Origin of the sequence: Nostoc sp. DedSLP03, assembly GCF_034530815.1 — a bacterium.
In the GTDB taxonomy this organism is placed as follows: Bacteria; Cyanobacteriota; Cyanobacteriia; order Cyanobacteriales; family Nostocaceae; genus Nostoc.
In genome coordinates this window covers 57672-101644 of the sequence record NZ_JAVRCK010000021.1, presented here as the reverse complement: position 1 = coordinate 101644, position 43973 = coordinate 57672, and the positions used below count along the sequence as shown (strand labels likewise).

Genomic DNA, 43973 nt, shown 5'->3' with positions numbered 1-43973 from the left:
CTGCTGATTTTATCACCCAGTCAGTTTAAAAGATGTTGGTAATGACAAGCCTTTTAAGAGTGGGTTCCTTCTGCCTTCTGCCTCCTGCCCTCTGCCTTCTGAAAGTCGGGGATTCAGATCCGCAACTTTCTTGTTGACCAGTTAACTCAGAAAAATTATGCAAAAAATTCATATTTATGCACAGCAGGGAGATATTGCAGGAGTCGCACGTAAAATAGCCAATGGGGTTGATATTGAGCGCCTAGACGAGTATTCCCAGCAAACACCATTAATGTGTGCGGTTAGCAGCGCCAATGCAGGTATTGATATGATTCGCTTCCTCTTGGAACATGGCGCGAATGTGAATGCTGTTCAACAAGAATCTCAAAATACCGTACTTGGGTTGGCTGTGCAGTCAGGAAATCTAGATAAAATCCAATTGATTCTGGATGCTGGAGCAGATATTAACTATCAAAGCCCAAATGGATATGATGTCTTAATCAATGCTATGTATGGTCGAGATATCTTGCAAGATCAAAACTTAATATCAACTTTGAATTTACTCATTTCTAGAGGTGCTGCTGTCAATGGCATCAGTAGCTATGGTGAGTCTGCAATCAAAGTAGCTGCTCATCTTGGGAGATTTGATGCTGTCAAATTATTATTGAACGCGGGTGCTAACCCAGAGCAACTGGGATGGACTCAATTAATGCACGCTATAGTTTTTGGGAGCTTAGAGCAAGTATTGTTATTGCTAGAGCAAGGAGCAGATCAAGATGTGCGTGATTGTTGGCATAGAACCCCTTGGTTATTGAGTATTCAGGTGGGTGAACTACCTAAAGCCAAATTACTCCTAGCTGCAAGAGCAAATCACAACGATGTGGGAAACTGCGGAAAAACACCGTTAATGTATGCAATAGAAAATAATAGGCTCGAAGTCCTACAGTGGCTAATTGCAGAGGGATTTGATATTGAAGCCACTGATGACTTTAGTAACACTGCGTTAATAATCGCAGCAGAGCATGGTGCTACTGATTGCGTCAAAATTTTACTAGAAGCTGGCGCAAACCCTAGCAGAATCAATAATTGCGATGAAAAAGCCATCAAGATAGCTACAAACAAGGAAATTGTTAGAATGTTAATTGCAGTTGGCGAAGATGTGAGCGATATTAACGATGATATGCGGCGATCGCTGACCGGCATTGCTAACAGTAAATTCTCATTATCACAACTATCGCCAAAACAATATTTTGCTGGCAAACATCCGCGCTTTGGTAAAGCTAATCCAGAATTGATGAAAATCCCCTTTTGGCAGGCGATGGTTTGTGAGGGTTGTTCTGCTTATACAGCCAAAAATATTTTTAACGATAGAGAGAATTGGCAAGATAAAGCATGGTGCTATGAGCGATTTGGCAGAACCATTACACAATTACCAGATGGCAGAATTGTCGAAATTGCTGGTGAGCATGAAGACTACTACGATCCTGATTTTTGTATATATAACGATGTTGTAGTTTATCAAGGTGATGGTAATTTTCAGATTTTCGGTTATCCCAAAGATATTTTTCCGCCAACTGATTTTCATTCGGCTACATTAGTTGGAAAATACATATATATTATTGGTAATTTAGGATATGCCGATGCAAGAATTTATAATGAAATTCCAGTTTATAGATTAGATTGGCATACATTTAAAATAGAAAAATTATCAACAACTGGTAATAAACCAGGATGGATTAGTCATCACAAAGCTTACTACAAAGAACAAGATAAAATTTATATTACTGGTGGTAAATTATGTGTAGGGGGTAATGAAAAATCAGAAGATTATATAGATAATTCGGTTGATTACGTCTTAGATTTAATCAACTTAACTTGGAGTCGCGCTACTGTTTAAATATAAATCTATCTCTGACTACTGGAGTTCATTTAATTTGGTGATATAAAGATTTTCAGAAAAGGAATTATCATTGCCTCAAACCTTCCAGATGTTGGGTAGGTGTTTGCTATCATCTAAGGCTTTCACCCTTTCCTACATCCTCGATGCTTTCTTTTAAAGTCCCTATTGATTAGCTCTTTGTTCACTAGCTCGATCAACTCGCTGCCACAGTTCACGGTCTTCTCGATAAATAGCTAACGCTGCAATCGCATCTTTTGCATCAATGTCTTTTCCTTGAGCCACTAGTGAAATCAGGAAATCTATTGCTTTATCTTGTCGCAGCATCCCAATTGCTAGTAACAATGTGCGGCGAAGTTCCACGTTCCTTGTTTGCCCCCAGCAATTTTTGAGAAGATCGAATGCTTTCTCTAATCGTGATTCACCCAACGTCAATGCTGCTAACTCACAAATTTGCTCCTTTGGGTCAAAAAGAAAACCAGCAACTATTGCAAATGAATCAGCCGGAGCTAGTTGTAACAAAGCACTGAAGCACTCCGAAATCACCTCTGGTGCTCGATCGCCGATGCGGGTTTTTAAACGAAGTAAAGGTACACCTTGGGGATTTCCTGTGTAGGCGATCGCTTTTGCAGCAGCAACTCTTGCTTCTGGTTTGGGATCAGCTAGTAAATCGGCTAATTCATTCATTACATCTGAGTAGTTCATTCTCACCAGACCTAAAGCACATATACCCCGAAGATGGGCAGCAGTATCTTCAACTCCTCCCCATACTGGCTCCATCTGAATATGTCGAATCCCTTGCAAAAAAAGGTTTTCATCGCTGTATTCTAAGTGATACAGTGTTTGTGCTATCTCTTTCTTGACAAGACAATTTTGGTCTACTTGTGCGGGTTTGACCATCATTCGAGCAAAAGCTTCTACAAGATCGCCAACCAACTCAGTAATAGTGGATTCGCCGACTATCTTGGCTGCTTGGGCAACAGCCATAGAATATTTACTCTTAAGAACTTGGCGTAAAATTACGATCCCTTCTTCACTTGTGGGATGCCGTCGAATTCGGGCAAGAATAGATAAAGTTTCTTCTAGTTTTTGTGATTTCGGCATACGCCATCCTACAACTAGGCGCTCTGTTTTGGACTTCAAGCATTTACTATAAAAGTAGGGAATTATAATTTGCCAAAGCGCATTCCTCACTTTTTAACTACGAATTATTAATAAATATTACTGTCCCAAATAACGCCAAAGCTTTTGATAGTCCACTTGTACTATAATACCATTAAGTATTTTATTTTTAGTAAAGTTTGGGGGTTTAACTTCCCTGCTTCTATCAAGCAACTCGTTTTGATACCTAAACTAAATCCCCGTTACTTTCAACATAATTGCAAATTGTTTTAATGTCCTTGGGAATGGATGATTCAATGAGAGGGCAAACGCTTAGGTTTTAGCTGATAAACTAATGGATTATTCAATTGCGATTACAACTCTCAAACATTCAGATCCTATCTTGGCAAGGCTAATAGAAATTATTGGAGATTGCAAACTCTATCAAGTACAACAAACTGGAGACTTGCTCTTTTCTCTATCTCGGTCAATTCTTTACCAGCAAATTTCCGGCAAGGCTGCTGGGAGCATTCATAGCAAATTTTTGCAACTTTATCCTCATAGCCCTTTCCCTACCGCTTTAGATATTCTCAACACCCCAGATGACGTTTTGCGAGGAGCAGGTATTTCACGCCCCAAAGTTTTGTATTTGAAAGACCTTGCCCAAAAAGTTCTAGATGGATTGCCTACGCTAGATCAATTGCAGGCAATGGAAGATGAATCAATTATCGAAGCTTTAACACCAATAAAAGGCGTTGGGCGTTGGACGGTGCAGATGCTGCTTATGTTTCGTTTACATCGGCTTGATGTTCTACCTGTTGATGACTTAGGTATTCGTGCAGGGATTCGCAGAGTTTATAGTTTAGCAGAACTTCCTAATAAAAAGACTGTAGAAGATTTAGGACAAATGTGGAAACCCTATCGTTCTATTGCCTGTTGGTATCTGTGGCAAAGTTTAGAGATAAAAGATAACTAAACAATAGCAACAATAATCCGCTGTTCCACAGATTTCCTCGCTCAACGTCTCTACTAAACATAAAATTAAATTGTCAAGGGCTAAGAATTATGGGATTGTATTCGCGAGTTATCTTTCCACGTCTTCTCGACTGGAGTTTGTCAGTTCCAAACTTAGCTAAATATCGTCAGAAATTGTTAGCTGATGTAACAGGAGAAGTTCTAGAAATTGGTTTTGGAACTGGATTAAATTTGGCTTACTATCCTTGTAGTATTCATAAAATCACTACAGTTGACGTGAATCCTGGAATGAATGCTTTGGCAAACAAGCGGATTAGTGATTCTGGTATCATAGTTGAACGACTCCTGCTATCAAGTGAAAATCTCCCGATGCTTACGGCAGCAAGCTACGCATCGCTCTAAGCTTAGGAAAAACCAATATTGAACTTTGTTTACATAACTTGAAAAAACAATCACTAATAAATGTTCAGTGCGGTTAAAATGGTAATTTCTTATACTGCAACAATAGATGTAGCAACATGAAGCCATTGTGGAGAACTACCATAATCTTAACTGCGTAGTTTACCGCCGCAGGCATCGCCGGAGCTACCATCATCGTTATCTCGATTTTTCAAAGAACTAACCAGCCATCCATTGCCCTTACCGAACAATGGATAGCTACACAAGTGGCAGATGGGGACAGCATTACAGTCCGCCAAACCGATGGCAGCCAAATGTCAGTTGAACTTTGTGGAATTGATGCCCCGGAAGTGAAACAAGGTGAAGTGCCAGCACAAGCATTGAGCAATGAAGCAAAACAGAAACTAACTCTTGCTAATCGCGACTGCCCATAACCAACTGATGATCGTTCCAGTAGCAATTTTCAAAAATATACAAGACGAAGAGACGTTTGTAATTCATATTAGGCATTATTTATTAATGAAGAGAGGCGTTACGCTTGATGTAAGGAAATAAACTTAGTTAAGATCCCGAAATGTCCTCACCACAAATCCAATCTTACGGTTGTAACAACTCTCAAGACCAGCCTTTATCCACTCTGCCGTCGTGGAAAATCAAACTGCTGTATGACGGTCAATGTCCCTTGTGTCTGCGTGAGGTTAACTTTTTGAAGAAGCGGGATGCGGGTCGAGGGCTGGTGGCGTTTGTAGATATTGCAGCTGATGACTACAACCCCCAAGCACATGGCGGTGTTAACTATGAAACTGCAATGGGGCGTATTCATGCTGTGTTGCCAGATGGAACACTAGTTAAAGATGTTGAGGTTTTCCGTCGCATTTACGAAATTCTAGGGATGGGTTGGGTCTATGCTGCAACTTCCTTACCAGTTATCGGTACTATTGCCAACTTCCTATATGGGATTTGGGCTGATTGGCGACTTTTCTTAACAGGACGACCAGATTTAGCGACTATTGTACGAGAGCGTTCTTCTCAACTTGCTTGCAAGACCCAAAGCCGTTGTCGCTTAATAGATGGAAATGACTAAGCCCAGTTTCACAAAAAACGATGTCTTACTAAAGCTGAAGTCACAGGTGAAGAGGTATAGCGCATCATTGAGGCGCTGCTGGAAAAATTGGTAGTGATGGTGCAGGAGTAGGGGAATGTTGGGGCGATCGCTCTACTCCTACAGGAGCATTAGCTACAAGCATAAGCTTACATTTCCAAAAATCCATTTTACCTTAAATTATTTGTTTGTGTTAGTCATTCACACAACTTGAGTACTAGAAAAAAATCATCCTCTTTAGTCAGCCAAATTATCATTTGGACATCTCACTTTCATGATGCCAATCTGTTCGGCTCAAGCGATAAACAAAGCACTCATCGTCACCGAATCGTCGATATTGAATAAATTTGAAGCCAAGACGTTCATAGAAGCGGTGAGCGCGAGTATTACTAGTAGTCTGCCAACCCAAAATTGCTATGTTTGGACTGGGAAAAGGGAAAAGGGAAAAGGGGAAAAAATTAAAACCTTTTCCCTTTTCCCCTTACCCTTTACCCCGCCAAGTTTCCTTGGCGAACTACTAGCTAGTGGATCGATGATTACAGCCTGTAAGACTACAACATAGCCAGAAAAAATTAATTTATAATGATTGCTTGCTATAAAAATGTTTTCCTCAGTTACCTGTAAGATTGAAAGTTAATCTCGTCAGTTATGCTTTTTAGCCGATGAAGATACCCAATAAATGTGACAAAGTGGTAGAGATTCGAGCCGAAATAGCCAGGCCAAATCGTCAATTTATTGCATTAATTGGTCAGCGTTTATGAGTAACCCTATTTCACATGAAGAAGAGCCAGACTTTGATTTGTCTATTCAAGAGAACCTAAAACAGCTTTCCGCTCAATTGGGATCTCCTTTAGATGATACATCAGTCATGCAAATATACCAGAATGCATCCGATCTACTTAACCACCTTTCCCCATCACCCCTTACTTTTGCCCGTGTTGCAGGAACATTACTGGTTTACCAAGTCCAAAACACAGAATCCGAAGAGATAAAGTGGTTCAATTCTCAAATCAAACAATGCTTAAATGAAGAAGAAGTTGAGGAGTTGATTGAATCCATATATCGCACTGATGCTTTGTGATTACTCCCCGTCATTGCAGAGGTTAAAATACAGACAAACCTGAAAATAGTTCTGTTATCTTTGCTTTGGGTGTAACTTTTTTTGTGCAAGGTAAAGACTATAACCCGCCTCGGCGTGAGCGTGTTCTTCAATGCCAGTCTCAGTAAGAATTTCCTATATGCCCAAATCCTGATAATCCAGATGCTTGTAACGTTTACAAGGACTTACAGTTTCCAGAGGAGGTATACGAGCATATGGACGAATATCATGGACAAAAGGCAGAAAAACAATATATCCATTAGCTTTGTACCTCCTAATGAAATTTTATAGATTTAGATTCGGTAAGCTTCTGCATACTCGGATTTGAGGAATAACAACAAACCAATCCTCTAAAACTTCTGCTGTTATCTTATCTTTTTTTATGTGATGGTAGATATATTTAACTGTCACTTCATGGCTCTGGAATTCAAAATGACCAGCTTGAATTCCTTTGTTTCTTAAAAATTCTGTTGCGTTGTGAGATAAACAAACGATTTTTTGATTGTGGTGTGTAAAAATGCTCCAACCATTTCCAGAAGAGTTAGCTTTTAGCTCAATTGGACTACCCTCAATTAAGTTTTTAATTCTTTTCTGTTGATTTTGAGTAATTTGAGATCCTAAGTGAACATCACCTGGAGTGAAATCAAAGTAATAAAGTAATTGAGGAAGTTGAATCTCAGGATAAATAGTTTCTTGAGGAGTTAAACTAGCATCTTGTACAAAATTGTTCTTTTGAGTATAACAAACAATTAATTCTTCTTTTGCACGAGTCATAGCGACATAAAATAGCCGACGTTCTGATTTGATTATGCCAGTGTTAGCTTGAAACCCATTACCTAATAGTATGACTTTACGGAACTCTAAACCTTTTGAGCCATGACAACTAGTAACTAGAACTGACTTGTTTTCTATAAAATATTCACCATTTTCATTAAACTCAAAGATAGCAGTTAATATTTCATCAACACTAATGGGCAGCGCCAGATTTTCAGACCCATAGCCTCGCTCCTGATCTAAATCTATAGCGATATTGATTAAGGTTTTAACGGTAGTTTCTGTTAAGCTACGACCAGTACGTTCAAAAAAGTCCTCAAATCTTTGCTGAACTGATTCTTCAGGATTTAAAACTAGGCTATAGTCTTTCTTTAAAGCATTAATTAGTAGATGAGTAGAACGATTCTTGACTAGAGGTATAGTATTAGTCTTCAAGGCATAAGTAGAAATATTTTCTTTTTCTAATAGCAATCTTATAGGATTAAGTTCATCCCAGTTACGTGCTAAAATAGCAATCTCATTTGGGGAAATACCTGAATCAAGCCATGTTTGGATTTTATCTTTAATCCACCCTGCCTGCTGGAATGTGTTATTGAATTGCAAAGCTACAACAGGCTGTCCCTTAGTTCCCTGCCTCTCATGGTTGATATGAATTTGTTCTTCTGGAGCCTGTTTACATCGTTCTGGATTTTTTTGAATTAACTTATTAGCAACTTCAATAATATTTTCTGTAGAACGGTAATTTGCAGTCAGCAATAATCTTCTTGCCTTGTATTCTTCTTTAAATTGAAGAATATATTTCGGATTAGCACCATTAAATTCAAAAATATTTTGGTCGTCATCTCCAATTACACAAAGATTAATTTGTACCGACTTAGTTTCATCTTCTGAGTCATTTAATCCTGTAATTGACTTGATTAAGCGATACTCTTTTTCACTAACATCTTGATACTCATCAACAAAAATGTATTCTAATTTTCCTAATAATTGAATTCGTCGCGCTTGAGTATCTTCATCTGCATCTTCAAGTTCTTCGCCTTTCTCTATTAGTTCATAAGCTTCTACCAAAAGCTGATCAAAATTTATGGCTTGAGCTTTTGTCTGTTCGCCTATTGTGCGTCCTAAAAGTGCTAGTGCTAAACCGTGGAATGTAAAAACTTGAATTTGAGATGCTTGTTCCTCAAGAAGATTCCGCAACCGCAGCCGTAATTCCCTAACTGCATTACGGTTGTAAGCTAAAACTAAAATACGCTTCGGCTCAACTCGCTTAACCTTTACAAGATAAGCAATCCGGTGAACAATAGTTCTTGTTTTACCAGAGCCAGGGCCTGCTATCACTGCTATTGCTGGGTCTGAGGCAAGAACGATTTCTTTTTGAGCAGGGTTAAGCGGTTCTAGAATACGCTTATATTCTTCTGGAAGAATTGGTCTGGTAATCTCTTGTGCCGAAAATTGATACTTTGAAATAAATTCTTCTTGATTTGTGCCAAAGTAATCACTAACGAATTGCTGACGCTGTTCTGCTGACTTAAGTTTTCCATATTGCACCATGTAATGAGTGCGGCGGGTTTGTTTATCATAGTGAGCTTCAACTTCAGGATAATGGCGCGTTACTGTAGAAATCCTTGCATTTTTTATTACACGAATTTTTAGCGACTGTTGAAAGAGATTCAGTCCATCACTTAAACGAATAACTTTTCTTTGATGTAACCATAAAAGAATAAATTCTAATTCTTTGTTATCCCAATCAAGTTGAGTTTTTTCAATAACTCCTTTTGAAAGTCTTCCTAATTCGCACTTGAGAGGTAACCTTGCCCCAGTTTTATCTTCTAAAGCTTGGTATAAAACTTCTAATACACTTGTCGTTAAAATTTTATGCCCAGGTAAGTGTTCTGCAACTTTTATATCTTGTAATCGAACCACGTCACGAGTAATACGCTTTAACTTGACCCATTTTTGAGTAGCCCATCCTTCTAAAATATCTAGAATACTAGATGCTTTAATTTTTTTACTGTTGTCTGGATCAAGCCGTGAAGCAAGCCCACGCAGATTTATCTGTATTTCATTTTCATCACCAAACAACTCACTAAGTCCTTTGAGCAGTTGGTCTTCTAACTGGCGAATACGTTCATGTTTATTGCGGGCATCTCCTTTTACACCTTTAGTAATCACAAGTGTGATTGGTATTTCAAAAGAACATATTTCAGCCCTTTGCAATTCTCGAATTCTAGCAGTCAGGTCATGTAAACTAATGCCAGCTTCATCACTGAGACGATCTAGTGGAAACGGTTCATCATTGTTACTACAATAAGCTTTAGCTACGTGCATTGCCTGAATCAGCCGCTCAAAGTTATCTGCCTCAAATTGGGATAACTTCTTCATCTGCTTGTACTTTTCAAACTGCTCTACAGACTCAGTAAAGGTATCATGGCTTAATTCAAACTGGATAAAGCTTGAAAAATTCTCAGCTCGTTCTAATAAACCGAAGTTTTCTAGGTAATGCAGACCTACTTTAATTTTAGTGTTTTGCTGATCTGAATCTTCCCCAAACTCTTCATCAAAGTCACCCTCTTGAAAGATTTCATTAGTTGTCACCCAAAACCAATCATCCCTAGCACTCCCAAAAGTGCGATCGCGAATATGTCTGGTTGAGATGAAGACATTTTTCAACTCTTGTTCGCTTAGTTGGTTTAAACTTTGCAAGTGAAAAACTGTATCAGCATCTTTTGGGTCAAATAGTAAAGTACAAACTGCTGGCTTTTCATCACGCCCAGCCCGTCCAGCTTCTTGAATATAACCTTCTAAGTTTGCACTCATACTATGATGAATAACTACTCGTACATCCTTGCGATTAATACCCATCCCAAATGCACAAGTTGCAGTGACTACGTTTAATTTACCTGATTTGAATTCTTGCAGAACTTGTTGTTTTTGTTCTTTTCTAAGTTTCCCGTGATAATGTTTAGCTTCAATATGACTTTGTTTAAGAAGTTCTGCTAGTTTTTCGGCATTCTTACGTGTCGTTGTATAAATTAGCGTACTACCACCAAGCTTTAAGGACTCTTTAACTTGTTCCAGTAAGATTTGCTCTTTATTCCCTGCTACTGGAATCACATTAAAAGTTAGATTTTCTCTGGTTGTTGCCCCATTAATTGTACGATTAATATTTAACTGGTATTTGGCAAATAGCTTTTTAATATCTTCAACAACTGCGACTGTTGCTGTTGCAGTCATTAAAGCCATCAAAGGCATTGCAAGCTGCCGCTCTTGATATAATTCTCGAATAAATTTCGGTATGTAACGATAATCTGGTCGAAAATCGTGACCCCATTGGCTAACACAGTGAGCTTCATCAATCACCCAAAGAACCGGAGGACGCTGTTCTAGCAATGCCCGAATACTCATTGACCGCAGTTGCTCAGGACTGATATACAGCAGACCTTTGGAGCCAAAACGCAGTTCTTCAAGTCGTTGGCGGCGTTCTGCTGCTGAGAGATTACCATTAATGAAGGTGGCGAAGAAAAACCCAGCTTGTTCTAAATCTGCTACCTGATCCGCCATTAATGCTTGTAGCGGCGAAATCACGACAGTCAGCGCTTTGTGCCTTTCGTGGAACATGAAAGCTGGCAGTTGATAGCATAAGGACTTGCCACTACCAGTAGGCATCAGAACAAGCGGACGCTCATTATTAATAATTGCTTGAACAGCGTCTTCCTGTAAAGGTCGAAAACTGGGAATTTCAAAATATTCCAAGTAAGAACTGATAGCGAATTCATCTGTACTTAAAGGACGCAAATTCTCAAGTACAGCTTGGAAACCATTTAAATGTCTGAGCCAATCACAAAAAACCTGCTTCGATTCATTGGTATTGCACTCATAGTTCCAAGCCATTAATCCCGCCACGCATAATCTTGTCTCAAAATTATAAGTTTGTGGACTAGACCATATCTGCTGCAAATAGGATTGATTTATTCCTTTTAACATTGTTTCTGGCAGCATTTCTATGGCGGGTTGTTCAATCTTCAAACCAAGGCGATCGCTGAAAAATTGTTGATATGCAAGGTCTGCATCATCGCAACCACAAGTTAGGAGCCAAATATATACCTGTTGTACTTCATCAGGCTTTTTAAATAGTGCTTCTAATTGTTGACCAAGTAATAATCGAGTTGCCTGTGCGTCTTCTAGAGGATTATTACTTGAATATTCACTTTGCTTATAGTCTTTATTTAGCTTATGCGAATGCTGTAGGGGGAAAGCGAGTATTGATAGTTCTAAAGTGTCAATTATATGCCAAGAAGATAATTGAGGTTCTTGCTCAATTAGATAAGGGTAATCAAAGCGGCGTAAGTTATGACCGCATACTGCTAAATTACTATTTTTTAGCTTCCTTATTTCTTCGTAAGCTTGGTTTAAAGATTCTTCCAAAAAATCCTTTGTTAAATTAGGGGATACTAATCCTATACGAAATATCTGATTATCATTGTTAACTTCTAAATCCAAATAAGTATAAAATAATTCAATAATAGATAAGTCTTCCATATAACCCTTAATAGAATTGCGCGACTGCAATTTTATTTATCAATAATTGTTAACTTAACATACCCTGACTTTTCAGAAGATTTTAGCAGTAAGCATTGATTCATCAATAAAATAGTACAAAAATACTATTTAACTAACTCATGAATGCGTTGTCACTCCTGTTACCTAACCGCGCAATTTGTAGCGTTCGGCTGACGAATTAGAGCCAATGTCTTTAACACAACATCTTGGTCTTGCTTTCAGTTTTCCCACAACAGTGGCTTTTCTAACAGCTTGCTGAGATAGCGAATTTTGGTACACGATTTAACATCAACGCGGCTGGTGTCAGCCCAAAGCTAATATCAGAGCAGATGGGTTAATCACAATCAAAAGTAAAATCAAATTGTTGCTGCGATCGCGTCCTTTATCATCCCCAGATTCCCTCTGATCATCAAATTACATCATTAAAGCTTCAGTCCCCTTGCGGGGTAATGGTTCGTGGAAACCAAGAAATTGATTATTTCAACGTACCAGAGTATATTGTTTCAGTCCCCTTTCGGGGTAATGGTTCGTGGAAACAGTTGAACCGCGATCGCCAAGAATGCAATTTTGTGTTTCAGTCCCCTTTCGGGGTAATGGTTCGTGGAAACTCAAAGACCTCAGCTAGTAGTTCAATTTGCTGCGTGTTTCAGTCCCCTTTCGGGGTAATGGTTCGTGGAAACCTGAATGTTAGTGTTGACCCTTGGCTGTAGTTTTTAGTTAGGTTTCAGTCCCCTTTCGGGGTAATGGTTCGTGGAAACGCTTCAACAATTTGGACGGATAATAGTGGAGCATTTGTTTCAGTCCCCTTTCGGGGTAATGGTTCGTGGAAACCTGCAATAATGTTGAACGTCAGTCTCGGCTTCAAATGGCAAAGTTTCAGTCCCCTTTCGGGGTAATGGTTCGTGGAAACGGAATTCCGGCGATCTGTACATTAAATTATTATTGTGTTTCAGTCCCCTTTCGGGGTAATGGTTCGTGGAAACCTTACACTGCACTTTAACTTTTGTGGAGGAGGCAGAAGAATCTGTTTCAGTCCCCTTTCGGGGTAATGGTTCGTGGAAACTGTTTGGTGCTGAAACTTAACGAGAGTCAGCTTTCTGAGGAGCATTTTGGCAGACCTCAAAAACAGGTCGATTTCAGCCGCTATTATTGCGACCAATTCTCAACTTCCCTTAGCACTGAAACTGTGAAACTATTTGATTGTCAAGGTTCTGGCGATTTTGGCAGATCCCTAGGGTTTTTGACCCCGCTTCGACTTGCCAAATCTCAAACTGATTCCATAATCATAAGATGTGTATTTATTATTGTCTATGAGTTTGTGGAGATTGATCTATAAGCCCGTATTCTAGCTCAATCAAACCCAACAGCTTCTCCTCCACCGCAGTCAAATACGGTCGCTTCAGTTCTCCTAGATGCTTCAGCACAGTAAGGGCTGCCTCTTCCAAGTTCTCGTTTTCCCGTAATCTACTGATGCGATCGCAAAGGAGCTGCATCTGCTGACATTCCGACTCCAGGTAATTCAGTGGCTTGAGATGGTCGATTCTCACGGTGTATTCTCCATCCCACATTGTAACTGTACAACTGAATTCACCCACATGGTTGACTATCCCCCAGCATCCCCCTTTTCCTCGTAAATCAGGATTATCCTTGGCAATAATTTGGCAGACTTCCCCAACACGATAAGGATTTGGCGCTTTAGTACGTTCCATGATCCGTTGTACTACATCGCCTACAACTCTAGCAGATGGTACTTTACCTCCGGCTTCTTCCACTGCCGTCTGCCATACTTCCCATTGCTGTTGAGGTTCCAGTTTTGTTATCGGTCTAACCTGGCGTTCACTCGTAGGCAAAATTTGTGTCCCAATGGGACACATTTCCTCATTTTCAGTTTGTGTCCCAATTGGATAATTTTCCGCGTCGCTCGATTCATTTTCAGTTTGTGTCCCATTGGGACACATCTTCATCAAGTTATCAAACACAGCCGAAGCTTCGATTAATCTGTAAGGATGACGACGCTGAAATCCAAACCTGTCTTTGCAATACTCCTCAAAAGTGCTGTGGGTGGAACGGTACAGCCGACGATCACGCAATTCCATCAGCGCTTTGCCAGCTTCAAAAACTGCTCTTTCTACACGGCGCTCTAAGTGCAGGCGATCGCTTTGTTCCTCGTCGGTCAATTCCTCTACTTCAACAGCACTAACCGTAATTGTTGCTGTAGATGGATTTTCCTCAACAGAGATATCTTCATTTGCAGAGTTACTGAGTGATTTTGAATTTATCTCTGCGGCAGAGGTGGCTTTTTTACGCCTAGAAGATGGTTTAGCCATCATTCCACCCCTTTAATTCAATAGTATTTGCTCAAAATCAATGGCAAATAGATTAAGTATGTGGTGAGTTATGGTAATAATGCTCTGGGATTGAACTCGGTGGAGCATTATCATCTTCACGAGTCCTCTTGAATTTTCACAATGTCATTGACAGTTACTAACTCTCCAGACAGCACAGAGCAAATCCTTGCTAGTTTTACCAAATTATCGATATCCGCTTTTTTTAGCCTGCCATCACGGGCGACAGTCAAGGTATGTCTAGTGACTTCATTCGGGCTACCCTCAAACTGCCTATGAACTGCGTAGACAGACAAGAGGCTACCATCTTCTGTTTTGGGCCACCATTGCGAAATATCAATATATGCTTCCATCCAAACTGCTAACACGTTTTTAATGATTAACCTCCATTAACGCTTATCTGATTACAGAATAACAGCCAATCAACATACAGGCTATCAATTAACAGAATAACTGCTAATCAGCATATTGACAATCAGTTAGCAGAATATCATAATATAACTATCACAAAAGGCAACCGCCCTTAGCCTCGGAAACTTTGGAAGCGATCGCCTTTTGAAAAACCCATACATTCGTACAGGAAATACCATCATGACACATACCATTTACAGCCATCAACAGCTGCAACTGAAATCGATTGCGCGACTCAAGCAAATCTACAGCGAAATCGCCTGTACAGTCGAAGTAAGCGACAAACGCTGCAAGGATTCTTGGATTAGTGCGATCGCTAAATACCAGGCAAGCAAGATTCAGAAACTTGCCCCTGCTGCCCCCGACGAACAAGCCCTCGCCCAAGCCGAACTCGACAACTACATCGCTGACCAAGCCCAAGTTGTAGCTCCCGAACCCCTCACAATAGTCGAAATCTCGTTTGACCATCACGAATATTACGCTGGTAATCAGCTCATAGCCAGCATCAGCCATGACGACAACCACTTAACGCAACCCTGGGTAGTCATAGTCAACGACAAAGAAGTATTTCGTGCTAATACTCTAATGCGTTGCGATCGCTTCATCTGCACTCACTACAAAGACGGTTCATTACCAGTGCAGGATAAAGCAGAGGTGCAGGGGAGCAGGGGTGCAGAGGGGAAAAACCTACAACAACTTTCTCCTCTGCCCCTCTGCGCCTCTGCCCCCATGCCTTCCTCTTCTACTGAAAACCGAATCATGGCGCATATCTTCAACGAGTGCCAGAATTATGGGTTTGAAATTCTCGATGATGGCATTTACAACAACAAGGGCGTGAAACTGGGGCAAGTCGGATGCACTGACAGGAACTGGTGGGTGAAGAAGCGTTATTCAACCCAGCAGCAGTATTCTAACTCGGTGTTTGATGCTGTGCGCTCATTGTCGAGGGTGGACGTGTCTACTGATGGCAAATCCATTTTTGATGAATATTTTTTAGACCAACCCTTAGAACAGCTAACTGGCAATAAATTGCAACGACTGCTGGAGAGAACGGAGTTAGTTACAGCGTAATCTTGGGCTTCGCCTGGGAAAAGGTTAAAGGGAAAGGGGAAAAGGTAAATTTCTTCATTCCTTTCCCTCTTACCCCTTTCCCTTTTCCCTAAAACACATTCCCTTCATTCACCTATTCATCTATGCAACCCACAATCTCAATCCCTCAACACTGGGGCTACCCTCGCTTTGGTTTGGAGCAACGCACAGAACAAGGCACGATTCTAGGACTTTACTACTACCCATCTGGTACAGAGTTGGCTGAACAATTTGATCCTGGCTGGCGCTATGTGCTGATGCCTAACAAAAATTCTGATGAAATCTCGTACTTGAAAGAGGATCAAATTCAACCGCTTACACCAGAAGAATTATTCTCAGAAATTACCACAGAGATTGAGTTTTACGAACAACAGATAAATATTCTTAAACAACAGTTAGCCGTATTAACCAGAGGTTTCACAAATGCCTAAGACGGTTGACAACACCTTTGACCGTAGAGCAAATCATTTGCTGCATTCGATTCGACTTTGCGGTGGTTGTGTTCCTTTGCATCGGCTTCAGTTCCAATTCTCCGCCAAGGTTATTCAAACTCTGCTAGATAGAGAACTGGTGCAAATACAGAATACGGGACGCGGTTTTTTGTTGGAGATTGCCGAGGATTTTTAACTCTTAATCGAAGAAGAACCAATTATGAAACTTTACGCTAAGACCATTGCCCAGCCCTTACCCGATTGGGCAACTACTGTTACAAAGTGTGCAGATTTATTCGAGATTGAAATTAACGATGAACACCCAAATTTTCAATCCCTGCTTGAAGAGTTAGAAACCGAGATTGAACCAGGAATCATGGGAGTGAAAGCAGAAGATTTATGTTCACGGCTTGGCATTGAAATGTCTAACCCCAATCTGCACCACTTAGTTGAACAGACCCAAAACCTGATATCTGAAATTGCTACGCACCCAGACTACAGACAACTGCTGGACTTGGGATATCAACCTGATTTAAACGTTGCCGATGCTAGCACTGCGCTCACTTATTTGCAATGGGAGCTAGAGCGTAACCCTGAATCTTCTGTTTAGTAGAAAAGCGATTGCTTGAATATCAGCTTTTCTTCAAGCAATCGTAAAGCGCTGAAAGTTTACGCTACAAACCACTAATTATTGCACAGGTCAACAAAACATGGTTACTGAAATCAAACTAGGTTTATGCAACCCTCCCGAACCCATCTATTTGTATGTCAATCAGGGGGAAGTAGATGGCGAATCTTTCGTTTGGTATAAGTTCAACATCAGCCAAGAGAAGAAAATTCCAGTTCCCCAAAGAGCATTAACTGGGTACTTATCAGAACTCCGATTGACCACTAAAGAATTCAAAGGCAAGGACAATCTGAAGCTCGATATTGTCGTGAGTGCCGATGAACTTTATGTAGTGAGAACTGGCATTGAAACCAATTTCGCCAAAAGCTTCCTTCTCGCTGCATCATTAATTCAAGATTTCTCCAAACCACTGATTATTGTTGCTAATGCTGGCGACGAAAACACAGTTTTCTGTAATCTTTACGATGCTGCAACCAAAACCAAAATTTACAGGGAATGGAGTAGAGATTTGAATTGGGCAACTATCATTCGTGACATCCAATCTTTATTGGGTGCAACTTCAAACTCGATTCCCGAACCCCCACTGACTCCACCAAAACTTAGTGTAGTCCCTCAACCAGTACATCCTCAAGATTTACGAATCAAAAATATTCGCACCTTGCTTGATTATCCACTTGATTTAGTCAAAGAGTGGTTGGAATTTCAGGATGTTGACCGCCCAAGTCTACTTCATATTACCAAGATTAATGAACTGGTAAAAACCATGTGTTTGGCTTGGGCAGCAGATAAGTGTGAATATCCAAATCATGCCGAATCTTCATATCAAAACCAAGTTGTTGATGCTGTTGCTAGTGGTGCTGATGAGTTAACAGCAATCAGTGCATGGATGCAACAGGTGCAAACTGCAAAAGCTGGAGCAGTGTAAATCAGCATACAGGATTCAGAGTAATTTCTGAATCCTCAATTAATCAGATAGGTATTACCCATGAAAGTCATCGTCACAGTAGTCGAAAAAATCATCAGTGAAGCGCACATCAATATTCCTGATGGGCTAAATCAATCTGCAATTAAACAGCACATCGTAGACCGCTATAACACTGGGGCAATGTCCACAGATATGAACATCTTTCAAGTTGACTTTGAATCTATTACGGCTCGGATTGTACAAAGACAAGCAGACGCCAATTCTATCTCTTCAGAGAAGGAGGTAATCAAATGAGTATCAAATGGACTGATGAGGAACTCGCAATTATTGAAGAAAAAGCTGAAGTCTATACAGTCAAACAAATAGCCTCAAGCTTAAAAAGACGAGGATTCTATCGCACACCAGTTGCAATTTATCTGAAGTTAAATAGTTTAGGTTATTCAGCCCGTCCCACACTTGACAATTATAGCTGCAAGGAAATTGCCCAAGTTCTGAAATTGAATTTCTCAACTGTATCTAGATGGGTAGGAAGAGGATGGCTCAAAGCTACTAAGCGTTCTGCCAGACATTATCAAGTCAGAATTTCTCATCTCAAACAGTTTTTTGACAACCCGCCTCAATCAATTAAAAAACGTGTTGCTGCTCTTGATACTGAAGCAATTAATTACTTATTGGGGAGACGTGCATGATTGACCCAATCACTCCCTTTAAAATTCAAAAAGTTCTTGACCTCTGCTCTGGTATTGGCGGCTTCACCCTCGGTCATCTGATTAGCGGCGGTTTTGAAACCGTGGCTTTTTGCGAGATTAACTCTTACTGCCAACAAGTTCTAAATCTACGCTTCCCGCATATTCCAATTATTCCAGACATTCATGACATCACAACTGAGTCTCTTTACGGAGTCGGAGTTACAAAAGTTGACGGCATCATCGCTGGACTCCCCTGCCCTCCATTCAGCCTCGAGGGGAAACGCCTTGCCTCGAAAGATGACCGTAACCTGTTCGGAGAATTCTTTAGAATCATTTGCGAAGTTCGACTGGACTGGGCGATTGTGGAAAACGTTCCCGGACTCATCACTGCTGAATCGGGTCAATTTCTCCGTACCGTACTGTGGCAGTTTGCCCAGATGGGGTTCGATGTCGAATGGGGAATTGTTTCGGCAAGCCAAGTGGGGGCTGTCCACTTGCGAGAACGAGTTTGGATTATTGCCCACTCCCAAAGCTCAAGACGGGGTACATCCTGGAGTCAGTACACACAAGAGCGGACAAACACTGCATCTGTCGGCTGCGGTGATCATTGCAGCTTCCAGAGATCATCACAAAGTGACAACTCAGTTGAATACAAAGCCAGAGCGATCGCTCAACGTACATTTAGTGGAGGCGATGATGGGTTTCCCACAAGGTTGGACAGATGTCTCCTTACCCACGCAGGACTTACAGATTGCCTTACTGCTGCCACAGTCCCCAGCTTCAGTCGGCTCAGTCGTAGAGAAATTGCAGCGCTTACGCTCTATTGCCAACAAGAATATCGCCAACTCTGGGCAGAATACCAAGCCATCAGAAGACAACACAAACAACAGTTGATCGCTTTGGGCAATGCCATTGTCCCCCAATGCGCTGCACTAATTTTTGAACGTCTGAAAAGAGTTTTATTTCAACAAAGAAAAACGTCATGATTGACCACATTAACGCACTTCAAACAAGTTGGTATCTTTCTCCACCTTGGCGTGGAACAATTCCACCCGTTGAGGTCAATTTACTGGAGAGAGTATACCTCAGAACCACAAGAACGTTCGGTTATTGCTGCGGTATGCAATGGAAACACGAATGTTGGATTTACTCAATTGATTGCGGTAAAGAAATACTCCACGCTACACAGAACCAAATCATCGGGACGGGAGAATTAGAAGCCATCAAAGTGCAAAAACCTGCCTTCGTTTTGGGCGAAAGAGTGATCCTCTGTTCTCACGACAAAGGAACAAAACAACGGCTGATTTTGGGGATTGCGCTGGTGCATAATTCTTGGTTTTACCTTGTTGAATTGATGTCACCAACGTTAATTAAGACACCAACTATATCGAATCGTTTCTCACTGGTTGGTGAAAAAAGTTTGGTGCGGGTGAATGCCTGAATCAATTATTTGTTCAATACCCAGGGAATGAATCATGTTGACACATTTTTGGCACGACTCAGAAATTAATCAAATGCCTCAAGATGGGGAAATAGGTAGACATGCTGTACCCAAGGGCTATGTAAATGCAAGTCAGATGTGCAAAGCTAACGGGAAATTCTTAGCTGATTACACGAAGCTCAAGTCTACAAAGCAGTATTTGCAAGCACTTTCTAACGATATGAAGATCCTCATATCGTTATTGGTGATAGATATCCAGGGATACGGAAGTGAACAAAGCACTTGGATTCACCCAGAAATCGCCATTGATTTAGCTCGATGGGTTTCTGTGGAATTCCGCATCTGGGCTAACAGAACCTTAATGAAAGTGATGCTCTTAACCCAAGTAGAGCCAGTACAACAGCAAGAACCACCACATACATTAGCTCCGTCGCACGAAGCCGCACAGTTAGCAATGATGTTGGGGGAATTTGCTGGACTAGACAAATCTCTCACCGCCCAGTTAGCAGTTAATGCTGCCACTAGAGTTAATCCCGCACTTAAGCCAGCAGCAGATGAACTCAAGATTGCGATCGCTCAAACGAATGTTGCAGAGGACGCATTTCTAAACCCAACACAAATCGGTGAGGTAGTGGGAATGTCTGCACGGACTGTTAACCACTGCTTACTAAATTCTGGACTGCAATACAGAACATTGGACAAGAAAATTCCCTATCGTCCTACTGAATCTGGTAAGCAATGGGGTCGCATGGTTCCCGCAGTCGCCAAATCTTCAAACCAAACTGTTTTTCAACTGCGGTGGTTGCCCGAAATAGTAAAAGTCATCTCTCAATAATTCCCTACCTAAATCAACCTTTCATTATGAACAGTCTACGAAAAACCTTGGCAGAAAAATATGGTCTAGTTGCTGATATCATGCACGACGATTATTTTTTTGTTCAGCTACCAGAAAACGAAGATCATTCGCTCAAGTTTTTGGAGAGTAATTTACCAGAATGTATTCGGGTTGAACTTGCAGAATGTTTCGCTGGTAGTGTTATTGCAGCTTAGTGCCGTTATTTTTACTCCCTCAAGTGTTACAGCAAGCCCATGATTTTGTTATTGAGTATTGGGAGCAAGTATCTCAAGAAATATGAAGTCTTCTCCATCAACCAAAACTAACAGCAATTCCTTCATTTACACATTTTTTAGTTTGGTAAAAGTACCATGCAACAACTCAATTTATTTGCTGAATCAGCCTCAGTTTTACCAGTCACTTATTACCCTGGTTTCTTGAGTCTTGAACAAGCAAACGAACTCTACCAACATTGCTTGAAACTGGAGTGGCAGCAAAATCAAATCAGAATCGCAGGTAAAACAATGCCCGTCCCCCGCCTTGAATGCATTTATGGTGATGCCGGATGTGATTACCTTTACTCTAACAGCGTATTTTTGAAACCCCTGACTTGGACAGATGCTTTGGCTAACTTGCGGGACAGAATCACTGCGTTGACTGGTTACAAATTCCGTATTGTCATTGGGAATCAGTACCAATTCAATTCAAAATTCAAAATTCAAAATGCAAAATATAAAATTTACGCATTAAAGAGTTGGCAGTGTCGCCTTAAACCCAGTACTTATTTTGAATTGCGCTCATTTCAAGAGCAGATAAATCTGTACTCCAAATTAATCAATTCAAAAATTTCTTTCTTCTTCATAATTTTGAATTTTGCATTTTGAATTGTTTGGACTTCTGGCTGGAACACGGGAGTCTGCTTGTAATGCACCCTGGCTGTCAGTCCACACATCTGCACCAAGTTCCCAAGACCAACAAAGTTGTTAGCACCCGTATCAATCTCACATTCCGACCACACACAGGAAGCGGGAGATAACGCTGTGGCTGGCTGTTGAGGATTTCATAGCCAGCATAAGCATCGCAAAAAGTTTGAACTGGCGGCACAGACCCAAGTGCCGCTTCATTTCCATACGTCTAAATATCGGGGGAAATATGCGTATAATCGAGTCTGATTATCAAACCAAACACCTGCAAGAATGGCAGGGCAGTGGAGTTGACGAAGAAATTTTTCACTTGAATGTGCGATCGCTCTACGGCACAACACCCTACGAATATCTGCTTTACAGTCCCAAAATCTCCCGTCGCAATGATGGACGATTGCGCGATCGCGATTTGAAGAAATACCAGCATATTGAATTAGGCGGCTGGTGGTGCAATGGCGTTGACCCCCTCAACGATTACAAATTAATGATGTGGGGCTGTTTCAAACCAAACCATCCCCGACGCGACCGCCAGAAGATCCATAAACTCATCAAGTATGAACACCCCTACAGAGAAGAGACACGCGCTTTCTTCCTTCTAGTCCCGAATCGCATTTGGGTAAAAGTCTCAAATCGCTCTGGTATCCCCATCACAGAAGATGATCTAAAACACCCTGGCGGCTTCTGGCATTGGGTTTGGCAACACAACGTACCAGTGACCATCGTGGAAGGTGTCAAGAAAGCGGGGGCATTACTGACTGCTGGTTATGCTGCGATCGCTATCCCCGGTGTTAACGCAGGATACCGCACACCTACTGATGAGTACGGTACAACTAATGGTAAACCATACCTCATCCCAGACTTGAAACATTTCGCAACACAGGGGAGACTTGTCAACATCTGCTTTGACCAGGACAGTAAACCTGAAACAGTCCAGCGAGTCAGAACCGCTATCAGTCGCATGGGACGGCTGCTGGTAAACGAGGGTTGTTCGCTGCGAGTGATTGATTTACCATTCGGGGCAGAGAAAGGGGTTGATGATTTTATTGTCGCCAAAGGGCAGCCGGCATTTGACGCACTTTACAATACGGCTGTTGCACTGGAGTTATGGGAGATTAAGCTGTTTACACTGCTAACTTACCCGCCGTCAATCGCACTCAACCAAAGATTCTTGGGACAGCTGCTTGTTCCAGAAGGCGAAAAACTCATCATTCTCAAAGCTCCCAAAGGAACCGGGAAAACCGAATGGCTGGCAACTGAGGTGGCGAAAGCCCATGACCTTGGGAGACGGGTATTAATCATCACCCACCGAATTCAACTGGGTGAGGCACTGTGTAATCGCTTTGGTGTTAACTATGTTACCGAAGTCCGCACGAATGAAACAGGCACATTGTTGGGATATGGTGTGTGTGTTGATTCGCTGCATCAGGAAAGTCAGGCACGATTCAACCCTAACGACTGGTCAAATGATGTCATTATTATCGACGAGTGCGACCAAATTTTCTGGCATCTTCTCAACTCTGGTACGGAAGTGCAGAAGCGGCGTGTGTCCGTTCTCAAAAACCTCAAACAACTGGTACAGAATGTTTTGGGCAGTAGTCAGGGGAAGATTTATCTCTCAAGCGCTGATGTTTCTGACACAGATGTGAAGTATGTTTTATCACTCGCTGGGGAATATCGTGTCAACCCGTTTGTAATCGTCAACAATTATCGGCACGTAGCTGGCAACTGTTACAACTACTCTGGGAGTAACCCGAAGAATTTGATTGCAGCATTGGACAAAGCCATTGCCAAAGGAGGACATCATCTACTCTGTTGCTCTGCTCAAAAAGCTAAATCTAAATGGGGAACGCAAGCTTTGGAGGAACGTTTTCGCCGGAAATACCCAGAATTGCGAATCCTGAGAATTGACAGCGAATCTGTTGCTGATCCATCTCATGCGGCGTTTGGTTGTATCGCTCACTTGAACGAAATTCTCACCCAGTATGATTTGGTAATCGCTTCTCCAAGTTTAGAAACTGGGGTCAGCATCGACATTCGAGGGCATTTTGATGGTGTTTGGGGTATTTTTCAGGGAGTACAGCCGGTTAACTCCGTGCGTCAGATGTTGGCACGGGTTAGGGAGACTGTTGACCGTCATATCTGGATCAGAGAATGGGGGATGTCAGTTGTGGGCAATGGTTCTACTACCATTGGAGGATTGCTCAGAAGTCAACACGTCGCAACACAAGCTAACATTGCGCTGTTGTCGGCGGCTGATAACGACGATTACAGCTATGTCGATCAGAATTTTCAGCCCGAATCTTTGCAGACTTGGGGGAAACGTGGTTCTGTCATCAACGTAGAAATGCGGCGCTACCGAGAGTCTGTGCTTGCGGGTTTGGTCGAAGATGGCTACACCGTTATTGATGCCGACGATGTTGATGATGATGAGAGTGCGGCTGTAATCGAGTCGGTTAAGGCGGCAAGTCAAGAATTGTATGCTGCGGAGTGTAAAGCGATCGCAGATTCTCCAACCATCTCTGATGCCGAACTCAAGAAGCTCCTTGACACAAGGGCGAAAACCAAAACCGAACGATACCACCAGCGTAAGGCGGAATTGTCCCGTCGCTACGAAATTGACGTAACCCCTGATTTGGTCGAGAAAGATGACGACGGCTGGTATCCTCAACTGAGAATGCACTACTATTTGACGCTGGGGCGGGAATTTCTGACCAACCGTGATGCTAAACGGGCTAAGGCACAAGCCGAAGCTGGGAATAATGCTATCTGGAAGCCGGATTTTAACAAGGGGCAGTTATTACCTGCTGTGTTGTTACTTGAAAATCTGAATCTGTTGCAGTTTCTCACGCCAGACGTTCAGTTGCGTGGCAGCGACGAGAAGATGCTGGAGTTTAAGGCACTGGCTGTAACGCATCGGCACGTTATCAAGAATTACTTGAATGTCAGTATCTCGGAAAAACTTACTTCCATAGCGATCGCACAGAAGTTACTTGCCAAGATTGATTTGAAACTGGATTACGTCGGTCGGTTGGGTAAGCGTGAAAACCGGGAGTGCGTTTACCAGTTTGTTGCACCTGATGATCGGCGTGATTCGATTTTCCGCCAGTGGTTAAATCGGGATGAACTGTTTCTTAGTGAGTCGGTGTCAGTCACGAATAATATAAGGGTTTGGGTTAACTTTGGAGGCGGGTGTAGGTCTGTGGTGTGCGATTGGCTAGTGGCGGTGTAGGTCATGCTGTCCTCAAGCTCACGCCTAATCAATTGCAGATATTGACTTGATAGTTGATGATTCCGGCGATTTTTTCATCAATATCCTTGTGCTACAAGGGTTTCAGAAATACCATACGTTTTCTAGTAATTCCTGCGCTTAGAGCGAATCGGTGTTTCGGTAGTTGGCCATTCTTTTTCTATTGATCCGACAAATCATTCGACATATACTTAACATTTATACTCAGTATCTATGTTATTACACCCTAGATTTCAAACAACTCTTCATCATATTTGCTTATTGAGCTTGAGTTTCACACTCAATAGTTGCTTATCCAACTCACAAAAATCTAGTCAATCAGCTACTAACCCACCGCGAGTGGTTGAAAATACAGCAGCAGTAGTTTCAACTCTGACACCAGACGACAAAGCCATCCCTAAATATGACCATATCTTTGTGATTGTTGAAGAAAATAAATCCTACGACCAAATTATTGGCAATCCCAATGCACCCATCATCAATCAACTGGCAAAAACCTATGGTTTGGCTAGTAACTTCTATGGCGAAGTACATCCCAGTGAAGCTAACTATGTTGCTATTTTAAGCGGTAGTACTTTTGGTATTCATGATGATGATGCTTTCTATTGCTTTGCTAATAGTAATCAGCAATTTTGCCACAACTCTCGTCAAGCTGACTATGCCAACCATACCATTACCTCTTTTAGTTTAATCGACCAATTGTCACAAAAGGGGCTGACTTGGAAAGGGTATTTTGAAGATATTCCTTCTCCAGGCTCTAAGTCCGTTGTCGCTCCCAGTCTCAATCGTGCATTATATGCGGTTAAACATAATGGTTTTATGAACTTCAAAAATGTGCAAGATGACCCGAACTTACCCAGTAAAATAGTCGGGATTGACCAACTTACTGCCGACCTGAAAAGTAATAAAGTTCCCAACTACAACCACATCATCTTCAACCAATGTCATGAAATGCACGGTTTAGCAGAGTGTCCCCAATTGCAAAAATTGATTCAAATCGGTGACACGATGATTGGAAAAGTTGTGAATCAAATTACCACTTCTAAGTTGTGGGCTGAGTCTGGCAATAATGCAATTATTATTACCTGGGATGAAGATAGTAATCCTCATGACAAAGCTCAAATTCAAGGTTGCTGTGGTTTCGACCCTGATAGCAAAGCTAACTTTGGCGGTGGTCACATTGCAACGATTGTGATTACTAATCACGCCTCACGGGGCATTGTAGATAACACACCCTATAATCACTACTCATTGCTACGAACTACTGAAGATGCTTTTGGCATCTATGAATACTTAAACTCTGCTAATGACACGACTAAAGGAGTTAAACCGATGACCAATCTATTAAGGATTTTGCGATCGCCGTAGGCACACCGAAAGTGAGTATGATTTAGTCCGGCGTCAAAAAACCATAATAATGATGGAGAGAGAGAGCGGCAGGATAGACATGGAAATCTCTAATTGTCCGATACCTGTAAGTAGACGACCCTTATTTATGAATCCACTATTTTGTTATTTTGTCAATGCGTAAGTCCTAGAGTCTATAAAAGTATATCTCTTTTATACATACAACTCTTCTTCGAGCAAAAGTAAATATTTATACTTATGATTATTCCTCTGGGTAACAGTGGTAATGAAAGTGCTTCTTGCTGGATGAAAGCGGCGGGTTTGGTTAATACCTCATCAATTACTGAATAGATATTCAATCGTTCGATTGAACATCTATTCCAGCTTCAACTCCAACTGACTCTATCAGGTTTTCTGACGGAGTAAACTCATCAATTAGCGTAATTATCACTGCTGCCGCAGGTACTGCAAGTAGCACACCAATAAATCCAAATAGCTTACCCATGACCAAAAATGTTACAATCACCATCACTGGATGAATATTAACTTGCTGACCCATCACCAAAGGCTGAACAACATGGGCATCTATTTGATTCATTACAAAGAAAAGTATCAACACAAATACTAGTTTTAGCGGTGAAATACTCAATGCTACTAATGCTGGTAAAAAAGCGCCAATCACCGAACCAAAATAAGGAATTATTTCAAATAATCCTGCAATAATCCCAAATGGTAGTGCTGACGGAATCCCCAAAATCAAAAGTCCAAATGTTGCTCCAGCACCCAGAAATATCATCGCTATTCCTGTCCCGAAAATCCAGCCTCGCAATCTTGTCTCACAAGCCTTAAGGATTCGTTTAAACCGTTGATGATGTCGCCTTGGGACTAATCTTAAAATTCCTTTCACTAAGGAATTAGGATCGTAAGCCATGTAAAGCGCTAAAATTAACGTCGCTACCAACTCTACGGTTAAACTCAAAGCTTCACCCAAGAAAACTGGTACTCCCCCTAGTAACTGGTCGGTCAAATTCCGTAATTGTATTAGTGCTTGGGAAATATCAGGAATAAAAGCAAATTTCTGGCGCAGTTGCTCAACATCCCCTGTCAATCTATTGAGATAAGTTGGTAATGTTTTGATTAATTTTTGAGATTCAAATGTCACACTAGGTAGGACTACAGTAGCTAATACCACAACAAATCCAATGATTAATCCAATTAGTAGCAAAACAGCAATATCCTGTGATTTGACTAACTTTTGCAAAAACCTTAATAGGGTTCGTAAAATTAAAGCAATCAATGCTGCAACAACTAAAAGTTCTAATACTGGTAAAAGTTGGTATAAAATATAGACTACCACCCCTACTATTACTGCCAATGGCGCACCGCGAGTTAACTGCGACCATCCATTCTCTGTATCTCTGGGATTCGCCATTACTATCACTATTCTTCTGTTTTAATTTTACAAATTTAGTGCCTGTGATGGCGCATAATTTTTATTTTTAAGAATAGCTATGAGCCTGATTAACACAAGTCTCGTTTTTCTCTCTTGTTTGTGCCCATATAGTCAAGTCAATTTTAATTTGTTCAGATATTTTACTTCCTAGCTAAAATTTTATTCTATTTACCCTCACAGAGGTCTAGAAATTTAAATTATCTTTCTTGAAAAAGAAGTTTAACATTTTGTGCATTTGCATAAAATTATCCTGTTTTCTTGAGTTGAGCTATTTCAAATAGTGTCGCAGCCATGACCACAGTTGATTTTTGAACTGAACAGGCTCTGGTGATGGTGAATAAGTTGATGGTTTTGTTTGAGCAATATTATTCATTGAAAGTACACAAATAGTTAGTTCGCCATCTGTATAATATCTGATCCCTTGGCAAGAGCAGTTGATCTGACTCAGCTGGACCCCATGTATTTGGCTCATACTCATAAATGGGTGTGACGTTATCGAGAATTGGCTGGACAATCCGCCATTCCTCTTCTACGGTATCTTCTCGTACAAACAAGGTGGGATCGCCCCGCATAGCATCACCCAATAGACGTTCATAGGGTTCCATCTCGTCGCCACCTCCGTAAAAGGCTAGGAGTTCAACCGTAGAGCCGATCATATCTTCTCCAGGAATTTTAGTGCGAGCGCCCAATCCCACAATTACCTCTGGATCTAGTAAAAAACGAACATAATTACCGTTTTCTTGTCTTCTCTCCTGGAACACATTTAAAGGTGGACACTTGAGCTTGACCATCACCTCAGTAGTTTTGACAGGCAATTTCTTCCCAGCCCGGATGTAGATGGGGACTCCTGACCACCGCCACATATTAATAAATAACCGCACGGCAACAAAAGTTTCTACTTGGGAGTCAGGAGAAACACCTTCTTCGTTGCGGTAATCAGAAAATTGACCGCGAATAATATCATCGGGTTGCACTGAAGGTATAGCTTTGAGAATACGTTCTTTTTCATCCCGAATGGAATCGGTAGCAGTACTAGCGGGAGCATCCATACACACTGAAGCCAATACTTGCAGCATGTGGTTTTCCACCACATCCCGAATTGCGCCAGTTTCCTCATAGAAGCGCCCCCTTCCTTGAATGCCAAAGTCCTCTGCCATGACAATCTGGATGCTTTCAACATAGTTGCGATTCCACATCGGTTCGAGAAAAGAGTTGGCAAACCGAAAATAGAGTAAATTTAGCAGTGGTTCTTTGCCCAGGTAATGGTCGATGCGATAGATGGATGATTCGGGAAAAACTGATGCCAGAATTTGATTTAACTCCCGTGCTGATTTCAAATCCCGTCCAAATGGTTTTTCAATTACCACCCGCGCATTTTTAGCACAGCCTGATTCGCCCAATCCTGACACTACTTGTGCAAACAAGCTCGGTGGAATTGCCAAATAGTAGAGGGGATGAGTAGCATCACCAAGCGCTTGACGTAATTTTTCGTAAGTTTCTGGTTTGTTGTAGTCACCTGCAACGTACTGGAGTAGACCAGAAAGTTTCTCAAATGCGTCTCGATCTATACCACCATTATGTTCTAAGCTATCACGTGCCCTTTCTCTAAGTTGATCCGTTGTCCAAGATCGTCCGGCAACCCCAATCACTGGGACATTGAGATTGCCCCGTCGTACCATTGCCTGAAGGCTGGGGAAGATTTTCTTGTAAGCCAAGTCACCTGTTGCCCCAAAAAATACCAGTGCGTCTGAATTAGGAGTTCCCATGACTAACCTCTTTAAGAATTAGCTTTTTCATCATGCTCACCAAACTGATAGCGTATGGCTGACAAAAGTTTGTCGGCAAAGTCTGCTTCCCCACGCGATCTACGCGATCTATCTAAAGCGAACAAAGAGCGCCTAACTTTTCACTGGAGTCGGTACAGATTCATCAATTGCTGCGATCGCACGAAGGGCGCCCTTCGCCAGAATTTGATACACGACCACCAAACTCTTCTAAATTGCGGCTTGTCAATAAGGCGATCGCTGTCAACCAAGTTCCATAGATTTTTCGCCTCCTGGTTTTGACCAATAATCTTTAACATAATTTATTGTGTCGATAAGCTTTAACTCCTATTTTGAAATGATTCTGGAAGTCCTTTAAGGGTTTGCAGTGGTGATTGCTTCTAACTATTGGAGTAATAATCTCTTGAGTATGGACACAGATGCAGAACTCAGTGACTCTTGGTGGAAGCGGGTTAAATATTATGCTCGGCTGGCGATTGAGCGGGTGGAGTCCGGTATAGAATCAGTTAAAGAGCTACTCAAGTAATACAAACACACACTTGACATCACATCGCAATGATTTTGTCAATGTGAGATGCAATATTGAGTTTAGTAATCTACGGAACGAAGGCAGGGCTACCTGCCCTTTACTAATAATGTTCTCACTGTTGTGTCTGGAAAATTGCACTCACCAAGATCGCTATAGTTAAGCTAAGTTATTTTCCTTTAAACCATCTGTAAGACCATACTATGCCTAACTTCAACAGTGAACCGATACCAGAATTGAGAAATCCCCAGCAAACTTTTCATTCTGGTGACTTAAATTTAAGAATCGAAGGAGAAGTAGTACCTGTAGTAGATGTGCATCTGGGACAACAGCAATCAATTTACTTTGAGCATCATATTTTACTGTGGAAACATCCGAATGTTCGCCTCGGTATCAAAGGTTTAAAAGGGGCAGCCAAGCGTTTCTTTGCCGGACTGCAAATTTTTATCAGTGAAGCACATGGGCCAGGGAATATTGCTTTCTCTCGTGAGGCTCCAGGACAGATTGTAGTGCTGCAATTAGAGCGTGGACAGACAGTGGACGTGCGCGAACATCAGTTTTTATTAGCTACGAGTAATATTGAGTACAGTTTCTTTTTTCAGCGAGGACTGGCGAACCTTTTTTTCAGCCGCAGTGGCGGCTTATTCATTGATCGCTTCATTGGTCAGCAACAGGGAGGGCTGCTTTTAATCCACGGTTACGGTAATGTCTTTGAAAAGTACCTCGCTCCAGGAGAGATGTTAGATGTAGAACCAGGGGCATGGTTGTGGAAAGACTCATCTGTGAAGATGGAGACCGTAACTGCATTACAATCTAGTGGCGGCATCTTCGGAGCTATTGGGGTGATGCTTGGCGGCATTTCATTCACTCTTAACCGCTTCACTGGCCCTGGTCGCTTAGGATTGCAGTCTATGACTTATCACCCTCCTATCTCTGAGGGACAAACTCAAGTTGGTGGCAGCGCTAATCTCGGTTAAAGGTTTTTGCTCTGGAGCCAATGCTCCGATACAAGGTACGAAAAGTAATCTGAATTCAGAAGGACTGAATAGTTAAAGAATCAGGAGAACATTTGATGAATAAATATACCAATCATTCTAGATTCCTAATCAATTCTGGCTCCTGGGTGCTGAATTATTACAATCTATCTTTATAAGTCTATTTGTTGTGTTTGAGATTTAGCTAATATTTTATCAATTTGAGTATTAACATCTTCAAAAGTTTGCAAGATATGTGGAGTTAGTTTATTAGTCTGTAACTGACCAGATTGCAAGTTTAAAATTACCTCTCCATTTTTCTGCGAAATAGTTAAATCCCTCTGCTGGGTATTGAAAGCCAAGTCATAAATCTTTCCTAAAACTTGAGTGCCATTTTCATGAGGCTTACCCCAGACCATACCAATCCTTTGAGCAATTTGAGTCAACCGACTGATGGCTTCAAGCTCAAATGTATCTTTATTCATTACTGTCAAAGCTTGGGCTGATAATTGCTCACCAGCTTTAAACCTATTAGCCACTTCTACAATGCGTTTTTTGTAATTCTCCGACTTCCCTAACTTATCTGCGGCATTGTACCAATTTCTCAAGTCATCAATAGTGACTGTCGGGACTTCCTCTACGCCTAAAGGTTCGGTTTTTGCACTATTAGTAATCTCTGGTGTAGAAGGAGTACTGGAGAGTAATGGAGTTGTATATTGGTTAGGTGGGGATTGTGCTGTTTGTTCTGGCAGTTTTAAAAATTGCGGTCGTGTGGCGAGGGAGCTAACGAGTTGCTGATATTCAGTACTTGATTCAATCACAGCCCCAAATTTCTTGGTCATGTTCTCCAAAGTTTTGGGGGAAATTGAACTATTAACCAAGTTAAATACTGCTAAACCTTTTTTGGTTTCTCTAATAACATTTTCGGGTGGGGCAAGCGAGAATTTAACATTTTGAGCAGTTAACCATTTAGCAACAGTATCAGCTTTGTGGTTGTCAACAGCCAAGCCCATGACTCCAAGCTTTTTGTTTGATTGGGTAGAAAATAGGAATGTGGGACGCTCTTTAATATGATGTAGAATTGGCTCACTGCTATTAATCATCTCTTGTTGTTGGGGATTAACCGATTGAGTCCCAAAAGCCTGAAATTCTTTCGTCCAAATAGTAGGATATTCAACGGTATTAGGGTCAATTTGAGCGCAAATAACAGAAAAATTACTTTCAATGATAGCGTCGGCGGATGTAAGTTTTCCGGTTTTGAGCAATCCAAGTTGTCTGAGCGCGTCTTTATCTTTTTTGAAGTGCAATACTCCCAGAGGTTCACCATTCAAAAACACAGCATCTCTAGTTTTAGAAGCTGAGATTTCAATAGTCAGTTTTCGATAATCTTGATCATTGAATGTCTGACCAGAAAAATCATAAAAGTTAATTTTATTAATTTTGAGGAGATTTCCATTGGGAGATTCACCCAGGACAAAAGCTTGATCTCCAGTTTCAGAGATTGACGTGAGCTTTAATTTTAGAGGATTACCACTTTTCAGGTAATCAATTTGTTTTAACTGTTGGGTAGAATCACTGTCTAACTCACCCAGAGTTTTGCCATCAAGTTTGATTTTTACTGTTTTATCAGTCACCGGTACAGTGCCAAATTCTAAGTTTACGGATTCGGCGTTAAAAACAAGTCCTGCATAAGAGAAGTTCTTGAGTTCACGGATAGTAATTTCAACCGGCTCGTTTCCTGGTAGTCCAATAGTTGCTTTGCCAGTAGCAGGTTCTACCCCAACCATACTTGCTTGCGCTTTCGTTCCAATGGGAAGCTGTGCGGTTCTGGTTTCAAGCATGGCGAATTCCTTATATTCGCCGTCACTATCCTGGACAAACATTAGTCTGGAAACGTGGCGTTCATGCCCGACTGGGTGGTGACTAGCTCTAATTTCTATCGCATGTTTTTCGGTGGGATTCCAGTCTCGACCCAAAAATTGATTCGCTTCATTATTCAGTGTGACTAACTTCGGTTCGGTAAATTGCAATTTATCTAAGCGAGAAATAATCTCATTGGGGAAAGCAGCGAAAGCAAAATTAGAGACTTTTTTCGCGATCGCTTGGGGGTTTGCGTTTTCTTTTCTTGCAACTTCGAGTTCATCCTGGCGAGATGCACAGATGTTCCAAGCGGCGGCAGCAGATGCAAGTTTTTCTGACTCTGGGATCTTCGCATAAAATGCAACAGCTGCATCATTTGCCAAGGCAAAGAGTAGTTTAGTTTGGCTTCTAGTAAGTTCTGGTTTTAGTTCTAGGAGTTTAGCTCCTTGTATAGTCATCCCCGCCTTGAGGTTGTGGTCAGTCACCGATTGTTGGCTAACTGTCCCCAGGTTGCGGTAAGCGGGTTTTCCATCTGACCCAACCTCGCCATCTATCTGTGCAACTGCTAATAATTTATGGGGGCGTTCACTGTTTGTGAATTTAATCTCATCTAGGCGAATATTAAGTGTCTGGGCTTTCCAGATTAAGGGATGCCCGTAACGGGTGAGATTGGTAATTTCGAGTTGCGTTCCTGAATCCGTTTGAACAACTGCGCTAGGACCTGACTCTGTTTCTCGCCGCCTTGAGGCACGAACCGCAGCGTTGAATTTCAGATCAAACTCGTACTTGGCGGCGATCGCTGCAAATTTTTGCTGTGGTGTAAATTCTACTCCTTGGAACAAGTCTTTAAACTGGACAATGGGACGCGATTCTAACTGTGATTCTTGGAAATATTTGTTAGTTTGATTAATTAATAATTCTACAGGGGAGTAGCCCTTTGGCGTTATACCTGTGCTTAAATAAACTGAACGCGACTTTTTATCTTTAATATAGTTAACATCACGATACAAGTAGCGGTTGTTTTCCCTGATTTTATCCATCTCAGGTTTTTTAGCACTTTTGAATAAATCAACCGCTATTTGGTTTTGATAACATCCTTCTTCAATCATACTCCGGTACATTTGACGGTTAATGTCCATCGCCTGCTGGATAATTTCGGGAGTTCTTTGACAATGAACAAGTTCAACAACCCCTTGCATATACGGCTTGTATTCTTCTCGAATTAACTTTGGCTCTTTCTGGCGTTCTTGCTCAAACAGGGTTTCGTAATGGTTTGAAACTTGGTCTAGATAATTTGATTTTTGCTCAAAAGTACCGTAAGTCTTTAGTACCTCAATTTCTGATTCTAATGCCTCCAGTGCCGTCACTTGATTGTTGATTATACCCACGCTGATACTATCGCTCATGTGGATAGCTATTTCTTCAAATGGAGGCTGGCTTCCATTTTCCAAATAAAATGATTGTTTTTTGAGCTTAACCGTGGGGGAATAGGCGTTTTGGGGAAGATTTCTTCGCTCTGCCTCTGCTGTTAAATTAGGATATAAGCTAGCTCTTGCTATACCAATGCAGTCACCATCGTAGTCTCGTGCTTGGCGTTCCGATTCGGTTTCGGCTGGATCTATAAAATTAACATCAACCCCTTGTGTTTCTAACTCTGTAATTCTGGCTTGTATGCGCTTGTGGTCTTCGTCATTGACTACAATTATGCCTTTGAGGTCTTTACCATCTGGCCCGAGTCGATCTTTAACGTGCTTGTTAGCAGACACACACAATCCGTTAGAATTCAGAAAAGGAGAACGGAAGTTAAGAATTTTCTCTTCATTCTTTTCCCATGAAACACAAATTTCACCATTTTTAAGTTCCTTGGATGGAATAATCATCCCTCGGTCAAAAGTAAGCGTTTTCCCCAGAGCGATATCTCGCCATTGGCTCTGTAAAAACCGACTTAATTCCTGTTTAACTTTTTCCGTTTCTAAAAGTTGTTGATGAGCAAGTAAGTCAGTTTTGATGAGTTTGTACATGAACAAGTCATCTTTACTACCCTCGTCATCTAATTCCTCATCTGTATTTAAATCGTCATTTTTCCCTAAGTTTTTAACATCTATTTCTTGGTTTGTGACTTCTCCTATTTTTAATTTACTTTGGTTCAATGATTCTTTGCGTTTTTCGTATTTTTCACAATAGTAAGCAGCAACAATTCTAGGGTCATCTTGAATAGAGGCTAGTTTTTCAGCTTGTAGCTCTAATTCTTCGGCAAAATCTTTAATTCCTTGGGGGAAAGATGCTAGTAGTTGGGAGATAGACATCTGACCTTGCTGAGATTGCCCTTTTTCGGCTAACCAAATATCTTGCTGATACAACCCTGGCTTAATTTGAGGTTTAGTGGGACCTTCTGGTCTATCCTTATCTGTTCCCTTAAAACTGCTTACAGGGAGAATTATATCGATTTTTGGTTTGCTATTTGGATCTGCATATTTGATTTCGTCTAGCCTGTATGGTCGTAGTGTTCCTTTGCCAAAACGGTATTTAGTAGTATCCTCTCCAAATCCATCTACCCAACCAAATCGATGCTGAATTACACGATAGCTTTTATCTGTTTGGGATTCTCTTAAGGTTACTTTGTCATAAAGTTGTGTTGAAATCTGCCCATAACAGTCACCAACTAATTTATATGCCAAATCATTCGATAATATCCCTCCATTTTCACCAGCCTTTTCAGTAGAATCATCTACTACCAGAATGTTTAGCTTTTCGTGAATTGCATTTTTACAAGGCCCAAGGAAGATTGAACCATAAGCCCCACGGTCTTTACTATCTGGACAAATTTTTTGAATTGTTTCTAAACATTCTTTATCTCCATAAAGTAGACGAGTCTTGGAAGATAGCAATAAAATATGTCCATCTGGATGATTCTTTAGCTCTTCGGCAGTACTGTATTCATCTGAGTGTCCAAACGAGAATTCTTTGCCAGGAAAGTAAAATTCTAATAAGGTATTACTGAGCTTTTCAGTTAAAATTGATTGAGAGCTAGTTTTGTTATCGTCTATATAGATCCACTGATTTAAACGAGGGTCAAAATGCTTTAATTCTAAAGCCATAACTGTTAAGTTAATTGATGAAAATTAATCAATTCTGAGGAGATTTATATGTCAAGAATTAAGCGTTGGATAAATATGCACAAGGATGAGTTCCATCCAGATGGCAGCTTGAAAAATGAAGCTCGACAAGAAATGTTATCTGTGGGAATGAGTAACGAGGCGATTGATGATTATGCCTTTAGGCTAAAAGCAAGATACGACGAGTGGAAGCACTTAGACGAGACTGATCCAGAGCCGTGGCCAATCTACATAGCCTACGATTTCTTTACTGAACAAGAAAAAAAGGAATTTAACCCTGACGGCTCTCTCAGACCTGAATATGTAGAGTACGCTCGGCAAATTGGCATCAGTGAAAGTGCCCTGGAACAGCTTGAGTGGCGTAAGAAAAACGAAGTCGAGAATTATAATGCTGTGTCTGCCGATCATGCAGAACAAGGTATTAACTTTGGTGAAGAACGGATGAAAGAAAGGATTGAAGACAGCAGAACCTACGTTCAACGCCTCCACAAAATGGAACAGGACTTGCGGAACTTTGAGCCGGAAGACAGTTTGCCTTTTGACAAGGACACCTCTTATTAAAGTAGGTGACTTACGCCGCTGTAAAGAAAGTTTTTATCCATCAAATGCAGTGATTTGAACTGAATATGTGAAAAAAAAGCGATCGCCTCACCTTGGTATGAAAGTAAATATTCAAAAACTGCCTTTTTACTCCGTTGACTTAAAATATTTTAGAGATTGCTGATGGAGTATCATAGTTAGTAATCGCAGTGCAGTAAATAAATACACCGCACTGCCACTGTGTTTATCTATGATGTTTTTTACTATATGGTGGGGTGTTTTTTGAGAATTGTTTGCCAAGAGATAATTCCGACGAAGAATTATTAGATATTGATGAAGTAGCTATTTTATACATGGCAAAACAGCAAGAAATAGTGACCAGGGAGATTAAGGTAGCCTGACCAATTATTTTCCACGAGTTGAAAATCACTTGAGACTGAACTCGCCTAAAGAAAACAGACTCTAACTTTTGCTGAGTCGTGCGATTTTTCAAGTACTCTAAAACTTGCAGACATTCAGATATGTCCTCGCCTTTGTGGACTTTTTGGCACAGCAGAATTTCTAAGCGTTCAATGCGACGTTCTGGAGTTGATAAATTGATATCATCCCAATCGTCCCAAAGTTTAATTTCTTTTAGGTCGTTCATAACTTCATCCTTATATCAAACTATTGATGTTGTTCCAAAGATAGGGAAAACCAAAACAGACACTTTCTCTTTCCCAAAAACTTAATTACTTGCGTCGTTTAGATTTTCTCTTATTACGTTCATACTCAGCAACGATATCCTTTGCTTGTCCCGGAAGAATCACACTTTGATTGTTGAACCGCATTTGATATACCTGATAACAGAGACTTTTGCTATTAGGACAAGACAAGAAAGTTGGTAGATTAATGATTACCACGGCTGTAGCAGTTGCAGAAATCAAAACGCCACAGATGAAAAAGAAAATCCCAGAGCGACCAGAACCGACCCAACCACCGAGCCAAAAAACAAATTCCTTGAATTGTTCAAAGCGTTGTTTGTTCAATTTTTGGCGTTGTTGTTCTAGCTGTACCCATTGAGTAGAGCCTTTGAGATGTTGTTGAGCGATCTGTATAGCTTTAGTATCCGATGCTTTATCAATTTGGATGTCGATAGTGCGCTTTTGGGCAGCAATTTCTTGTTTTAATCGGTATTCGTTCCATTCTCTAATGCGTTGGGCGACAGCATCGGCGTGGGCGAAGAAGATGGTAAGGGTGTCGTCTCCCAAGTCACTCCAGATAACTGTAGCCTCTGCTGCTTTTTTTCGGCGATTCTCGCCATGATTCTTTCTTCTAATTGAGCGAAGAGGTTATTTTCAGAATCGCTCTGTTGTAATTTCAGTGCAACATTTTTAAGGTAAAGTGATTGAACTAACTCTGGGGCTTCTTCAGCCTGAGCAGCAGTAATTTTATCAATCAAGCTAGATAAATCTTCTCTTGCCGCTACAGCTTTTTCACTAACATTCTCAATCACTGCATCTAATTTTAATTGTTGAGAATTTTCGCTTTTACCTAGAGTTGTTAAGCTGGCTGCAACTTCTTCAAAGGATTTGTTTTGCTCTTTTATTGATTTGTAGGTTTCAAGAAAGCGTTCGCACTCATCTGGACTATACTCATCTTGCTCAGATAGTCCGCAGACTTGGAGAATTATTAAAGCCTGAGAAAGTGCGATTTTATAGCCTCTTTCACGAGCAATAACTAGTAATTCAGTGATATCTAATGGTAATTGGGCTTTCTTCCCTTGTTTTTTCCCCCCATTTTTCGTTGACGACGAGGAATTGCCCTGAGTTTCTGACAGTGCATTGTCAACAACTGGAGATAATAGAGCCATTACTTCCTCGTCAGTTCCACCCTGCTCAATTAAAGTGCGACATTCACGAAACCTGTCTGCATCATTCTCGGTATATGACTCTTTTTCAGGTATCCCACTCAAGCGTAAAGTCCGGCTAATTTCGGATGGTGAGAGGTTGTTAAAAAGTTCTTGTGGTTGATACATAATCATTAATTCCTATTTAGATAAAGTTGAAAAAGGATTTAACCAGTCAACTTTTAACTGTCTTTCTTCTGTTGGGGGAATCTTAGATGGTTCTATTGGGGGAATCTTAGATAGTTCTGTTGCGGGAATCTTAGATGGTTCTGTTGCGGGAATATTGGATGGAAGGGAAAGTGATGAAAGTGAATTTCTGTCTACTGCAATCATCGTGGCTGCCTGAGACGGGATTTCTCCCAGCAGTCCCATCAGATATGAAGAGTGAAGTTGAAGGCGGTAAAGACAAGCACGAATGTGTGGTTCTAAATCTACGGGTTGCTCTTGGGCTTGATAGGCTAAAGGAAGCCAATAGCTGCTAATAGCAATTATCACCATATCCTTCGCAGGATAAAGAGTATTTCTGGAGTTTAAATACTTAAACAGCATTGCTTCGGGGCTATCAGTCTTAACTCTACTTCGTAAGCGAAACTCAACATCTGAAAACATTGCTAATATTCCTTTAAAACGAGCAAATTACTAGGACGCACGATGGTTTGAAATAGCTGATGTAGCGTTTTGATAACGGAATAATCCGTATACATCCGTGAAACGTAAGCACAACGCATCTTTTTTAATCGGCAGGTTAAAAGCCAAGCGCACATCTTCTTCTAATTCTGCCGCCCATGAAATCTCGGTATAAGTAAATAAGTTTTTCAACTCAGCAACTAAATATTCCGATGTTCCCCCACCAATAATTACTTGCTGAATATCAACAGGAATATTCATACTCAGCCAAATAGATACTTTATTCCAGTATTCTTTCCGAGATAACTCCGCTACTTCAACAATTTGTGCTACTTCCTCAGCTTTAAACTCAGCATTCTTACTCCGAGCCAAGGTGTTAAAGTATCTCGGTTTTAACGCTGAACCTGATAGATGAACAGCCTTTAACAAATCATGTAAGTTCTGTCCTGATGTTCGGCTTTTGATTCTCTCCAGCATCCAGGCTAAACCCAAACCTTCTGTTTTTCCAGTTGATATACCCCGCTCAAAGATTACGGCTGATATATCCCGAAAACCCAGCATCACCACAGCAATGTTCACTTTATTAAAGTCTGTGCCGAGTTTTTTACTTCGCGTCAATACCAGTCCCCCACCCTCCGGCAAACACTGAAAGCTGATCAGATTTACACAAAATTGTTGACCTCGAAAGCTAAAGCTAGACAGTGCCTTGGTTAAACCCATTTCCAATCTTTCCCTGTCTTCCCACTCCCCATAAGGCAACAGCAGTCCCAACGATAAATCAAGGTTGGACTTCAATCCTTCTCTAATCGCTATTGCCCCCACTGCTGCTAAAGTTTTTGGAATCGCGTTCTCATACTTGAGTTCTAAAAAATTGATTCGCGCTTCAAAATACTTTTGGGCCAAAAACCCAACCGCATAATACTCTCCGTTGTACTCTATCCAAGCCTCATTCTCTGGATTCGGCCGATTAATTTGCCCAGACTCATATAAAGAGAGCGAGTCTCTAGAAATCTTAACTAGCTCTGGCTCCATACACAGCAATTCTGGTTTAGAAGACATCTTCTCCAGAACACGATAAACCATCTTCGTCATTGAAGTTCCTGGATCAAGACTCAACATTAAATCCACAAGAAATTTTCTCCCTGTTTTTGACCCTTTATCAAGAATTATTCCTAAAAGGCTAAAGCGCCTATACCGTAATGATTTCAGCATTTGTAAATAAAAAATATGAATCATTACAATTGCACTTTTATTTCACTAATTTGTGCATTTTCTGGAAAATCGCCTAAGTTTCCAATCCTCACCAATCCTCACTAATTCTCATCAATTTATCCCAATTTATCCCAATGTCTCACTCTCCAAATTCAAATTCATCGCTGATGTTATTACATATTAAACATCATCTAATAAGCAATTATCATTAGCTTAATAAAACCCAATAGTTCCCGGAAGTTCCCGGAACTTCTCGGAAGTCACCCAATTTATCCCCATGTTTTCCTACTAATTTGAAATATGCTTTAGAGGACACAAGCCTTGGAATCCATCTTTTTCTGACGCACAGTACGCCATATTTTGCGGAAAGAATGCTGTAGTTTTTTGCTATATTAAATAGCAATTACCTGTTTGAAAAAAAAAGTTGAAGTCCAAGAATCACGAAAATCTTTTCAGTCGCCATCAAGCACCACTAAGTTTGATGACGGGGATTGATTTTGACTTCAATACTTATTGCAAGGGTGATTATCTTGCCAACAGAGATAATAATCAGAATTTCTTGACGAGAGTTTGTTGCACCAACAGATGGAATAGAACAAGGATTAACTTTTGTAAACCCCTTTTTCGAGGTGAGCCATGCTAACAGCGGCTAACGTGTCCTCAGAGATGGCGGTGAACTACTTCATCAAGAATTACTATCACCAAGTTAAGTCGCTTTGGAGTGGTCAAGGTGCTGAAAAATTGGGGTTGTCAGGGGCAGTCGATGATGAAGAAGCTTTTAAAAATATCATTGAGGGGCTTACGCCTGATGGTCGTGAGGTATTGAATGCCAGAGTAGTCAAAGAAAAGGGGAAAGGAGAACGCAGAGCCGCATTAGACTGTACATTTTCTGCGCCCAAAAGTGTAAGCTTGATGGCCTTGGTGGGCAGGGATACTCGTTTGATTGATGCTCACCATCAGGCGTTGAAAGAAGTCCTGCAACTGATAGAGCAGCGTTACGCCTATACCAGAGTGACAAACGATAACAAGAGACATAGAGTCAACACTGGTAACTTGGTGGTAGCGCAGTTTGACCACATCGAAAGCCGAGACTTAGACCCACATCTGCACACTCACTGTTTGTTGATGAATATGACTCAAACCGCAGATGGTAGGTGGTTGAGTTTGGGCAATTCGGAGATATTCGCCAATAAGAAATTCTTGGGAATGGCGTATCAAAGTTATCTGGCGCGTGAGGTGCTCAAACTTGGGTACGAAGTGGAGTTTCGTTTACATGGACAGTTTGATATCAAAGGGTTTAAAGAGCAAGATTTAGAAACGTTTTCTAAGCGACGACAACAAATCATCGCTGCGGCGGGTGCTAATTCGACTTGGGCAGAACGTGAAAAAATTTGGGATAATACCCGCCAGCGCAAGCAGAAACTACCAGAATCAGAATTAGTTGCATTGTGGAAGTCAGAAGCTGCTGCATTGGGTATCACGTTTGTCAAGCCAGGAGAACCAAGATCCGAACAGGCGGATGAAGTGGTTGAGCAAAAAAGTCTGATTGATGCCCTAGATGATGCGATCGCACATCTCAGCGAGAGAAATGTCGCCTTTAGACAAGAGGATTTAGAAAAATTCATCCTAGAAGAACGTTTAGCTACGGATATAGCAGCAACAGCAGCCCTGATTAGAGAGCATCAGGAGTTAATCGCTTTACCAGGATTGACTGACCAATTTACGACGATGACAGCAGTGCGACGGGAACTGGCAACGATTGACTTAATGCAGCAGGGTCAATATAAATTTTGCTCCATTTCCCAAAGAGAAGTAGTCGAAAGCCACTTAGAGAACACCTTACTAAATACCGGACAGCGCCAAGCAGTAGAATTAGCTGCAACAACATCTGACCAGTTCATTGCATGGCAGGGGGTAGCTGGCGCTGGCAAGACTTTTGCCCTCAAAGAGTTGAAGGCGATCGCTTTCAATGCCGGATATACCATCAAAGGCTTTGCCCCCAGTTCCTCTGCTGCTAAGGTTTTGAGTGAAGAGTTAGAGATTCAATCTCTTACTGTTGCGAGGCTTTTAATTACTGAACCACAGGAAATTGAACCAAATCAAATCTGGATTGTGGACGAAGCGGGTTTACTCAGTGCTAAGGATGCCCATGCACTCCTACAACGAGCAACCTTACTTCAAGCTAGGGTGATTTTAGTAGGTGACACTCGGCAGTTGTCAGCAGTATCAGCAGGTAATCCCTTCAAATCCTTGCAGCAAGCAGGAATTAAAACCGCACACCTCAATGAATCGTTGCGCCAAAAAGATCCTCAACTAAAATTAGCAATAGATTTAATTGCTGATGGCAGGATTGAAGCTGGTTTTGAACGACTAGAAGCCAACGGTTCCATACTTTCTATAGATAGTTTTTCCAAAATAGAGCAGATCGCCAATGATTATATAGTAGGGACACCAGAGCAGCGACTCAAAACTCTTGTGTTAGCTGGAACAAATACAGAAAGACTTGCCCTTACCCAAGCGATTCGCTCGAAGCTCAAGGGTGAAGGAACTTTGGGAGAAACTGCAACCATCACCCAATTGCAAACCAAAAATCTGACAAAAGTACAGATGCGGTTTGCCCATAACTTTGAAATTGGTGATGTGGTCATGCCGACACGGGATTACAAACGCCGGGGGCTTTCTAAAGGCAAATTATATGAAGTGGTAGGTCGAACTACTGATAAGTTGACCCTAATTGGTGATAATGGTCAGGTAATGGATGTAGACACGGCTTTTGAGAAAGCGGTTTACCACAGTCACCAGATTGAAATTGCTGTGGGCGATCGCTTGCAATGGAAGAAAAACGATCGGCAATTGGGACGACGCAACGGGCAAGAATTTACTGTGACAGGAATCGACCTGAACATAGTCCACATTAAATATGCTGATGAGCGTACTGAACGCATTAGTTTGACACAGGCACAAAACTTAGACTATGCCCTTGTGAGTACAACATATAGTAGCCAGGGTAAAACTGCGGATCGGGTGTTAATTTCGGCAGATTTCACTATTGGACAGGAAAGTTTTTATGTTGCTGCCAGCCGTGCAAGGCATGAATTAAAGATTTACACCGAAGATCCAACACGATTGGTAAAGTTGGCGCAACAGTCGAAAGCCAAAGAGAATGCTTTGGAATTGCTACGAAAACAAATTCAGAAATCGACTTTCAAGCAGCACCAAGCAATAACTATAAATATAAGTGCCCCTTTTGAGAAGCCAGTACTAAAACAAGAGACGACAGTATCTACTCCTTTTGTCGAGCCAATTGTGAAATCAGTTGCATCTAGCCGGACAACAAGCCATGATTCATCAATAAAAGTACCGAAAGTCTTGCCCGTCTTGAAAGAGACACCAAATTATAATACTGTTGAATCGGTTTTCTCTAAGCCAGTACTGAAATCTGCTGCCCCAACAGAAGCATTTTGGACACCACATCATACTAAAGACATTCCCAATTTTCTTGAACCAAAGCACTGGCAAGAGTTTGAAGATAGCGCTATCCATCCCGATATTACAGCGTTGAACTTTGAGAGTCTTCAGTTTAACTATGCAGGTGGTGAGCATGAAGCCTGGGAACGGCTCATGGTCAGCGAAAAACTGAATCGAACAAATACAGGACGGCTAACAGATGGTTTTATAAGGGCATATTCGCATCTTGATGCTGGTGGATGGTGGTGTGATGCTGGAGTTGATGCGCGAACATTTGCTGACTTAAAGCCAGGTGAGAAACCGCCGATTAAACGATGGGGATGCTACA

The 43973-nt window shown here is 41.3% G+C and carries 37 protein-coding genes, 1 pseudogene and 1 CRISPR repeat array (1 of these 39 only partly in view); of the genes and pseudogenes, 25 read left to right on the top strand and 13 right to left on the bottom strand.

Features of this window, described 5'->3' with window-relative positions; translation table 11 throughout:
- Positions 1-157: 157 nt before the first annotated feature.
- Positions 158-1876, top strand: a complete 1719-nt coding sequence (locus RM368_RS12945) for an ankyrin repeat domain-containing protein (RefSeq protein WP_322694420.1) — start codon at positions 158-160, stop codon at positions 1874-1876.
- A gap of 165 nt (positions 1877-2041) precedes the next feature.
- On the opposite strand, the gene RM368_RS12940 is transcribed toward RM368_RS12945, so the two are convergent.
- The gene (locus RM368_RS12940) at positions 2042-2980 is read right to left on the bottom strand and encodes a HEAT repeat domain-containing protein (protein ID WP_322694419.1); all 939 of its coding nucleotides are present in this window, start codon (positions 2978-2980) and stop codon (positions 2042-2044) included.
- Positions 2981-3332: 352 nt separating this feature from the next.
- Here RM368_RS12940 and RM368_RS12935 point away from each other — a divergent pair, with 352 nt between their 5' ends.
- From RM368_RS12935 to RM368_RS12915, 5 genes and pseudogenes are all read left to right on the top strand, one after another.
- Positions 3333-3953 carry a DNA-3-methyladenine glycosylase gene (locus RM368_RS12935; protein ID WP_322694418.1) on the top strand — a complete coding sequence of 207 codons (621 nt, stop codon included), beginning with the start codon at positions 3333-3335 and terminating at the stop codon, positions 3951-3953.
- An 89-nt stretch (positions 3954-4042) separates the two neighbouring features.
- Positions 4043-4324: pseudogene (locus RM368_RS12930) on the top strand (class I SAM-dependent methyltransferase); the annotation flags it as partial.
- A gap of 293 nt (positions 4325-4617) precedes the next feature.
- Positions 4618-4785 carry a hypothetical protein gene (locus tag RM368_RS12925; RefSeq protein WP_322694417.1) on the top strand — a complete coding sequence of 56 codons (168 nt, stop codon included), beginning with the start codon at positions 4618-4620 and terminating at the stop codon, positions 4783-4785.
- Between the two features lie 140 nt (positions 4786-4925).
- Complete coding sequence (locus RM368_RS12920; protein ID WP_138506568.1) at positions 4926-5435, top strand: thiol-disulfide oxidoreductase DCC family protein; 510 nt, start codon at positions 4926-4928, stop codon at positions 5433-5435.
- 775 nt (positions 5436-6210) lie between these two features.
- A complete protein-coding gene (locus tag RM368_RS12915) occupies positions 6211-6534 on the top strand; it encodes a hypothetical protein (protein WP_322694416.1) in 324 nt (107 codons plus the stop codon).
- 303 nt (positions 6535-6837) lie between these two features.
- On the opposite strand, the gene RM368_RS12910 is transcribed toward RM368_RS12915, so the two are convergent.
- From RM368_RS12910 to RM368_RS12900, 3 genes are all read right to left on the bottom strand, one after another.
- Positions 6838-11865, bottom strand: coding sequence for a RecQ family ATP-dependent DNA helicase (locus RM368_RS12910; protein ID WP_322694415.1), 5028 nt, complete (start codon positions 11863-11865; stop codon positions 6838-6840).
- 448 nt (positions 11866-12313) lie between these two features.
- Positions 12314-12949: direct repeats of the CRISPR family, unit length 37 nt; unit sequence GTTTCAGTCCCCTTTCGGGGTAATGGTTCGTGGAAAC.
- Between the two features lie 238 nt (positions 12950-13187).
- Positions 13188-14216: a hypothetical protein gene (locus tag RM368_RS12905; RefSeq protein WP_322694414.1), complete on the bottom strand. Its 1029-nt coding sequence runs from the start codon at positions 14214-14216 to the stop codon at positions 13188-13190.
- 113 nt (positions 14217-14329) lie between these two features.
- Positions 14330-14599 carry a hypothetical protein gene (locus tag RM368_RS12900; RefSeq protein WP_069070655.1) on the bottom strand — a complete coding sequence of 90 codons (270 nt, stop codon included), beginning with the start codon at positions 14597-14599 and terminating at the stop codon, positions 14330-14332.
- Positions 14600-14822: 223 nt separating this feature from the next.
- On the opposite strand from RM368_RS12900, the gene RM368_RS12895 reads away from it, so the two are divergent.
- The 15 genes from RM368_RS12895 to RM368_RS12825 all read left to right on the top strand — a co-directional run bounded on the left by RM368_RS12895 (position 14823) and on the right by RM368_RS12825 (position 26218).
- On the top strand, positions 14823-15713 hold the full coding sequence (locus tag RM368_RS12895) for a hypothetical protein (protein ID WP_322694413.1): 891 nt from the start codon (positions 14823-14825) through the stop codon (positions 15711-15713).
- Between the two features lie 122 nt (positions 15714-15835).
- The gene (locus RM368_RS12890) at positions 15836-16162 is read left to right on the top strand and encodes a hypothetical protein (protein ID WP_322694412.1); all 327 of its coding nucleotides are present in this window, start codon (positions 15836-15838) and stop codon (positions 16160-16162) included.
- Positions 16155-16358 (top strand): hypothetical protein, encoded by a 204-nt coding sequence (locus RM368_RS12885; protein ID WP_322694411.1) that lies wholly within the window; start codon positions 16155-16157, stop codon positions 16356-16358. Before RM368_RS12890 ends, RM368_RS12885 begins: the two co-directional genes overlap by 8 nt.
- A 24-nt stretch (positions 16359-16382) precedes the next feature.
- Positions 16383-16772 (top strand): hypothetical protein, encoded by a 390-nt coding sequence (locus tag RM368_RS12880; RefSeq protein ID WP_322694410.1) that lies wholly within the window; start codon positions 16383-16385, stop codon positions 16770-16772.
- Positions 16773-16872: 100 nt separating this feature from the next.
- Positions 16873-17715 carry a hypothetical protein gene (locus tag RM368_RS12875; protein ID WP_322694409.1) on the top strand — a complete coding sequence of 281 codons (843 nt, stop codon included), beginning with the start codon at positions 16873-16875 and terminating at the stop codon, positions 17713-17715.
- A gap of 60 nt (positions 17716-17775) precedes the next feature.
- Complete coding sequence (locus tag RM368_RS12870) at positions 17776-18009, top strand: hypothetical protein (protein WP_322694408.1); 234 nt, start codon at positions 17776-17778, stop codon at positions 18007-18009.
- On the top strand, positions 18006-18404 hold the full coding sequence (locus RM368_RS12865) for a hypothetical protein (RefSeq protein WP_322694407.1): 399 nt from the start codon (positions 18006-18008) through the stop codon (positions 18402-18404). Before RM368_RS12870 ends, RM368_RS12865 begins: the two co-directional genes overlap by 4 nt.
- Complete coding sequence (locus tag RM368_RS12860) at positions 18401-19390, top strand: DNA cytosine methyltransferase (protein WP_322694406.1); 990 nt, start codon at positions 18401-18403, stop codon at positions 19388-19390. The genes RM368_RS12865 and RM368_RS12860 overlap by 4 nt, the downstream gene beginning before the upstream one ends.
- Positions 19387-19845, top strand: coding sequence for a DUF1392 domain-containing protein (locus RM368_RS12855; protein ID WP_322694405.1), 459 nt, complete (start codon positions 19387-19389; stop codon positions 19843-19845). The genes RM368_RS12860 and RM368_RS12855 overlap by 4 nt, the downstream gene beginning before the upstream one ends.
- Before the next feature lie 34 nt (positions 19846-19879).
- Positions 19880-20680 carry a KilA-N domain-containing protein gene (locus RM368_RS12850; protein ID WP_322694404.1) on the top strand — a complete coding sequence of 267 codons (801 nt, stop codon included), beginning with the start codon at positions 19880-19882 and terminating at the stop codon, positions 20678-20680.
- Positions 20681-20706: 26 nt separating this feature from the next.
- Positions 20707-20895: a hypothetical protein gene (locus RM368_RS12845; protein WP_322694403.1), complete on the top strand. Its 189-nt coding sequence runs from the start codon at positions 20707-20709 to the stop codon at positions 20893-20895.
- Positions 20896-21051: 156 nt separating this feature from the next.
- The gene (locus RM368_RS12840; RefSeq protein WP_322694402.1) at positions 21052-21564 is read left to right on the top strand and encodes a hypothetical protein; all 513 of its coding nucleotides are present in this window, start codon (positions 21052-21054) and stop codon (positions 21562-21564) included.
- A gap of 41 nt (positions 21565-21605) precedes the next feature.
- Positions 21606-21716: a hypothetical protein gene (locus RM368_RS12835; RefSeq protein WP_416212231.1), complete on the top strand. Its 111-nt coding sequence runs from the start codon at positions 21606-21608 to the stop codon at positions 21714-21716.
- Between the two features lie 116 nt (positions 21717-21832).
- Positions 21833-24832: a plasmid replication protein, CyRepA1 family gene (locus tag RM368_RS12830; protein WP_322694400.1), complete on the top strand. Its 3000-nt coding sequence runs from the start codon at positions 21833-21835 to the stop codon at positions 24830-24832.
- A 357-nt stretch (positions 24833-25189) separates the two neighbouring features.
- On the top strand, positions 25190-26218 hold the full coding sequence (locus RM368_RS12825; protein ID WP_322694399.1) for an alkaline phosphatase family protein: 1029 nt from the start codon (positions 25190-25192) through the stop codon (positions 26216-26218).
- A gap of 334 nt (positions 26219-26552) precedes the next feature.
- On the opposite strand, the gene RM368_RS12820 is transcribed toward RM368_RS12825, so the two are convergent.
- The 3 genes from RM368_RS12820 to RM368_RS12810 form a co-directional block, all read right to left on the bottom strand.
- A complete protein-coding gene (locus RM368_RS12820; RefSeq protein ID WP_322694398.1) occupies positions 26553-27629 on the bottom strand; it encodes an AI-2E family transporter in 1077 nt (358 codons plus the stop codon).
- A 386-nt stretch (positions 27630-28015) separates the two neighbouring features.
- A complete protein-coding gene (gene zwf / locus RM368_RS12815; RefSeq protein ID WP_322694397.1) occupies positions 28016-29416 on the bottom strand; it encodes a glucose-6-phosphate dehydrogenase in 1401 nt (466 codons plus the stop codon).
- A 140-nt stretch (positions 29417-29556) separates the two neighbouring features.
- A complete protein-coding gene (locus tag RM368_RS12810) occupies positions 29557-29733 on the bottom strand; it encodes a hypothetical protein (RefSeq protein WP_322694396.1) in 177 nt (58 codons plus the stop codon).
- 68 nt (positions 29734-29801) lie between these two features.
- On the opposite strand from RM368_RS12810, the gene RM368_RS12805 reads away from it, so the two are divergent.
- Together RM368_RS12805 and RM368_RS12800 are read left to right on the top strand one after the other, a co-directional pair.
- Positions 29802-29960, top strand: coding sequence for a hypothetical protein (locus RM368_RS12805; RefSeq protein ID WP_322694395.1), 159 nt, complete (start codon positions 29802-29804; stop codon positions 29958-29960).
- A 203-nt stretch (positions 29961-30163) separates the two neighbouring features.
- Positions 30164-30937: an AIM24 family protein gene (locus tag RM368_RS12800; protein WP_322694394.1), complete on the top strand. Its 774-nt coding sequence runs from the start codon at positions 30164-30166 to the stop codon at positions 30935-30937.
- A gap of 170 nt (positions 30938-31107) precedes the next feature.
- Here the strand turns inward: RM368_RS12800 and RM368_RS12795 are convergent, their stop codons facing one another.
- The gene (locus RM368_RS12795) at positions 31108-35892 is read right to left on the bottom strand and encodes a hypothetical protein (RefSeq protein WP_322694393.1); all 4785 of its coding nucleotides are present in this window, start codon (positions 35890-35892) and stop codon (positions 31108-31110) included.
- A 48-nt stretch (positions 35893-35940) separates the two neighbouring features.
- Here RM368_RS12795 and RM368_RS12790 point away from each other — a divergent pair, with 48 nt between their 5' ends.
- Positions 35941-36471, top strand: a complete 531-nt coding sequence (locus tag RM368_RS12790; RefSeq protein ID WP_322694392.1) for a hypothetical protein — start codon at positions 35941-35943, stop codon at positions 36469-36471.
- A gap of 223 nt (positions 36472-36694) precedes the next feature.
- On the opposite strand, the gene RM368_RS12785 is transcribed toward RM368_RS12790, so the two are convergent.
- The 5 genes from RM368_RS12785 to RM368_RS12765 all read right to left on the bottom strand — a co-directional run bounded on the left by RM368_RS12785 (position 36695) and on the right by RM368_RS12765 (position 40057).
- Positions 36695-37096, bottom strand: a complete 402-nt coding sequence (locus tag RM368_RS12785; RefSeq protein ID WP_322694391.1) for a hypothetical protein — start codon at positions 37094-37096, stop codon at positions 36695-36697.
- 85 nt (positions 37097-37181) lie between these two features.
- Entirely contained in the window at positions 37182-37700 is a 519-nt protein-coding gene (locus RM368_RS12780) for a hypothetical protein (RefSeq protein WP_322694390.1), read from the bottom strand.
- The gene (locus RM368_RS12775) at positions 37616-38467 is read right to left on the bottom strand and encodes a hypothetical protein (RefSeq protein WP_322694389.1); all 852 of its coding nucleotides are present in this window, start codon (positions 38465-38467) and stop codon (positions 37616-37618) included. Before RM368_RS12775 ends, RM368_RS12780 begins: the two co-directional genes overlap by 85 nt.
- Positions 38468-38479: 12 nt before the next feature.
- Positions 38480-38947 carry a hypothetical protein gene (locus RM368_RS12770; RefSeq protein ID WP_322694388.1) on the bottom strand — a complete coding sequence of 156 codons (468 nt, stop codon included), beginning with the start codon at positions 38945-38947 and terminating at the stop codon, positions 38480-38482.
- 30 nt (positions 38948-38977) lie between these two features.
- Entirely contained in the window at positions 38978-40057 is a 1080-nt protein-coding gene (locus RM368_RS12765; protein WP_190901652.1) for a ParM/StbA family protein, read from the bottom strand.
- 756 nt (positions 40058-40813) lie between these two features.
- Here RM368_RS12765 and mobF point away from each other — a divergent pair.
- Positions 40814-43973, top strand: partial view of a MobF family relaxase gene (gene mobF, locus RM368_RS12760; protein ID WP_322694387.1) — the 5' portion only. The gene runs 1919 nt beyond the window's last position; 3160 of the gene's 5079 nt are visible here — the first part of the coding sequence; the start codon lies at positions 40814-40816; the stop codon falls past the right edge of the window.

Excerpts from the sequence above, each read along its gene's own strand:
- RM368_RS12855 (WP_322694405.1), top strand. The coding sequence starts at position 19,387 with ATGATTGACCACATTAACGCACTTCAAACAAGTTGGTATCTTTCTCCA.
- RM368_RS12820 (WP_322694398.1), bottom strand. The coding sequence starts at position 27,629 with ATGGCGAATCCCAGAGATACAGAGAATGGATGGTCGCAGTTAACTCGC.
- RM368_RS12830 (WP_322694400.1), top strand. The coding sequence starts at position 21,833 with ATGCGTATAATCGAGTCTGATTATCAAACCAAACACCTGCAAGAATGG.
- RM368_RS12915 (WP_322694416.1), top strand. The coding sequence starts at position 6,211 with ATGAGTAACCCTATTTCACATGAAGAAGAGCCAGACTTTGATTTGTCT.
- RM368_RS12875 (WP_322694409.1), top strand. The coding sequence starts at position 16,873 with ATGGTTACTGAAATCAAACTAGGTTTATGCAACCCTCCCGAACCCATC.
- RM368_RS12905 (WP_322694414.1), bottom strand. The coding sequence starts at position 14,216 with ATGATGGCTAAACCATCTTCTAGGCGTAAAAAAGCCACCTCTGCCGCA.
- RM368_RS12860 (WP_322694406.1), top strand. The coding sequence starts at position 18,401 with ATGATTGACCCAATCACTCCCTTTAAAATTCAAAAAGTTCTTGACCTC.
- RM368_RS12870 (WP_322694408.1), top strand. The coding sequence starts at position 17,776 with ATGAAAGTCATCGTCACAGTAGTCGAAAAAATCATCAGTGAAGCGCAC.
- RM368_RS12865 (WP_322694407.1), top strand. The coding sequence starts at position 18,006 with ATGAGTATCAAATGGACTGATGAGGAACTCGCAATTATTGAAGAAAAA.
- RM368_RS12840 (WP_322694402.1), top strand. The coding sequence starts at position 21,052 with ATGCAACAACTCAATTTATTTGCTGAATCAGCCTCAGTTTTACCAGTC.
- RM368_RS12790 (WP_322694392.1), top strand. The coding sequence starts at position 35,941 with ATGTCAAGAATTAAGCGTTGGATAAATATGCACAAGGATGAGTTCCAT.
- RM368_RS12920 (WP_138506568.1), top strand. The coding sequence starts at position 4,926 with ATGTCCTCACCACAAATCCAATCTTACGGTTGTAACAACTCTCAAGAC.
- RM368_RS12910 (WP_322694415.1), bottom strand. The coding sequence starts at position 11,865 with ATGGAAGACTTATCTATTATTGAATTATTTTATACTTATTTGGATTTA.
- RM368_RS12850 (WP_322694404.1), top strand. The coding sequence starts at position 19,880 with ATGTTGACACATTTTTGGCACGACTCAGAAATTAATCAAATGCCTCAA.
- RM368_RS12770 (WP_322694388.1), bottom strand. The coding sequence starts at position 38,947 with ATGTTTTCAGATGTTGAGTTTCGCTTACGAAGTAGAGTTAAGACTGAT.
- RM368_RS12890 (WP_322694412.1), top strand. The coding sequence starts at position 15,836 with ATGCAACCCACAATCTCAATCCCTCAACACTGGGGCTACCCTCGCTTT.
- RM368_RS12800 (WP_322694394.1), top strand. The coding sequence starts at position 30,164 with ATGCCTAACTTCAACAGTGAACCGATACCAGAATTGAGAAATCCCCAG.
- RM368_RS12935 (WP_322694418.1), top strand. The coding sequence starts at position 3,333 with ATGGATTATTCAATTGCGATTACAACTCTCAAACATTCAGATCCTATC.
- RM368_RS12795 (WP_322694393.1), bottom strand. The coding sequence starts at position 35,892 with ATGGCTTTAGAATTAAAGCATTTTGACCCTCGTTTAAATCAGTGGATC.
- RM368_RS12885 (WP_322694411.1), top strand. The coding sequence starts at position 16,155 with ATGCCTAAGACGGTTGACAACACCTTTGACCGTAGAGCAAATCATTTG.
- RM368_RS12895 (WP_322694413.1), top strand. The coding sequence starts at position 14,823 with ATGACACATACCATTTACAGCCATCAACAGCTGCAACTGAAATCGATT.
- RM368_RS12945 (WP_322694420.1), top strand. The coding sequence starts at position 158 with ATGCAAAAAATTCATATTTATGCACAGCAGGGAGATATTGCAGGAGTC.
- RM368_RS12785 (WP_322694391.1), bottom strand. The coding sequence starts at position 37,096 with ATGAACGACCTAAAAGAAATTAAACTTTGGGACGATTGGGATGATATC.
- RM368_RS12880 (WP_322694410.1), top strand. The coding sequence starts at position 16,383 with ATGAAACTTTACGCTAAGACCATTGCCCAGCCCTTACCCGATTGGGCA.
- RM368_RS12810 (WP_322694396.1), bottom strand. The coding sequence starts at position 29,733 with ATGTTAAAGATTATTGGTCAAAACCAGGAGGCGAAAAATCTATGGAAC.
- RM368_RS12940 (WP_322694419.1), bottom strand. The coding sequence starts at position 2,980 with ATGCCGAAATCACAAAAACTAGAAGAAACTTTATCTATTCTTGCCCGA.
- RM368_RS12845 (WP_322694403.1), top strand. The coding sequence starts at position 20,707 with ATGAACAGTCTACGAAAAACCTTGGCAGAAAAATATGGTCTAGTTGCT.
- RM368_RS12835 (WP_416212231.1), top strand. The coding sequence starts at position 21,606 with ATGCACCCTGGCTGTCAGTCCACACATCTGCACCAAGTTCCCAAGACC.
- RM368_RS12765 (WP_190901652.1), bottom strand. The coding sequence starts at position 40,057 with ATGACGAAGATGGTTTATCGTGTTCTGGAGAAGATGTCTTCTAAACCA.
- RM368_RS12775 (WP_322694389.1), bottom strand. The coding sequence starts at position 38,467 with ATGTATCAACCACAAGAACTTTTTAACAACCTCTCACCATCCGAAATT.
- zwf (WP_322694397.1), bottom strand. The coding sequence starts at position 29,416 with ATGGGAACTCCTAATTCAGACGCACTGGTATTTTTTGGGGCAACAGGT.